The 51,454-nt window shown below is 44.8% G+C and carries 40 protein-coding genes and 2 other annotated features; of the genes, 35 read left to right on the top strand and 5 right to left on the bottom strand.

All coding sequences use genetic code 11. The features are described 5' to 3' along the window. Positions 1-14: 14 nt before the first annotated feature. Genes ACI35L_RS07555 through ACI35L_RS07545 form a run of 3 tightly spaced genes read left to right on the top strand, consistent with a single transcriptional unit; the run spans position 15 to position 3,863 of the window. On the top strand, positions 15-1,112 hold the full coding sequence (locus ACI35L_RS07555) for a BclA C-terminal domain-containing protein (RefSeq protein WP_439802583.1): 1,098 nt from the start codon (positions 15-17) through the stop codon (positions 1,110-1,112). A gap of 24 nt (positions 1,113-1,136) precedes the next feature. Then, entirely contained in the window at positions 1,137-2,216 is a 1,080-nt protein-coding gene (locus ACI35L_RS07550; RefSeq protein ID WP_439802580.1) for a tetratricopeptide repeat-containing glycosyltransferase family 2 protein, read from the top strand. Between the two features lie 15 nt (positions 2,217-2,231). After that, on the top strand, positions 2,232-3,863 hold the full coding sequence (locus tag ACI35L_RS07545) for a glycosyltransferase (protein WP_049669966.1): 1,632 nt from the start codon (positions 2,232-2,234) through the stop codon (positions 3,861-3,863). Between the two features lie 105 nt (positions 3,864-3,968). Here ACI35L_RS07545 and ACI35L_RS07540 read toward each other — a convergent pair whose 3' ends face one another. Further along, entirely contained in the window at positions 3,969-4,238 is a 270-nt protein-coding gene (locus ACI35L_RS07540; protein WP_049669967.1) for a DUF1292 domain-containing protein, read from the bottom strand. A 144-nt stretch (positions 4,239-4,382) separates the two neighbouring features. Here ACI35L_RS07540 and ACI35L_RS07535 point away from each other — a divergent pair, with 144 nt between their 5' ends. The 18 genes from ACI35L_RS07535 to yihA all read left to right on the top strand — a co-directional run bounded on the left by ACI35L_RS07535 (position 4,383) and on the right by yihA (position 30,052). Further along, positions 4,383-5,381 carry an LLM class flavin-dependent oxidoreductase gene (locus ACI35L_RS07535; RefSeq protein ID WP_049669968.1) on the top strand — a complete coding sequence of 333 codons (999 nt, stop codon included), beginning with the start codon at positions 4,383-4,385 and terminating at the stop codon, positions 5,379-5,381. A 115-nt stretch (positions 5,382-5,496) separates the two neighbouring features. Then, positions 5,497-6,297 (top strand): GNAT family N-acetyltransferase, encoded by an 801-nt coding sequence (locus ACI35L_RS07530; protein ID WP_439802579.1) that lies wholly within the window; start codon positions 5,497-5,499, stop codon positions 6,295-6,297. 252 nt (positions 6,298-6,549) lie between these two features. After that, complete coding sequence (locus tag ACI35L_RS07525) at positions 6,550-7,896, top strand: APC family permease (RefSeq protein ID WP_439802578.1); 1,347 nt, start codon at positions 6,550-6,552, stop codon at positions 7,894-7,896. A 159-nt stretch (positions 7,897-8,055) separates the two neighbouring features. Beyond that, positions 8,056-9,783, top strand: a complete 1,728-nt coding sequence (locus ACI35L_RS07520; RefSeq protein WP_439802577.1) for an ABC transporter ATP-binding protein — start codon at positions 8,056-8,058, stop codon at positions 9,781-9,783. Then, complete coding sequence (locus ACI35L_RS07515; RefSeq protein WP_049669972.1) at positions 9,776-11,614, top strand: ABC transporter ATP-binding protein; 1,839 nt, start codon at positions 9,776-9,778, stop codon at positions 11,612-11,614. Before ACI35L_RS07520 ends, ACI35L_RS07515 begins: the two co-directional genes overlap by 8 nt. 420 nt (positions 11,615-12,034) lie before the next feature. Then, positions 12,035-12,277: a binding site (T-box leader), on the top strand. 98 nt (positions 12,278-12,375) lie between these two features. Beyond that, a complete protein-coding gene (gene ilvB / locus ACI35L_RS07510; protein ID WP_049669973.1) occupies positions 12,376-14,103 on the top strand; it encodes an acetolactate synthase large subunit in 1,728 nt (575 codons plus the stop codon). Further along, positions 14,100-14,618 (top strand): acetolactate synthase small subunit, encoded by a 519-nt coding sequence (gene ilvN, locus ACI35L_RS07505; RefSeq protein ID WP_049669974.1) that lies wholly within the window; start codon positions 14,100-14,102, stop codon positions 14,616-14,618. Before ilvB ends, ilvN begins: the two co-directional genes overlap by 4 nt. A 22-nt stretch (positions 14,619-14,640) precedes the next feature. Then, complete coding sequence (ilvC, locus tag ACI35L_RS07500; protein ID WP_049669975.1) at positions 14,641-15,672, top strand: ketol-acid reductoisomerase; 1,032 nt, start codon at positions 14,641-14,643, stop codon at positions 15,670-15,672. Continuing rightward, a complete protein-coding gene (locus tag ACI35L_RS07495; protein WP_049669976.1) occupies positions 15,659-17,197 on the top strand; it encodes a 2-isopropylmalate synthase in 1,539 nt (512 codons plus the stop codon). Before ilvC ends, ACI35L_RS07495 begins: the two co-directional genes overlap by 14 nt. 22 nt (positions 17,198-17,219) lie before the next feature. Then, positions 17,220-18,329 (top strand): 3-isopropylmalate dehydrogenase, encoded by a 1,110-nt coding sequence (gene leuB, locus ACI35L_RS07490; protein ID WP_049669977.1) that lies wholly within the window; start codon positions 17,220-17,222, stop codon positions 18,327-18,329. A 38-nt stretch (positions 18,330-18,367) separates the two neighbouring features. Continuing rightward, the gene (gene leuC / locus ACI35L_RS07485) at positions 18,368-19,789 is read left to right on the top strand and encodes a 3-isopropylmalate dehydratase large subunit (RefSeq protein WP_049669978.1); all 1,422 of its coding nucleotides are present in this window, start codon (positions 18,368-18,370) and stop codon (positions 19,787-19,789) included. A gap of 1 nt (position 19,790) precedes the next feature. After that, positions 19,791-20,384, top strand: coding sequence for a 3-isopropylmalate dehydratase small subunit (gene leuD / locus ACI35L_RS07480; protein ID WP_049669979.1), 594 nt, complete (start codon positions 19,791-19,793; stop codon positions 20,382-20,384). A 392-nt stretch (positions 20,385-20,776) separates the two neighbouring features. After that, entirely contained in the window at positions 20,777-21,760 is a 984-nt protein-coding gene (locus tag ACI35L_RS07475) for a tetratricopeptide repeat protein (RefSeq protein WP_439802576.1), read from the top strand. Positions 21,761-21,931: 171 nt separating this feature from the next. Continuing rightward, entirely contained in the window at positions 21,932-23,221 is a 1,290-nt protein-coding gene (tig, locus tag ACI35L_RS07470) for a trigger factor (protein WP_049669981.1), read from the top strand. A 391-nt stretch (positions 23,222-23,612) separates the two neighbouring features. Further along, positions 23,613-24,878, top strand: a complete 1,266-nt coding sequence (gene clpX / locus ACI35L_RS07465; RefSeq protein WP_049669982.1) for an ATP-dependent protease ATP-binding subunit ClpX — start codon at positions 23,613-23,615, stop codon at positions 24,876-24,878. A 360-nt stretch (positions 24,879-25,238) separates the two neighbouring features. Then, positions 25,239-26,906 carry an ATP-dependent protease LonB gene (gene lonB, locus ACI35L_RS07460; RefSeq protein WP_049669983.1) on the top strand — a complete coding sequence of 556 codons (1,668 nt, stop codon included), beginning with the start codon at positions 25,239-25,241 and terminating at the stop codon, positions 26,904-26,906. 243 nt (positions 26,907-27,149) lie between these two features. Continuing rightward, entirely contained in the window at positions 27,150-29,474 is a 2,325-nt protein-coding gene (lon, locus tag ACI35L_RS07455; protein ID WP_049669984.1) for an endopeptidase La, read from the top strand. Continuing rightward, positions 29,471-30,052 carry a ribosome biogenesis GTP-binding protein YihA/YsxC gene (gene yihA / locus ACI35L_RS07450; protein ID WP_049669985.1) on the top strand — a complete coding sequence of 194 codons (582 nt, stop codon included), beginning with the start codon at positions 29,471-29,473 and terminating at the stop codon, positions 30,050-30,052. The genes lon and yihA overlap by 4 nt, the downstream gene beginning before the upstream one ends. A gap of 44 nt (positions 30,053-30,096) precedes the next feature. On the opposite strand, the gene ACI35L_RS07445 is transcribed toward yihA, so the two are convergent. After that, positions 30,097-30,576, bottom strand: a complete 480-nt coding sequence (locus ACI35L_RS07445; RefSeq protein ID WP_439802575.1) for a hypothetical protein — start codon at positions 30,574-30,576, stop codon at positions 30,097-30,099. 446 nt (positions 30,577-31,022) lie between these two features. Between ACI35L_RS07445 and hemA the strand changes: the two genes are divergently transcribed. From hemA to hemL, 6 genes are read left to right on the top strand one after another with little or no spacing between them, the layout of a single operon-like run. Further along, positions 31,023-32,378, top strand: a complete 1,356-nt coding sequence (gene hemA, locus ACI35L_RS07440) for a glutamyl-tRNA reductase (protein ID WP_049669987.1) — start codon at positions 31,023-31,025, stop codon at positions 32,376-32,378. Positions 32,379-32,396: 18 nt separating this feature from the next. Next, positions 32,397-33,224 (top strand): cytochrome C assembly family protein, encoded by an 828-nt coding sequence (locus ACI35L_RS07435; RefSeq protein WP_049669988.1) that lies wholly within the window; start codon positions 32,397-32,399, stop codon positions 33,222-33,224. 12 nt (positions 33,225-33,236) lie between these two features. Beyond that, positions 33,237-34,169, top strand: coding sequence for a hydroxymethylbilane synthase (gene hemC / locus ACI35L_RS07430; RefSeq protein WP_049669989.1), 933 nt, complete (start codon positions 33,237-33,239; stop codon positions 34,167-34,169). Positions 34,170-34,171: 2 nt separating this feature from the next. Continuing rightward, on the top strand, positions 34,172-34,957 hold the full coding sequence (locus ACI35L_RS07425) for a uroporphyrinogen-III synthase (protein WP_049669990.1): 786 nt from the start codon (positions 34,172-34,174) through the stop codon (positions 34,955-34,957). Positions 34,958-34,970: 13 nt separating this feature from the next. Further along, the gene (hemB, locus tag ACI35L_RS07420; protein WP_049669991.1) at positions 34,971-35,960 is read left to right on the top strand and encodes a porphobilinogen synthase; all 990 of its coding nucleotides are present in this window, start codon (positions 34,971-34,973) and stop codon (positions 35,958-35,960) included. A 27-nt stretch (positions 35,961-35,987) separates the two neighbouring features. After that, positions 35,988-37,277 (top strand): glutamate-1-semialdehyde 2,1-aminomutase, encoded by a 1,290-nt coding sequence (gene hemL / locus ACI35L_RS07415; RefSeq protein WP_439802574.1) that lies wholly within the window; start codon positions 35,988-35,990, stop codon positions 37,275-37,277. Between the two features lie 807 nt (positions 37,278-38,084). Here hemL and ACI35L_RS07410 read toward each other — a convergent pair. Then, entirely contained in the window at positions 38,085-38,246 is a 162-nt protein-coding gene (locus tag ACI35L_RS07410; RefSeq protein WP_197089903.1) for a hypothetical protein, read from the bottom strand. Positions 38,247-38,476: 230 nt separating this feature from the next. Between ACI35L_RS07410 and spoVID the strand changes: the two genes are divergently transcribed. Both spoVID and ysxE read left to right on the top strand, forming a co-directional pair. After that, the gene (gene spoVID / locus ACI35L_RS07405) at positions 38,477-39,619 is read left to right on the top strand and encodes a stage VI sporulation protein D (protein WP_049669993.1); all 1,143 of its coding nucleotides are present in this window, start codon (positions 38,477-38,479) and stop codon (positions 39,617-39,619) included. Positions 39,620-39,693: 74 nt separating this feature from the next. Continuing rightward, on the top strand, positions 39,694-40,722 hold the full coding sequence (gene ysxE / locus ACI35L_RS07400; RefSeq protein ID WP_049669994.1) for a spore coat protein YsxE: 1,029 nt from the start codon (positions 39,694-39,696) through the stop codon (positions 40,720-40,722). 76 nt (positions 40,723-40,798) lie between these two features. Here the strand turns inward: ysxE and ACI35L_RS07395 are convergent, their stop codons facing one another. Then, the gene (locus ACI35L_RS07395; protein WP_049669995.1) at positions 40,799-40,990 is read right to left on the bottom strand and encodes a hypothetical protein; all 192 of its coding nucleotides are present in this window, start codon (positions 40,988-40,990) and stop codon (positions 40,799-40,801) included. A gap of 146 nt (positions 40,991-41,136) precedes the next feature. Continuing rightward, positions 41,137-41,379, top strand: a binding site (T-box leader). Positions 41,380-41,449: 70 nt separating this feature from the next. On the opposite strand from ACI35L_RS07395, the gene ACI35L_RS07390 reads away from it, so the two are divergent. From ACI35L_RS07390 to ACI35L_RS07380, 3 genes are all read left to right on the top strand, one after another. Then, positions 41,450-44,104, top strand: a complete 2,655-nt coding sequence (locus tag ACI35L_RS07390) for a valine--tRNA ligase (protein WP_049669996.1) — start codon at positions 41,450-41,452, stop codon at positions 44,102-44,104. Between the two features lie 69 nt (positions 44,105-44,173). Further along, positions 44,174-45,475: a bifunctional folylpolyglutamate synthase/dihydrofolate synthase gene (locus ACI35L_RS07385; protein ID WP_439802573.1), complete on the top strand. Its 1,302-nt coding sequence runs from the start codon at positions 44,174-44,176 to the stop codon at positions 45,473-45,475. Positions 45,476-46,222: 747 nt separating this feature from the next. Further along, positions 46,223-46,972, top strand: coding sequence for a prepilin peptidase (locus ACI35L_RS07380; RefSeq protein ID WP_439802572.1), 750 nt, complete (start codon positions 46,223-46,225; stop codon positions 46,970-46,972). Positions 46,973-47,345: 373 nt separating this feature from the next. Here ACI35L_RS07380 and ACI35L_RS07375 read toward each other — a convergent pair whose 3' ends face one another. Further along, positions 47,346-48,572 carry a glycosyltransferase family 2 protein gene (locus ACI35L_RS07375; protein WP_439802571.1) on the bottom strand — a complete coding sequence of 409 codons (1,227 nt, stop codon included), beginning with the start codon at positions 48,570-48,572 and terminating at the stop codon, positions 47,346-47,348. Positions 48,573-49,138: 566 nt separating this feature from the next. On the opposite strand from ACI35L_RS07375, the gene ACI35L_RS07370 reads away from it, so the two are divergent. The 3 genes from ACI35L_RS07370 to radC form a co-directional block, all read left to right on the top strand. Then, positions 49,139-50,092, top strand: a complete 954-nt coding sequence (locus ACI35L_RS07370; RefSeq protein ID WP_439802570.1) for a hypothetical protein — start codon at positions 49,139-49,141, stop codon at positions 50,090-50,092. A gap of 179 nt (positions 50,093-50,271) precedes the next feature. After that, complete coding sequence (locus ACI35L_RS07365; protein WP_049670001.1) at positions 50,272-50,832, top strand: Maf family protein; 561 nt, start codon at positions 50,272-50,274, stop codon at positions 50,830-50,832. Positions 50,833-50,866: 34 nt separating this feature from the next. Continuing rightward, a partial coding sequence (gene radC / locus ACI35L_RS07360) for a RadC family protein (RefSeq protein ID WP_439802569.1) occupies positions 50,867-51,454 on the top strand: 588 nt, incomplete at its 3' end.

Here is a 51,454-nt window from a genome sequence, read left to right as displayed (position 1 = left end):
CACTTCTAAGTGATATTCTCTTATGCGCTATTGGCCCAACCGGACCAACTGGGCCGAGGGGACCGGCCGGGTTTGGCCGAAGAGGGGCACCAGGTCCCCAAGGTCCGACAGGTGCAACAGGATTGGGAGTGACAGGTCCGACTGGACCTGCAGGACCTGTAGGGCCAACCGGACCAACTGGAATCGCGGTGGTTGGCCCAACTGGCGCAACGGGTCCGCAGGGGCCAACAGGAGCGACAGGTATCGGAGAGAGAGGAGCAACCGGTCCAACCGGTCCGACTGGATTGGGAATAACAGGTCCGACAGGAGCGACCGGCCGAATGGGAGAGACGGGTCTCGCTGGACCAACCGGACCTGCTGGAGCAACCGGACCAACCGGGCTTACAGGAGCGACCGGTCTCATCGGTCCAATTGGACCGACTGGCCCGGCAGGTGTAACGGGAGCAACTGGTCCCACTGGAGCAACCGGTCCGGCGGGGGCAGATATTACCGGACCAACTGGTATACCGGGTGTAACCGGTCCAACAGGAGCAACCGGTCCGACCGGGGAGACTGGCTTAGCGGGAGAGCAAGGTCCAACCGGGCCAACAGGCGCGACAGGAGCGACCGGTGCGACAGGAGCGACCGGCGCAACAGGAGTAACAGGAGCAACCGGCCCAACTGGGCCAACAGGTGCGACAGGTGCAACAGGAGTGACAGGGGGGGCATTGACATCAGTATCGGCATATGCAACCAATATCCTTGGCCCAACGCTGACTCTCACCCCTGCAGGGACAAATGTTCCTTTGCCGGGCACGTTATTTGTCAGTGATAACTTTTCAATTGATTCAACTTCAGAAGTGATTACCATTGAGGAATCGGGGACGTATTACATCCGATACACACTCGGATTTTCTGAACCAGAAGCCGTTACTACGCAGATTGCGCTGAATGGCGCTGTCGTTGAAGCCTCTATACTTAGGCCGTCATCAAGCCAACAATATTATACAAATGAGGTCATCGTTTCTGTCACTGCTCCAGCGACGGTTTCACTACAGGTTGCCGGAACAGGTACCGTGTCACTTTCTGACTTTGCCACTGGAGCTAATTTGACCATTATTCGGATCGCTTAAGTGATTCATGGGGGGAGGACGGGTATGTCATCGATCAGTTTAGTCATGATTGTCAAAAATGAAGAGAGGGTGCTTGGGCGCTGCTTAGATAGTATTTGTGACCTTGTGGATGAAATCGTCATCGTTGATACAGGCTCAGAAGACCAGACAGTGGAGATTGCCGGCAAGTATACAAAGCACATTTATTCCTATGAATGGACGAATGATTTCGCAGCTGCCAGAAACTTTGCCTTTCAGAAGGCGGGCAAGGAATATACGATGTGGCTTGATGCGGATGATATCATTTTCCCCGAAGATCGGGAAAAGTTCCTCCACATCAAGGAATCTCTATCTCATAAGCCGGATTCTGTCCTAATGCCATATGTGCTTGGACGAGATCCGTATGGTCAAATTACAAGCAGCCTCAAACGAAATCGCCTTGTCAAGACGAGCCGGGGCTTCCAATGGAAGGGAGCGGTTCATGAATATTTGGAGGTTCATGGAACTATTATCGAAGTGGATATTTGCATCACTCATCTGAGTGTGAAATCGAAAAAGACAGACCGCAATCTTAAAATCTATGAACAACTGGAGCAGCAGCAGAAACAACTGAGCCCAAGGGACTTGTACTATTTCGGGAATGAGTGTTTTGAACATGGGTTACTGGAGAAGTGCCTCAAACTCTACCGGGAATTTCTGGATACGAATGCGGGCTGGCAGGAGGATTGCATAGCTGCGATTGATCGAGCAGCAGAGGCACTTCTGCAGCTTGGGAGAACAGAGGAAGCAGAGGAACTATTATTCGAATCGTTTAAATACGATATTCCCAGAGCAAATATAAGCTGCAAGCTAGGCTATATATATTTTTCTAAATCTCTCTATCACCAGGCGATTTATTGGTATAAGGCCGCAGCTGAGTGTGACCTTGAGCGGGTCAAAGAGACAGGAGCATTGGTGAATTACGCTTACTATACTTGGCTTCCTCATATTCAGCTTTGCGTCTGCTATGACAAAATCGGGAAGAAGGAGCTGGCCTACTGCCATAATGAAATGGCCAGATTCTATAATCCGACCAATAATTTAGTGTTGCAGAATAAACAGTACTTCGAAAAAATAATAACCTAAAAGGAGGCATGGAAAATGCCGTGCAGCTGGTATCAAGCCATACCCGCGATTATTGATTTGGTCCTGCTTGATAAACCCCAATCGATTCTTGACCTCGGTGCCGGTTTTGGGAAGTATGGGGTCTTGCTGCGAGAGGCGGGCGATATCCCTTATGAAAGGTATGACCGGAATAATTGGGGGTTGGTTATTGACGGGGTTGAAGGATTTCGTTCATATAAGAATCCGCTTCATGAGTATGTCTATAATGAGATGATATATGGTGATGTGCTGACAGTTGTTAAGTCCATGGTCAAGGAATATGACACGGTCTTGCTAATCGATGTGCTAGAACATCTGGATAAGGAATCGGGCTATGAATTAATCGATGAAATTTTGCAGATAACGAACCGGTCACTCATCATTTCAACCCCTATCCAATGGGTGGAACAGGGAGCCTACTTAGGAAATGAATTAGAAGTCCATAGGAGCAGCTGGAGCATGGTGGATTTTGCTGATTATGATTATCAATTCAGTCAAGTGAAAATCGGAAATAATGGAGCTAATCTGTTCAAACTCTATCCAACGGTGATCCAGCGAAAAGCCCTGGCCACTGTCAAGCCGTTAAAGTTAGCTTATTTTCTCCCGCATCATAATCTAACGGGAGGGTTAAAGATGCTTTTGTCCCAAATGGATGCCATGCGGAAAAGGGGACATTACATAACGGCCCTATATAAAGGGGAAGAGGGAGATTTTGTTTTGCCGTCATGGTGCCGGATAGAAGTCGACGAAGAGATACTCATCCCGCACAATCAATTAGCCCGTGATTATGCGGATGATTGTGATGTCATTGTTGCGGGATGGATTCAGCAGGTCCTTGAATTAAAGGGGGCTAAAGCAAAGGTTGTCTATTGGGAGCAGGGTCATGAGTGGTTATTCGGAGACGTAAGGAATTCTCAGCAAATCGATTTGATCAGGAGGCAAATGGAAACCTATTACACATCAGGGGTAGACGTAATGAGTGTCTCCCGATTTGTGGAAAGGGTACTGATGGCCAGATATAATCTTCAGACAACGGTGATTCCGAACGGCATTGATACAACTCTATACTGCCCGCCTGCACAAAGAAATGAAGAAGAGCCCGTGACAGTCCTTCTGATTGGCAATCCAACGCTTTCGTTTAAGAATTTTCCCACAGCCATTAATGTCCTGCAAATATTATGGGAACGAGGGCATAAGTTTCAAGTGAATTGGGTTTCGCAAGTTCGACCTGAAACAAATGTCGGCTTTCCGCTGAAGATAATCGTGCATCCGAGCGAAGAGGTACTCATTTCTTATTATCAGCAGGCAGATATTTTCCTTTATACATCCTGGTATGAAGGGTTTGGGATGCCGCCGCTCGAGGCTATGGCATGCGAGACAGCGGTGGTGGCAACGAAATGCGGGGGGATAGATGACTACGCCGTCCATGATTTCAATAGCTTGCTGGCAGAACCGGAGGATGAGGAGAAGCTAATCGTCCATATGGAAAGCTTACTCATGAATGAAGAACGGAGAGAATATTTAGCTGTGAATGGGAGGAAGACAGCCGTTGATTATAATTATGAACGGGTTATACCGAAACTTGAGGATTATCTGCTAAGTTTATTGGGAAGTAAAGTCAGTCCATGATGGTATGTGCCAGAAGACCATTTTTGGTCTCTGGCCCGTGTTTTTTATATGGATAAAAAAAGCTCCTAATGTCATTTGTAAAATCATTAGAAGCGTTCTTTGTTCTTAATGGTTATGTTTCATATTATGCTCTAAAACTCGTGCGACCTGCTGGAACTCAGCGTCTGACTCAATCTCATGCAGCTCGCCTTCCTCATCAACGCGGAAGAAAAAGATCTCCATGTCCTCATTCGTGTCACGCTTGATCTCCTCCACAAGACCAGCCACTGCATATTCTGCGCCGTCCACATCCAGTGTGCCGAGAATTTCTATTTCTTCATCTTGGCCATTTTCGCCTTCGAGTACGAGGATCTCTCCAATTTCAATTTTGCTCATGTTTTTATTCTCCTTTATAACCTTTGTCCGAACAGTATAACGGTTACAGCAGGAAAAAACAAATATTCATAAGCATTACATTTTTCATACTGATGGCTTATTGATACGATGGTATGGAAATAACTAGCAGGAGGTTATGCCTACATGTCAAATGTGCACGTACCAGTCTCCGTGCTGAATCTTGCGCCAATCCGCAAAGGAGAGGGAGCGAAGGAAGCCATTGCTTCCTTGGTCGATTTAGCGCAGGCTGTTGAACAAATGGGATATACACGCTATTGGGTGGCTGAGCATCATAATGCGCCGACATTGGTCAGTTCAGCAACCGCAATCTTGGTAAAACATATACTTGAACACACGAAGGAAATTCAAGTGGGGTCAGGAGGAATTATGCTTCCCAACCATTCCCCGCTCGTAGTAGCCGAGCAATTTGGCACGATGGAGACAATTTACCCGAATCGTTTGAATTTGGGGTTAGGGAGAGCGCCAGGGACAGATATGCTTACCGCCAGTGCCCTTCGCCGCTCTAATCATAACTCGGTCTATACATTCCCGGCGGATGTGGAGGAAATCTTAACGTATTTCGGACCTGAGGATGAACAAGGGGCTGTCAGAGCCTATCCGGGTGTTGATGCAGACGTACCAGTCTTTATTCTTGGCTCCTCAACAGAATCAGCGGTGCTTGCAGCTAAGCTAGGCCTTCCATATGTCTTTGCCGCCCATTTCGCCCCGCGCTATATGGAAGAGGCAATCGAGATCTATAGAGAGAGATTCCAGCCATCCATGTATTTAGACAAGCCATATATGATGGTATGCCTGAATGTCATTGCGGCTGAAACAGATGAAGAGGCTTTGTTTGAATCGACCACATTGCAGCAGTTCTTCCTGAATGTCGTCCGAGGGACGAAAAACCCATTAAGCCCGCCTGTCGAATCGATGGATGGATTATGGAGTCCAGGTGAAAAACAAATGGCACAATCGATGACAAGCGTTTCCTTGATTGGATCCAAGGAAACCGTTCGAAAGCAGCTGGCTGAATTCCAGGCTGCCCATCATGTCGATGAAATCATGGCAGTTTCCTATATTTTTGATCCGGATAAACAAAAACGCTCCTATGAAATTTTGAAGGAGATTACGAGCGAATAAATGATAAGCGACGGAATCCTTTTAATAAGGTACCGTCGCTTATCTATTTGCTATATAATAGATGGAAAAATAATCCTGTCTATTTTTAGGATCGAGAGAATGGGGGGAGTAGCGGATGATTAGACGATTAGACTCAAACGATCATGAAGAATGCTTTCATTTTTTGAAAGGGGAAGCGGCTGAAAATGTCTTCATCATTGGAGATATTGAGGCATATGGCTATGAGCAGGAATTTCAGCGGGTATGGGGAGAGTTCAATGAGAAGAATGAATTGATTGCCGTCCTATTGAAATATCGGGAGAATTATATCCCTTATGCCAAAACGGAAGAATTTGATGGGAAGGGTTTTGCGGAAATCATATTAGCTGATGGGGATTTTAGCTTCCTGTCAGGCTTGGAGCGCTGCATAGCAAGAATAGAGCCTTACCTGTCTAATAAGCTGAAGAAGAAAAGACAATTTTATTATGCTAAATGTACCGCTTTGAGCGAGGCTGCCCATATGACAGCTAAAGCTGAGGTAAAATTGGCTGTTCCGAATGATGCGAGTCGCCTCGTTCACCTGCTGAAGGCGATCCCTGAATTTAGTGATTCAATCATCACGGAGGAAAGTAAAAAGGAAAGCCTGGAAGGCGGAGCATCCCGCACCTTCTACATAGAAAAGGACGGAAAAATGGTTTCAACAGCCTCAACAACCGCCGAGAATTCCAGCTCTGCCATGGTGGTTGGGGTTGCGACCGATCCGGCTTACAAGAAACAGGGACTGGCCAGCGCCTGCATGGTGAAGCTTTGTAAGGAATTACTTGGCGAGGGTAAGGAGCTTTGCTTATTCTATGATAATCCTGAGGCTGGGACGATTTATAAGAAGCTGGGATTTGAGGATATTGGTTTTTGGGTAATGAATATTTATCATCGGTAAAGGAATCTAGCATCGAGCGCATAAGTCATTTACAGGCTGTCTCTGATTTTAGTTGGGAGGCGGCTTTTTTGCGTATTTATTAACCAAGAAAGGGATGTATATCATACACAAAATAGTATTTTTATGCGATAATTTTATGTGGTAAAAAATATTTACCATTCTATTCTTTTTAATGTATATATTGAATATCTCGTAGAAATCAATTAAGATTTTTATTATTTATAAATAATTTTGAGAGGGAAAAGAGGTATCATGCAAAAACAACAAGATAAAGAAATGTATGCAGCAGGAGCAGTGTTAAAGAAAGAAATTGGCATGAAAGAAGCTCTTACCATTGTAGTTGGAGTGGTTATTGGATCTGGGATATTTTTTAAAGCGACACCTGTAATGGATAGCGCTGGTTCAGCCATAGCAGCTGTACTGGCATGGCTGCTTGGGGGGCTGCTGACGATGGCTGCAGCTTTGACATTAGCGGAAATTGGATCAGCCATCCCTCAAACTGGCGGTGTTTTTGCTTATTTAAAAGAATTATATGGAGAGAAGGTTGCCTTTTTATTCGGCTGGGTGCAGGCTTTAATCTACGGCCCGGCTATTGTTGCGGCACTTGCCATTGTCTTTGCGACTCAGGCCACTTATTTCATACCGATGTCAGGCGGTCAGCAAAAAGCATTGGCCATTGGTATCTTGCTCTTTGTTGCTCTATTAAATATTATTTCTACGAAGCTCGGAAGCCGGATACAATTTATTGCAACGATTGCTAAAATGATTCCTATCGTGTTTATCATCATCTTTGGGATTATCCATGGTGTTAACGAAGCGACACCTGTTTTCTCCGGAGAACCAGTGCATGGATTTTCCTTCGCAACGTTTGGCGTAGCCATGCTTGGGACGCTTTTTGCCTACGAAGGATGGATTAGCGTGGGTAATATGGCGGGTGAGATGAAGGACCCTAAGCGTGATTTGCCGCGTTCTATCGTCTTAGGGATGACGATTATTATTGCGGCTTATGTCTTGATCAATGTAGCCTTCTTATCTGTACTAACTCCAGGGCAAATAGTGGGGGCAGAGAATGTGGCTTCTGATGCCGCTCAAATATTATTTGGCAGCGGCGGTTCTATGCTTATCTCTATCGGTATTCTCATTTCCATCTTCGGAACGTTAAATGGCTATTTGATGACGAGTGTGCGTGTACCGTTTGCCATGGCAGAGAACAAGATATTCCCGTTCCACCATGTCATTAGCCGTGTTGAGAAACGCACAAGCACACCAATCAATGTATTCATCTTCCAAGTAGCCATTGCCATTGTCTATATATTCTCTGGGTCCTTTGATACGTTATCAACCCTTGCGTTATTTGCTATTTGGATTTTCTTTGTACTCGCGATTTACGGCGTATTCGTGATGCGCAAGAAGCGCCCGGATTTAGTGCCGACATACCGTGTACCGCTTTATCCTTTTGTGCCGCTTGTCGGTATTATTGGCGGTATCTATATATTAGTTTGCACAATCATTAGTGATACGCTCTACTCAATGATCGGATTAGCGATTACAGCGATTGGCTACCCTGTTTATCTTTATTTGAAAAAATCAGGTGAATAATTCATATGAAGGGCAGAACTGTTGATATTCTCGCGGTTCTGTCTTTTTTTGTCTCGTGATTAGTGAAAATCCTTCCGGGCTTTTTTGCTTGTATGATGACTGGAATTTTAGCAAAATAAGGATATGCATACGTGTCTATTGCAGGAAAAGGGTGAATGAATGAGACATTTTAAGAAGTATATCAAGAAATACGGCTTTTTATTTTCTATAGCCATCATTTTTTTAATGATAGAGGCAATTTGTGATTTGCTTCTTCCAACGATACTGGCATCCATCATTGATAATGGAGTTGCCGATGGTAATCTTCAATATGTCTTGAATATGGGCGGGCTCATGCTGCTTGTGACAGGTATTGGTGCACTCGGAGCTATTATCCGGAATATCATCTCCAGCAATCTGTCACAAAGGCTTGGAGCAGAGCTTCGTTCTGACTTATACAGGAAGGTCCAATCCTTTAGGCTTGAGGAAATGAATCAATTCGAGGCTTCCTCTCTTGTGACAAGACTGACGAATGATGTCAATCAAATGCAAATGTTCGTGAATGGATTAATGCGGATTATGGTAAAAGCTCCGCTTGTCTGTATAGGAAGCATCTTCATGGCAGTGCGGCTCAATGCCTCCATTTCCTGGGTGCTGTTAATTGTCATTCCGATTGTTGCACTCATCATCCTGTTGAACGTCAGAATCAGCTTGCCTTTTTTCATGCGCGTTCAGAAGGCAACCGATAAACTGAATGGTGTTGTACGGGAATATCTTTCTGGTATTCGGGTTATTCGTGCGTTTAATCGCGGGCGGTTCGAGCAATCGAGATTTGATGAGAAGAATGAACAATTATTCGGCACATCCACAAAAGCGATGCGAGTCATGTCTATTTTCAGTCCTGGTATATCTCTTACAGTGAACTTTGGGATTGTGCTCGTCCTGCTTGCGGGAGGGTGGAACATCAATGACGGTCAAATGCAGGTGGGCGAGGTTGTTGCCTATGTGAATTATATGACCCAAATCCTCATCAGTTTAATGATGATCACAATGATCTTCAATATGTTTGTCCGGGCAAGGGTGTCAGCCGGCAGGATTAGTGAAGTGCTAGGGACAGACAACCCGGCAGAGATTAAGGGGCTCAAAACAAGCATCCCGCAGGAGGGCGTTGTATTTGAGCAGGTTCATTTCTCCTATCATGGCACGAAGGAGTATGTCCTGAAGGATGTTTCCTTATCCTTGAAGCCTGGCGAAACCATCGGGATTATCGGTTCAACCGGGGCGGGGAAGAGCAGTCTTGTGAATTTACTCCTCAGGCTGTATGAACCATCCCATGGCGCGATTTACATAAACGGAGAGAATATCCAGACGATGGACCTTAAGCAATTGAGGAATCAAATTGCTTATGTTCCGCAGAAATCGATGCTGTTTACCGGCACTATCAAGGAAAATATCCTTTGGGGGAAAGCGGATGCTTCTATGGAGGACATTCGGCATGCGGCCAATATTGCCCAGGCAGATGCCTTTATCTCTCGGCTGCCGGAAGGGTATGATACACAGCTCGGTCAGGGCGGAGTGAATCTATCAGGCGGACAGAAACAACGGGTTTCCATTGCGCGTGCTTTGTTGAAGGAGGCGCCAATCCTCGTTCTGGATGATTCAACAAGCGCACTTGATGCCGTAACCGAACAACGGCTAAAGGAGGCCTTGAGTGAGAATAGAGAAAGGCGAATCGTCTTTTTGATTGCCCAGCGAATTACCTCTATCATGGATGCGGACCATATTATCGTTATGGAGAATGGACATGTGGCCGGAGCGGGAACGCATGAGGAATTAGCTAAGAACAATTCTGTCTATAAGGAAATTATTCTATCCCAATTAGGAACGGAGATGGAGACTAGTGGCTGAATCAACTAACCAGAAAACAGGGACGCTCCCGACAGGCCCGCCGAGAGGGCATGGCGGAGCTAGATTCGCCGCCGTTGAGAAGCCCAAGGACTTTAGCGGCACATTAAAAAGAATATGGGGGTACTTCGGAAGCGAGAAACGTAGTCTGTGGATTGTCCTTTTATTTGTGATCATCAGTGCAGTCATCAGCTTATTTGTCCCCTATTGGATTGGAAAGACTGTTGACACCCTAGAATGGGGTCAAGTTGACCTGTCTCTCTTGCACTGGCTTGTCATCATCCTTGCAGCCGTGTATGTGACAGATGGAATCGCTTCGCTCTTGCAAGGCTGGATGATGGCGGGAATCTCCCAGCGAGTCGTTCGTTCTTTGAGACAATCGTTATTCCGTAAACTGAATAAATTGCCGATTTCCTATTATGACACACATACACATGGCGACATGATGAGCCGTGTAACGAATGATATCGACAATGTGAGCACAAGTATTTCTCAATCCACGACACAGCTTATGAGCGGGGTCATCACGATTACGGGCTCCTTTGTCATGATGCTCGTACTCAGTCCGATATTGACGCTTGCCGCCTGTGTGACTATCCCGCTTATGTACTTGCTGACGAAAACAATCGCCAAGAGAACGAGGGTGCTTTTCAGAGAACAGCAAAAGCATTTGGGAAGGCTGAATGGGCATATTGAAGAATCGATTTCCGGCAGTTTGATCGTAAAAGCCTTCAACCATGAGGACGAGGTCATCTCAACCTTTGACGAAATCAATGGCAAGCTGTATGAATCAGGACGGAAGGCACAAATCTGGTCCGGCTTCCTAATGCCAATCATGAATGTTATTAATAACCTTGGATTGACTTCTGTGGCCATTGTCGGCGGAATACTGGCTGTTAATGGCTCCATTACGGTAGGCGTCATTGCCGCCTTTATCAGTTACTCCAGACAATTTACGCGCCCGTTAAATGACTTGGCGAATATCTTTAATATCTTCCAGTCAGCTGTTGCGGGGGCAGAGCGTGTATTCCAGGTTATTGATGAACCGGAAGAGGTGGTCGATAAACCAAAAGCCATTTCGCTCACACAGGCAAAAGGAGAGGTTCGCTTTGAACATGTAAGCTTCGGCTACAAAAAAGAATCGCCAATCCTTAATGACATCAGCTTCGCAGCAAAGACCGGAAGTCATATCGCGCTCGTCGGTCCGACCGGTGCCGGTAAAACGACCATCATCAATTTGCTGACACGCTTCTATGATGTCGAATCAGGCCGAATCACGATTGATGGAACCGACATACGCGATTTCACCAGGGAGAGTCTGCGCAATACATTCGGCATCGTTCTGCAGGATACGTATTTGTTCACAGGAACCATCAAGGATAATATTAAATACGGCCGTCTTGACGCGACAGATGATGAAGTCGTGGAGGCAGCCAAAATGGCCAATGCCCATTATTTCATTACACGGCTGCCTGATGGATATGAAACCATGCTCTCAGAAAGCGGCGGGAATCTGAGCCAGGGACAAAGGCAGCTGCTCGCCATTGCGAGAGCCATTCTCTCTGACCCAGCCATTCTCATTCTCGATGAAGCCACGAGCAGTGTCGATACGCGAACCGAGCTCGCCATTCAAAATGCCATGCGCAAAGTTATGGAGGGCAGAACAAGCTTCATGATTGCCCACCGGCTATCCACCATCCGTGAAGCCGACACAATCATGGTCATTGATGACGGCCAGATCAAAGAACAAGGCAGCCACCAAGAGCTGATCGCCCAAAATGGCCAATACCGGCATATGTATGAGAGTCAGTTTAAGAATGTGCAAACATCCTGAGACGCATGCTCCTGTGAAGGGGGTGTGCGTCTTTTTTCGGGCGTGACAAAGCCTATCTTTGTCCCATGCCTATCCCATCTATCCCGGTCGAAGCCTGTGAGAAGTGTGGGGAGCGTGTCAATCCCCATACCTGACCCATGTCTATTCCGTCTCCCCGCCAATGCCTAGGAAAAGCAAAAGGAATCATGCCGCCATCTCGCTGCCTGCCCTATCCATCCACAGATAAAAAAATTACAATGAAAACAAACGCTTTCACCCCAATGATGTAAACGGTTACAACAAATTCTGAATAAACTAAATTATCAAATAATTATGAAAAATCGGTTGACCTTTTATCTGGAAGGTCGTATCATAAGTTTCAACAACAATGTTCCTTGAATTTGGAAAGGCGAGAGACCTATTCCAATTAAGTATATATGTGTTAAAACAATGAAGAGGATAAGTAGTAGATGGGGTGAACAGATACAGAGAGCCGGGGTGCTGAGAGCCGGTGCTGTTTCCATTTATGAACTCACCTTGGAGTGCCTGTGTGAACAGTTGAGTAATACAGGCCGGGTTTTATAACCAAAACCCGTTATCAAAACAGTCGAGTGCATGGCATCTTTTTCGGGCCATGAATGAGGGTGGTACCATGGAGAGGAGATAAGCCTTTTCATCCCTTGCGTTTCATTCAAGAAACGTCAGGGATGAGGAGGCTTTTTTTATTCTCCAATATATCAAGTCTGGCGGGTAAGCCTATCACAAATCGGGAGGGAGATTCCATGATGGAAAAAGCAGCTCTTGCTGAAAAGGAAGTGCAGTCTAACGCGAGAATCAGCGGAGCCGAGATGTTGATCAATGCATTGAAGAGGCAGGAAGTGGAAGTATTGTTTGGTTATCCGGGAGGAGCCGTTTTACCCATTTACGATTCTCTCTATCATGCGGGATTGAAACATGTGTTATCCCGTCATGAGCAAGGGGCCATACATGCAGCGGAAGGATATGCAAGGATAAGCGGCAAGCCGGGAGTCGTGATAGCGACTTCAGGTCCTGGTGCAACGAATCTGGTTACAGGCATTACAGATGCGATGATGGATTCTTTACCTCTTGTTATTTTCACCGGTCAGGTAGGTACGGGCGTGATTGGAACAGATGCTTTCCAGGAGGCAGATATTGTAGGGATTACCACTCCGGTAACGAAACATAATTATCAAATCCGGGATACGAAAGATATTCCTCGAATTGTGAAGGAGGCATTTTATATTGCTTCATCGGGCAGACCCGGCCCCGTCTTGATTGATATACCGAAAGATATAGCGACACTTGAGGCAGAGGAGACCGAGCCGGAGAGCATCTCGCTTCCGGGTTATCAGCCGACAACAGAACCGAATTATTTGCAAATTAGACGTCTTGTCGAGTCTGTCAGCTCAAGCAAGAAACCGCTTATCTTAGCGGGTGCGGGTGTCTTGCATGCAAAGGCTTCTAAGCAATTAGTCGAATTTGCGGAGCAGCAGCAAATTCCAGTCGTCAATACATTGCTTGGTCTTGGTACCTTCCCGCCCGAGCATCCGCTCTATATTGGAATGGGCGGCATGCATGGCATTTATGCGGCAAATATGGCGATGTATGAATGTGACCTTCTCATCAATATCGGAGCCCGTTTTGATGATCGGCTGACAGGTAATCTATCGCGATTTGCTCCATATGCAACGGTAGCACATATCGATATAGACCCGGCAGAGATTGGCAAAAATGTCCCAACTGCCATTCCAGTCGTAGGGGATGCCAAGCAAGCTCTAATTCAGCTTATTAAGCAAAATGGCAAGCGTTCTGAAAGTGAGCCTTGGAGAAAGCAGATTAGATCCTGGCTTGATGAGGCTCCTTATCATTATGAGAATGAAGAGGAGAAAGGCTTGAAGCCGCAACGGGTAATGGAGCTGATTTATGAGCATAGCCGCGGGGATGCCATTGTGACAACAGATGTCGGTCAGCATCAAATGTGGGCAGCACAATATTATCCGTTCAAGCGGCCGAATGCATGGGTGACCTCAGGAGGGCTCGGTACGATGGGCTTTGGATTACCGGCAGCTATCGGTGCTCAAATGGCCGAACCGGATGATCTGGTTATCTCCGTCAATGGAGACGGCGGTGTCCAGATGTCGATTCAGGAGCTTGGTGTCATTGCAGAGCAGAATCTCCCGATTAAAATCATTATTTTGAATAACGGCTCGCTTGGAATGGTTCGGCAATGGCAGGAAATCTTCTATGAATCCAGGTACTCACAAAGTGTTTTTGCCTCACAGCCATCCTTCAGCAAGCTAGCCGAAGCCTATGGGATTAAAGGGATTGACGCAAGGACAGAGGAAGAAGTGAAGCAGGCCTTCGCAGAAGAATTCCCTCAGCATAAACCGGTTCTTATCAATGTGTATGTTGAGCCGGGAGAGAATGTTTACCCGATGATTGCTCCAGGCAAGGGAATCAATGAGATGGTGGGAGTGAAGAAGAGATGAGACGAATCATCACGCTGACCGTTATGAACAGGCCTGGTGTATTAAACCGAATCACGAACCTGTTCTCAAAGCGGAATTACAATATTGAGAGCATCACGGTCGGACATTCTGAGGTGGAAAACAGGTCGAGAATCACATGTGTTGTCAATGTCGAAAGCGTCCAGATTGCTGAACAAATTACGAAGCAGCTGAATAAGCAGATAGACGTCATTAAAGTGCAGGATATTACCGATCAATCTGTGGTCGCACGGGAGCTCGCATTAGTTAAGGTAGCGGTGCTGCCGGCAACAAGAAGTGAAATTTACTCACTGATTGAGCCGTTCCGGGCGTCCATCATTGATATCGGCAAGGACAGTCTCGTTATTCAAATTACAGGGGAGACGAATAAGATAGAAGCTTTCTTGGAGCTGATTAAGCCTTATGGCATTAAAGAGATCGCTAGAACAGGCACAACCGCCTTTACACGCGGTACCCAGCCTGCAGGATTAGGAAATCGCAATTATTCTATCGTCTAATAATGAAAGGGAGAGATTACTTATGGCAAAAATGTATTATCAAAATGAAGCAAATGAAGCGGTATTAAAAGGCAAGAAAATCGCTATCGTCGGATATGGCTCACAAGGGCATGCTCATGCGCAGAACCTTAGGGACAGCGGAATGGATGTCGTCATCGGGTTAAGACAAGGGAAATCATGGGATCAAGCAGCAGAGGATGGGTTTGATGTGAAATCTGTCAGAGAAGCGAGTGAGGAAGCGGATGTCATTATGATTCTCCTGCCGGATGAGCATCAAACGAAGGTGTACAAAGCTGAGATTGAACCGGTATTGCATGAAGGGCATACGTTGATGTTCGCCCACGGATTTAACGTACATTATCACCAAATTGTCCCTCCTTCCTATGTTGATGTATCGCTGGTTGCACCTAAAGGACCTGGACACTTAGTCAGAAGAACCTATGAGCAGGGAGCAGGTGTGCCGGCATTGTTCGCGATTCATCAGGATGTTTCAGGTGAGGCGAGTGAAGTTGCGCTTGCCTATGCAAAGGGAATTGGTGCATTACGAGCAGGAGCGCTTGAGACATCCTTTAAGGAAGAAACGGAAACAGATCTATTTGGGGAACAGGCTGTATTATGCGGAGGATTAACCTCTCTTGTAAAGGCAGGTTTTGAAACATTAACTGAGGCAGGGTACCAGCCAGAGCTTGCTTACTTTGAATGCTTGCATGAACTGAAATTAATCGTTGACCTGATGTATGAAGGCGGAATGGCGGGCATGCGCTACTCCATTTCTGATACGGCTCAATGGGGAGATTTCGTATCCGGTCCGCGTGTTGTCGGTCTTCAAGTAAAGGAAGAAATGAAACAGGTATTAAAGGAAATCCAAAACGGAACATTTGCCAAAGGCTGGCTGGTTGAAAATCAGGTGAACAGACCGGTCTTTAATGCAACGCAGGCACAGGAGAATGAGCATCCGATTGAACAAGTGGGCAGGGAGCTGCGTCAAATGATGCCGTTTATCAATGAGCAGCAAAAGAAGCAAAAGGAAGTGGTGACTAGTGCGAAAAATTGAGATATTTGATACCACATTAAGGGATGGCGAGCAGTCCGCCGGCGTAACCTTGACGAGTACGGAAAAAATCGAGATTGCGAGACAATTAGAGAAGCTGGGTGTCGATATTATTGAAGCCGGCTTCCCGGCGGCTTCTCAAGGGGATTTTGAATCCGTTAAGCAAATCGCGGAGATGGTGAAGAATTCAACCGTAACCGCACTGGCCCGCTCAGCACAATCGGATATTGATGCGGCTTGGCAGGCATTAAAAAATACAGCGAATCCACGTATTCATGTGTTCTTGGCAACATCGCCGATTCACCGCCATTATAAATTGAAGATGACAGAGGATGAGGTCGTTGAGGCGGCGGTTGCTTCTATTAAATATGCAAAACAGTTCTTCCCGGTTGTTCAGTGGTCAGCAGAGGATGCTTGCCGGACAGAGCTTCCCTTTCTCGCTAGAATTGTAGAGGAAGCAATTAAGGCAGGAGCGGAAATTATTAATATTCCAGATACGGTCGGCTATATCACGCCGCGTGAATACACAGAGGTGTTTAAATACTTACAGAATCATGTTCCATCCATTGGGGGTGTGAAGCTGTCAGCACATTGTCATGATGATCTAGGTCTTGCAACTGCTAATTCTATGGCTGCCATTCTTGCCGGTGTAACACAAATTGAAGGAACAATCAACGGAATTGGCGAGCGTGCCGGCAATACGGCATTAGAAGAGGTAGCCCTTGGTCTTTATACAAGGAAGGATTTCTACCAAGCAGAATCAAGGATGGTGTTAGGTGAAATAAAAAGGACGAGTGAACTTGTGAGTAAATTGACTGGCATGGTTATCCCGCCAAACAAGGCGGTAGTCGGAAAGAATGCCTTCGCTCATGAATCTGGTATCCACCAAGACGGCGTGTTGAAGGAAAAAACCACCTACGAGATCATTGAGCCGGAGACAGTTGGATTAAGCTCTAATGCCATGGTCCTTGGCAAGCATTCCGGTCGTCATGCCTTCCGCACGAAAATCCAAGAGCTTGGATTTACAGTATCAGATGAGGAAATGAACCAATTATTCAAGGTATTTAAGAATCTTGCAGATAGCAAGAAAGAGATGACGGATGAGGATATTGTTGCCTTGGTTCTTGAAGAGAAGGTGACGAAGGAGGGCGGCTATTATGATTTGGTCTCCATCCAAGTCCAATATGGAACCAATCAGATTCCGACGGCAACGGTGACATTGTCAGGAATGGTTAATGAAAAGATTCAGGAAGCGGGAACTGGTGCGGGAAGTATCGAAGCCTTGTATAACACGCTTGAACGCTGCATCAATAAGCCTGTTACGTTAAAGGATTACCGAATCCAATCCGTTGGTGCAGGAAGGGATGCGCTGGCCCAGGTATTTGTTAAGGTGATGTATGAAGGAGTGGAAACAAGCGGGCGGGGATTGGCCCAGGACGTTTTAGAGGCATCTGCCAAAGCCTACCTAAATGCGATAAACCGAGCCATCATGACAGAGGAAAGAACATCCATTGCTTTGATGAACTAAATCTTAGAAGGAGGATTTCGAAATGAAAAAGAACATTGCTGTATTACCAGGCGACGGCATCGGGCCGGAAGTAGCAAAGGGAGCGGTCGAAATCCTCAGGGCTATCGGGGAACGCTTCGGGCATGAATTCACCTTTCAATATGGAATGATTGGGGGAGCGGCTATTGATTATGCAGGCACTCCGCTTCCAAATGATACGCTGGCCCTTTGCAGGCAAAGCGATGCCATTATGCTCGGAGCAGTCGGAGGACCGAAGTGGGATCAGAATCCGCCGATGCAAAGGCCAGAGCAGGGCCTGCTGAAGATTCGCAAGGAATTGAATCTGTATGCGAATATGCGTCCAATCAACTATTATGCCAGTTTAATAGAATCTTCCCCGTTAAAGAAGGAAATCATCGAAGAGACAGATTTTCTGATTGTAAGAGAATTGACAGGAGGCCTTTATTTCGGAAAGCCGAGTGAGAGGACATACCGCGATGGGATGGAAGCGGCTGTTGATACCCTTTATTACGAACGAAGTGAAGTGAAACGAATCATGAAGCTTGCCTTTGAGCTTGCCTCCTCCCGAAGCCTTAAGGTTACATCAGTTGATAAAGCGAATGTTCTTGAATCGAGCCGTATGTGGCGGGAGGTTGCGGAAGAAGTAGCTAAGGATTATCCTCATGTAACCTTAGAGCATATGCTTGTCGATAATGCGGCCATGCAGCTCATTAAGAATCCGAGACAATTTGACACGATTGTAACGGAAAATATGTTTGGCGATATTTTGAGTGATGAAGCAAGTGTACTTACTGGGTCGCTTGGTATGCTGCCTTCAGCCAGCCTTTCTGAAAGCGGACTTCATTTATACGAACCAATCCATGGTTCGGCGCCTGATATAGCCGGTCAGGATAAAGCGAACCCGATTGCGATGATTCTCTCCAGTGCCTCCATGCTGCGTCATTCCTTTGGATGGGAGGAGGAAGCAAGGGCGGTGGAGCAGGCGGTCAAGAATATTCTGGATTCAGGTAAGCGGACCGCCGATCTATCAGGTACCGGCAAGCCATATTCTACGTCCAAGATGGTAGAAGCGATTAAAGAAGATATCCTGCAGAAGGATGCCATTTTTCACATTATGGATGCTTATGCATAAGAACGAATAAATGAAATTTCAATGAGGAGGGATTATAGATGGGTAAATCGATTATTGATAAGATCTGGGAGAAGCATATTGTTCGCAAAGAGGAGGGCAAGCCGGATTTATTATACATCGATCTGCATCTCGTGCATGAAGTGACCTCTCCTCAGGCGTTTGAAGGATTAAGACTGAAAGGAAGAAAGGTTCGTCGTCCGGATTTGACCTTTGCGACGATGGATCATAATGTTCCGACCATTAATCGTTTCGTCATTACTGATGATATTGCAAAAAAACAAATGAGCGCCCTTGAGCGCAATTGCAGTGAATTTGGGGTGCCGCTGGCCGGCCTTGATAGTGAAGACCAGGGGATTGTCCATGTTATCGGGCCAGATCTTGGTTTGACTTGGCCGGGTAAGACAATTGTCTGCGGGGACAGCCATACTTCTACGCACGGTGCCTTTGGAGCCTTGGCTTTCGGAATCGGCACAAGTGAGGTAGAGCATGTTTTGGCAACACAGACTATTTGGCAAAATAAGCCGAAAACGATGAAGATTGAAATAAACGGGAAATTAAAGCCGGGAGTAACCGCTAAGGATGTTATCCTCTATATTATTTCACAAAACGGTGTTCATTTCGGTGCTGGACATATTTTGGAATATGCAGGAGAGGTTGTCCGGCAAATGTCCATGGAAGAGCGCATGACAATCTGTAATATGACGATTGAAGGAGGCGCACGCGCTGGATTGGTCAGTCCGGATGAAACAACCTTTTCTTATATGAAGGGACGCAAATATGCGCCAAAGCCGGATGAGTTCGAGCGTTACAGTAAGGAGTGGGAAAAGCTCATCAGTGATGAAGACGCGGCATATGACAAGGTCATTGAAATAAACGGTGAGGACATTTCTCCAATGGTTAGCTGGGGAACCAACCCAGGGATGTGCAGTCCGGTTGATGGCCGTGTACCTGTTGCTTCCGACCTTGACGAGTCTGCCGCACGTTCCTTGAGGCGTGCGCTTGAATATATGGGCCTTCAAGAGGGACAGGGAATAAAGGAGATTCCGGTACAGCATGTCTTCATTGGATCCTGTACGAATTCGCGTATGGAGGATTTAAGGGAAGCAGCTGAAATACTGAGAGGGAAGCGGGTAGCAGAAGGTGTTCGCGCACTAGTTGTTCCCGGCTCTCAAAGGGTGAAAAGGAAGGCAGAGGAGGAAGGCATTGACACAATCTTTAAAGAGGCGGGCTTTGAGTGGAGAGAGGCTGGCTGCAGTATGTGTCTGAGCATGAACCCGGATGTTGTCCCGCCTGGTGAGCATTGTGCCTCCACCTCGAACCGGAATTTTGAAGGCAGACAGGGCTCTGGTGCCAGGACCCATCTTGTCAGTCCAAAAATGGCTGCTGCTGCTGCGCTTTATGGACGGTTCGTAGATGTGAGAGAGCTTGAAAGCATCATCAGTGAAGGGAGTGTGAATTAATATGGAACGTTTGACGGTTTATACAGGGAAGCCGGTTGTTATGGATCGAGACCATGTGGATACAGACCAAATCATCCCGAAGCAATTCTTGAAGAGGATTGAGCGTACTGGCTTTGGCCGTTTCTTATTCTATGACTGGCGCTATGAAGCAGAGAATGTTGAACGCTCGGAGTTTGAACTGAATCAGGAGGAGAACCGAGGAGCAACCATATTGGTGGCCGGTGAGAATTTTGGCTGCGGTTCCTCAAGGGAACATGCTCCATGGGCGCTTGGTGATTATGGCTTCAAAGTGATCATTGCTTCCTCATTTGCAGATATCTTCCATCAGAACTGCCTGCAAAACGGCATTCTGCCGATTACGCTTGAAAAAGATACATTGGCAGCGTTGAAGGAGCATATACGCAGTCAAAAGGCGGATATCACTGTTGATTTGCCGAAGCAGGAGCTCAATGCAGGGGAAGGATTTGCGATTTCATTTGATATACATCCCTATTGGAAGAATATGCTCACAAATGGCTGGGATGAGATTTCCTTAACCATGCAATATGAGGATTCGATTAAAGAGTATGAAGAGCGTGTGTTTGTTCGGGGATAAGTGGAGTGCATATCAGGAAGGAATAGGCGGCGTTTGCTCCGCCTTTTTATTTTGTCTATTTCTATATAGCGAATGAATGGATACCAGACGTTCCATTTCCTGTTGATTGCAGCAGTTTACTAATACCATAAAAGCGCATTGGTTTATGGACAAAAAGAGAGGGGTATGGACGACAAGAAGGTACTAAGGTCCTTTGAGTATGGAGAAAGGTTTATAGGAGAGACAGACAGCATCCTGGCTGAAGAGCATAGGAGATCAAGACACTGCTCTTGGCGGGCCGGAGACTTGTCAGTCAGCTTCTTCCACAACTCCCCTTTCCCACAATGTTTTGTTTTTCACAGAAAGGCGTGCTACACTTACTTCAATAATTTATTAATCCGAGGCGGGACAATATGAAGAAAAATGAACATAAGGTTATTCCCTTTCCGCATCTGGGCGAGCTTTTGATGAAAAAGGGCATGGAGGCAATGGAGGAAAAAAATTATAAAGAAGCATACCGGTATTTTGACCAAGGGATTCAAATTGAACCGGATCATGAGGATATCAATATCGGGCTGGCATTATCATTGGTAGAGCTGGGGCGGTATCAAGAGGCGAAGGTAATCGTTAAGCGAATGATGGAGCAGGGCATCGGCGATTATTTCCATGTGATTAATATTTACTTGATGATTTTGCTTCAATTAAATGAGCATGGAGAAATCATTCACGTGATTGAAGCCTTGTTTGATGAACAGCAGATACCGCCAGAGCGGGTGGAATCACTTGAGAACCTGCTTGCAATGAGCAAGAGGATTGTCGGGCAGCAGACAGACCCTTCTCAGCCATCCCAGACAGAGGGACTGCCGATTGATGAGACAGAGGTTCTGCGAATCCTTGAGAATGGTACGATTGAAGAACAATTATACATATTATCCTCTTTATCCAACCAAAACATACGGCCGTGGACTGATGTCCTGTGCCAATACTTAATAGAAGAAAAGCATCCTTTCCTGAAGACATTGGCCCTTTCTCTTCTGCGTGAGCAGGAAGTAAATAAGACGGTTGAATTAGATAAATTTGGGCAAAGATGGACAGTGAACATAGAGGATCTTCCAAAAGTGGAAGAAACGGAATTCTTGAAGATGCTTCAAAAGGAATTGAGTGAAAAGCTTGAACATAATGACCCTATTATGTATGAACAGGCAATGGAAATGGTCAAACGACATAACATTCTCCTTTATCCGCTAAATATCGACCATTTGTCGATTTGGGCTGAAGCGTATGAAAGACTTGTCAAAGAAGCGTACGGGCTTGTATGGGATGAGCCTGATGAAGAAATTTCCGGGATTTTAGAAGAAATAAGGAAATTAGAGGGCATTACTTTCCCTGTTATTTGAAGTCCGAAGTGTTGAAACGTGGAAATCCTATGTTATAATATAATGGTTGCAATATGCATGTGTACAGGCAAAGGCCTGTGCGGCCTAAGGATCTATATATCTGGTTCTCATACATGCCAGTGTTAAAAAAAGACGATTTATTAGGAAATATATATAGTTGGAGGGAAAACCATGTCTGCAAAATGGGAAAAGCTAGAAGGTAACCGCGGCGTCTTAACCGTTGAAGTTCCTGTAGAAAAAGTGAACGAAGGATTAGACTCTGCTTTCAAAAAAGTTGTGAAACAAGTACAAGTTCCAGGTTTCCGTAAAGGAAAAATGCCACGTTCTATGTTCGAAAAGAGATTCGGTGTAGAATCCCTTTATCAAGATGCCCTTGATTTCATCTTGCCAGAAGCTTACGCTGAAGCGATTAACGAAACAGCTATCGAGCCGGTAGACCGCCCTGAAATCGATATCGAGCGTATGGAAAAAGGCGAAACTCTTATCTTCAAAGCAACTGTTACAGTGAAGCCTGAAGTTAAGCTTGGCGAATACAAAGGTCTTGAAGTAACTAAAGTTGACACTGAAGTGACTGATGAAGATGTAAACGAAGAAATCAAACAATTGCAAGAGCGTAATGCTGAACTTGTTATTAAAGAAGAAGGTGCCGCTGAAAAAGGCGACACAGTTGTTCTTGATTTCGAAGGATTCGTTGACGGCGAAGCGTTCGAAGGCGGAAAAGCTGACAACTACACATTAGAGCTTGGCTCTAATTCTTTCATTCCTGGTTTCGAAGACCAATTGGTCGGACTTGAAACAGGCGGAGAAAAAGAAGTAGAAGTAACTTTCCCTGAAGAATACCACGCTGCTGAATTAGCAGGTAAACCAGCTGTATTCAAAGTGAAAATTCACGAAATCAAAACAAAAGAGCTTCCTGCACTTGATGATGAGTTTGCAAAAGATGTAGATGAAGAAGTGGAAACACTTGACGCTCTTAAAGAAAAAATCAAAAATCGCTTAGTGGACAAGAAAAACCACGATGCTGAACACCATGTTAAAGATACTGTAATCGAAAAAGCAGCAGAAAATGCTGAAATGGATATTCCAGCTGCCATGATCGATACAGAAACTGACCGCATGGTACAAGAGTTTGGTCAACGTCTTCAAATGCAAGGTATGACTCTTGACATGTACTTCCAATTCTCTGGTCAAGACGAAGCAGCTCTTAAAGAGCAAATGAAAGAGGAAGCTGAAAAACGCGTACGCATTAACCTTACTCTTGAAGCTATCGGCAAAGCTGAGAACGTTGAAGTCAGCGAAGAAGAAATCAACGCTGAGGTTCAAACAATGTCTGAGCAATACGGCTTATCTGCTGAACAAATCATCCAAGCGCTTGGCGGCACTGAAAGTGTTAAAGGCGACTTGCTTGTAAGAAAAGCAATTGACGTATTGGTTGAAAGCAGCAAAACAGTAGAAGCTTAATTTATATAAAACCATAAAAACAAGGTGCGATTTAACTTATCGTACCTTGTTTTATACATAACATATTTTGCAAAACTCGCTAAAAATCGACTTTCTGTATCGAATTGTTTTTGGCTATACATAATTGCTTTTTTCTCGAATAAAGTGTAGATTAATTCTAAATAATCAAAATACATATGTTTTCCATTTTCAAAATAGAGGATTGAAAGTCGTGCAGAATGGATATTATGTACATATACATAATGATCACGTGATTACGTATACGTCGTCAGTCTTTTCTTTACCTCAAATGGAGTAATGTGTGTTACAATCCTTACATACCCTTCATTTGTTAATCTGATTTAGAAATGCAGATTTCATGATAGAGTCCATAATACCAAGGGGTGAAACTATGTTTAAATTTAATGATGAGAAAGGGCAGCTTAAGTGTTCTTTCTGTGGCAAGACTCAGGAACAAGTCCGAAAACTCGTAGCGGGTCCAGGTGTTTATATATGCGATGAATGTATTGAACTATGTACAGAAATCGTGGAAGAAGAATTAGGTACTGACGAAGAAGTAGAATTTAAGGATATTCCAAAACCAATGGAGATCCTCGATATACTTGACGAATATGTCATCGGTCAAAGAAGCGCAAAGAAATCCTTGGCCGTGGCTGTATACAATCACTATAAACGTGTCAATTCCAACAGCAAGATTGAAGACGTTGAATTATCCAAGTCTAATATCTGTCTAATTGGACCAACAGGAAGCGGGAAAACCTTGCTTGCACAAACGTTGGCTAGATTGCTGAATGTTCCGTTCGCTATTGCGGATGCAACATCCTTAACAGAAGCTGGTTATGTAGGGGAAGATGTTGAGAACATCCTTCTCAAGCTAATCCAAGCGGCAGATTATGATGTGGAGAAAGCCGAAAAAGGCATTATCTATATCGATGAAATTGACAAAATCGCGCGTAAATCTGAGAACCCTTCCATCACTCGTGATGTATCAGGTGAAGGGGTTCAGCAAGCCTTGCTGAAGATTCTTGAAGGTACGGTTGCAAGTGTGCCGCCACAAGGTGGAAGAAAGCATCCGCATCAGGAATTCATCCAAATCGATACAACAAATATCCTCTTTATTTGTGGTGGAGCATTTGATGGTATCGAACCGATTATTAAACGACGTCTTGGCCAAAAGGTCATTGGCTTCGGTTCTGGAGTGGAGAAAGAAGATATCCAAGATAAGGATCTTCTATCTAAAGTTTTACCGGAGGACATGCTTCGTTTTGGTTTAATTCCAGAATTCATCGGCCGTCTGCCTGTCATTGCGACACTTGAACAGCTTGATGAGGATGCCTTGATTCAAATCCTTACAAAGCCGAAGAATGCTCTTGTGAAGCAATATCAGAAGATGATGTCTCTTGATGATGTAGAATTGGAATTTGAGGATGATGCCTTGCTCGAGATTGCGAAGAAAGCAATCGAGCGTAAGACAGGTGCTCGTGGTCTCCGTTCCATCATTGAAGGCATCATGCTTGAAGTGATGTTCGAATTGCCTTCACGTGATGATATTGCGAAATGCGTAATCACTGCAGAGTCTATTTCTGAAGGAAAATCACCGAAGATTATCCTTTCTGATGGGACAACTGAAACGGTTGAGAAGAAAACTTCTGCTTAACGCAGAACATGATATGAAAATGCTGGTTCCATTTGGAACCGGCATTTTTTTATGAAATAGTTCTGTTAAGGACTGTTGATAGGATAGAATGCCGCCAGTTAACGTTGAAGGCGATTAACTTTTGCGGGATTAGCGGAAAAGACAGCCCATAGAGATACATAGGACTAGGAGGAGGCTCCGTGACACTCCTTTGTTTTTGCTGCCTGAAACAAAAATCAACATGTCAAAATAATCAAGCCTATGGAGTAGTAAATAAACCTTCATCCCTGTCCTTATATGGGATGTTTGGAGGTTTATTCCCCTTCTGTTAAGGAGATACTAGCTTGTATCTTTACGATGAATCTTCAGGAGGGTGCATAAATGAGTTGGACAGCCATAGTGATCATCATCCAATTATTTTTTGGAGTTGTCATTGGATTATATTTCTTGAATCTGTTGAGAGGGCAGCGGGTTCAAAAGGTAACCATTGATCGGGAAGCAAAGAAGGAAATGGATCAATTACATAGAATGAAGGGGATTAAGCTGACGGAGCCATTGTCTGAGAAGGTACGGCCGGCTAGTTTTCAAGATATTATCGGACAGAAGGATGGCATTAAGGCGTTGAAGGCAGCTTTATGCGGGCCAAATCCGCAGCATGTGCTCATTTATGGGCCTCCTGGAATCGGTAAAACGGCTGCTGCGAGACTTGTTTTAGAGGAAGGGAAGAGAAATGCAAAATCTCCTTTTCGTCAAACGGCTCCTTTCATTGAATTAGATGCTACAACAGCAAGATTTGATGAACGCGGGATAGCCGATCCGTTAATTGGCTCTGTTCATGATCCTATCTATCAGGGAGCAGGGGCTATGGGGCAGGCTGGAATTCCGCAGCCGAAGCAGGGGGCTGTGTCAAATGCGCATGGAGGCATTCTCTTCATTGATGAAATTGGGGAGCTTCATAATATCCAAATGAATAAATTATTAAAGGTGCTCGAGGATCGGAAAGTCTTTTTTGAGAGTGCTTATTATAGTGAGGAAAACCCGAATATTCCTAAGCATATTCATGAAATCTTCACAAATGGCCTGCCGTCTGATTTCCGTCTCGTTGGAGCCACAACAAGAACACCATCGGAAATTCCGCCGGCTATCCGCTCGAGATGTATGGAAATCTTCTTCCGTGAATTGAATCAGGATGAACTGATGCAGGTTGCTGCCAATGCGGCGAAGCGGGTGGAGCTGACCTTAGGCGAGAAGGGGCTTCGACTGATTGGCCAATATGCATCCAATGGGCGTGAGGCTGTGAATATGGTTCAGAGTGCAGCCGGCCTTGCTATTACGGATGAACGTAATTTCATTAAGGACGAAGATATCGAATGGATTATCCAATCAAGCCAGATGACACCTCGCTTCAGTCCGAGTATTGGGGCGGAATCATCCATAGGAGTCGTCAATGGTCTGGCGGTAACTGGTCCGAATACAGGTGCTTTGTTAGAGATTGAAGTCACCGTTATTGATGCGCGTGATAAAGGGACGGTAACCATCACGGGAATCGTGGAAGAGGAAAGTTTAAACAGCCCGGGTAAATCAATACGACGCAAGAGCATGGCGAAAGGGTCAATTGAAAATGTCGTAACCGTTTTGCGGACGATGGGAATACCGGCTGACCAATATGATATTCATGTAAATTTCCCTGGAGGTATTCCGATTGACGGACCATCAGCAGGGGTTGCTATGGCTGTGGGCATTTATTCGGCCATCTATCGGATTCCTGTGAAAAATAAAGTGGCTATGACAGGAGAAATCAGCATTCATGGGAAAGTGAAGCCGGTTGGAGGCGTCTTTACGAAGGCGAATGCAGCGATGCTTGCTGGAGCTGAAATGGTCATTATCCCAGAGGAGAATGTTCAATCCATTCTGGATGAGCTTGATGGCATTAAGATTAAACCGGTCAGCCAGCTGAAAGAGGTTTTCCAAGAGGCGCTTGACCGGACCCAGGTTATTGACCAAATCGTGGGAAGTGTGGAACGGCCGTCTGAAAGAGAGAGCGGCTAAAAGGAAGGGGCTTGCTCGTTGGATGGGCAGGCTCCTTTTCTTATGTTCTCTATATGCTACAGTCCTTATGATTCATGAGTGAAATAAAGCAGCGATTCATGTTAAAAATACTGGGGAATAGGGAAAAGAGGAGCGTGAGGAAGAAATCTCCCTAAATAGACACAAGTCTATAAATACGATAAAATTGGTAAAGGTCTATTCTTAAGTAAGATATCTTATTAGGTTTTTATGGAGGTGCAACAAATGGCAATTACTGAGGAAAAACACGTTCCCCTCCTGCCGCTGCGCGGATTGCTTGTTTTCCCGACAATGGTTCTACATCTCGATGTTGGAAGAGAGAAATCGGTGCAGGCGCTAGAGAAAGCAATGGTAGATGACCATTTTATTTTTTTGACTACACAAAAGGAAGTATCCACAGATGAACCGAGTGAGGATGATGTCTATCAATTAGGCACTCTGACGAAGGTTAAGCAGATGCTTAAACTGCCAAACGGTACCATTCGGGTATTAGTCGAAGGCGTTTCACGGGCTCATATGATTGAGTTTGTGGATGAAGGAGATTATCTCGCTGCGAGGCTTGAAGTAATGGAAGACTCTATCGAGAAGGATCCGGAAACCGAAGCGTTAATGAGAACCTTGTTGGATTACTTTGAACAATACATAAAGATTTCAAAGAAAGTGACAACAGAGACGTATAATACGACAGTTGACATTGAAGAGCCGGGAAGGCTTGCCGATATCATAACCTCTCATCTCCCGCTTAAGCTCAAGGATAAGCAGGATATATTGGAGACAATCGATATAAAAGAACGTCTAAACAAGGTCATAGATATTATTCATAACGAAAAAGAAGTGCTGAATCTGGAGAAAAAGATTGGTTTGCGCGTGAAGAAATCCATGGAGCGTACGCAGAAGGAATATTATTTGCGCGAGCAATTAAAGGCTATCCAGAAGGAGCTTGGCGATAAGGAAGGCAAGACGGCTGAGATTGCGGAGTTGTTGGAGAAAATTGAGCTGGCAGGCATGCCTGAGCATGTCCTTGAAACAGCAAAGAAGGAATTGGACCGCTATGAGAAGATTCCGGCAAGCTCGGCAGAAAGCGCGGTTATCCGCAATTATCTCGAATGGCTGATTGCGCTCCCTTGGTCCAATGCAACAAAGGATGACTTGGATATTGGCAAGGCAGAGAAAATCTTGAATGAGGATCATTACGGTCTTGAAAAGGTGAAGGAACGTGTGCTGGAGTATCTGGCGGTTCAGTCACTTACCAATTCATTGAAGGGACCAATCTTATGTCTAGCTGGACCTCCTGGTGTCGGGAAGACGAGCTTAGCGAAGTCGATTGCAAAATCAATGAATCGTCATTTCGTCCGCATTTCTCTCGGCGGTGTTCGTGATGAATCTGAAATTCGCGGTCACCGACGTACTTATGTTGGTGCCATGCCGGGCCGCATCATTCAAGGGATGAAGAAAGCAGGAACCATTAACCCAGTCTTCCTTCTTGATGAGATTGATAAGATGTCACATGATTTTCGCGGGGATCCCTCCTCAGCCATGCTTGAGGTTCTTGACCCTGAACAGAATAATTCATTCAGTGATCATTATATAGAGGAAACATATGACTTATCCCAAGTCATGTTTATCGCAACAGCGAATGATTTATCTACGATACCGGCCCCGCTGCGCGATCGGATGGAAATTATCAACCTATCCGGCTATACCGAATATGAGAAGCTTCATATTGCCAAGGAGCATTTGCTTCTGAAGCAATTGAAGGCACACGGCTTAACGAAAGCCCAGCTGCAAATGAAGGATGAGGCCATCACACAGATCATTCGTTATTACACAAGGGAAGCGGGCGTACGGACACTTGAACGCCAACTGGCGGCTGTCTGCCGTAAGGTTGCGAGGATTATCGTCTCTGGTGAGAAGAAGAAGGTCGTCCTGACGCAGAAGAATGTCAGTGATTTCCTCGGTAAGCCGTACTTCCGATATGGGGAAGCGGAACTGGAGAATCAAATCGGAGTGGCAACAGGGCTTGCCTATACGAACTTTGGCGGGGATACACTCCAGATTGAAGTTTCTTTATCACCTGGCAAAGGCAAACTGATCTTAACTGGAAAGCTTGGAGATGTAATGAAGGAGTCTGCACAGGCCGCGTTCAGCTATGTACGCTCCAAAGCAGAAGAACTTCATATTGACAAGGATTTCTATGAGAAATATGATATTCATATCCATGTCCCGGAAGGAGCCGTGCCAAAGGACGGTCCATCTGCCGGGATTACGATTGCGACAGCACTTATTTCAGCTCTTACCAAGAGACCTATCCGCAAGGAAGTCGGCATGACCGGTGAGATTACCCTGCGGGGGCGTGTGCTGCCAATCGGCGGATTGAAGGAAAAATCATTAAGTGCTCACCGCGCCGGTTTGAAGAAGATTATTTGCCCAATCGATAATGAACGGGATATTGACGACATTCCGGAAAGTGTGCGCAATGATTTAGAATTCGTATTTGTCTCGCAACTAGATGAAGTGTTGGAGCATGCATTGGCAGGTGAAGAAAAGTGAAAGTAACACAAGCAGAGATCGTCATGAGTGCCGTGAAGCCGGAGCAATATCCGACAGACGGATTCCCGGAATTTGCACTTGCAGGACGCTCGAACGTAGGGAAATCTTCCTTCATTAATAAAATGATCAATCGTAAAGGTTTGGCACGGACATCGTCCAAGCCGGGAAAAACCCAGACGTTGAATTTCTATAAATTGAATGAAGCGATCTTCTTTGTCGATGTTCCAGGATACGGCTACGCGAAAGTATCCAAGACAGAGCGAGAAGCCTGGGGTAAGATGATCGAGACATACATTACGACTAGGGAGCCGCTTCGTGCAATGCTGCTTATCATTGATTTGCGTCATAAGCCTTCCGCTGATGATGTGATGATGTATGATTTCTTGAAGCATTACGAGATTCCGACTATTGTCATTGCGACGAAAGCGGATAAGATTCCAAAAGGAAAATGGCAGAAGCATTTGAAAGTAGTTAGGGATACATTGGACCTTGCGAAGGGAGACGAGATTATTCTCTTCTCATCTGAGACAGGGCTCGGGAAAGATCAAGCGTGGAATGCCATTCAGGCTAGAATGTAAGGAACGAATAAAATGCAGGGGCCTCAATCAGGCCCCTGCATTTGTTATTTCTTCTTATAAAGAATGAACAATCCGGCGAGAATTAATGCAGCCGGCCAATAGGTGGAGAAGGTGTCGGCATAATTGGATACACCTAAGAAACTAAGGATTTGCTCATAAAAAATCAGCAGGACAGAGATGACGAGAAAGAGGATTCCTGCCCCTTTCCCGATGCCTTTCTTTAAGTAAATGAGAAGTAAACCCAGACCGATTAATAGAAAGATAATCACTTGTTCTCCAGGCCAATACTCAAGCTTTCCGGCGATATATTGATGCAAGCCATAACCAGTGAAGATAACCCCTGGCAGCAGAAATTCTGCCTGTCCCCCGAACCTGCTCTGCAAAAGAAAAGCAAGCCCTAGAAGGATGCTTAGCGTTGCCCATGAATAATATGGTTGGAAAAGGGTAAAATCAATCGATCTCAATAAGTAAAAAAATCCAAACCCAATTAAAATAGTACAAGTAAAATAGCGAAATTCTCTCATCTTTCGACTCCTAGTTTGTTATTATTGATAATTATTCTAATCTTTGTTAATGTACAGATAGTACGAATTTACACATACTTCAGGATAAGCAACTTATTGGTAAAAACGCTTACTGAATGAAACCTATATAGATTATATCAGGTTTAGCCATCTTTTATTTTTATTTTCAATAAATCCATTTATATCAAGGGTTTGAGCCGGTTGATGATTATTCCGGCAAGCGCTTTTAAAGTGGATGCCCGGAAAGAAATCATAAACTCAAATGATGTAGAAGGATGTCAGATAGGCGGTCGTTCGCGGGTGGTTACATACGGCCGGCGGTCCACTATTGAATGAGAATTGGGCAATGTTACGATTTTGTTCACAATTACCATTCTAGCAGTTTATGAGGATTACCTGCTTTTAGAATAGACGCAAATTACGTAAATGGGGGTGTAACAGGGTAGATGCATATCATTACCGTAGGTCTGAATTATAAAACTGCTCCTGTTGAAATCCGAGAGAAAGTAAGCTTTGAATTAGATCAATTGCCAGAAGCGATGAAAACCCTGCAGGCGAAGAAAAGTGTCTTAGAGAATGTTATTGTTTCCACCTGTAACCGTACAGAGGTGTACGCGGTTGTCGATCAGTTACATACAGGCCGGTACTATATTAAGGAATTCTTATCTGAGTGGTTTTCAATTGAACTGGGTGAATTGTCTTCTTATTTATATATATATGAAGAGGACGGAGCGGCCAACCATCTCTTCCAAGTAGCATGCGGGTTGAACTCCATGGTGCTTGGTGAGACGCAAATTCTCGGTCAGGTGAAGAAGAGCTTTATGCTCGCCCAAGTAGAAAAAACAACAGGCACACTGTTTAATAATTTATTCAAGAGAGTGATTACGCTCGCGAAAAAGGCCCATGCTGAAACGGAAATTAATAAGAATGCGGTTTCCATCAGCTACGCGGCTGTAGAACTGGGGAAGAAAATCTTCAGTTCATTAGAAGATAAGAAGGTTCTTGTCGTTGGTGCCGGCAAGATGGGGCAGCTCGCGATTGAAAACTTATATGGAAGCGGAGCGACCCAGGTTACTGTTATTAATCGGACACTTGAGAAGGCGGAAAAGCTTGCCTCCAAATATTCCGGTAAGGCTAAGATGCTGCAGGAGCTGCAATGTGCCTTGCTCGAAGCGGATATTCTTATCAGCTCAACGGGGTCTAAAGATTATGTTATTACAAAGGAAATGATGGAGAACATCAATATTCTCCGTAAAGGAAAACCAATTTTCATGGTCGATATTGCGGTTCCGCGTGACCTTGATCCTCGGTTAGTGGAGCTCGACAGCGTGTTCCTTTATGATATTGATGATCTAGAAGGCATTGTCCAAGCAAATCTTGCAGAACGGAAAGAAGCAGCTAGAGAGATTATGATCATGATTGAACAAGAGCTTGTTGAATTCAACGCATGGTTGAAGATGCTTGGAATCGTCCCTGTAATCTCCGCCCTGCGCGAAAAGGCGCTTGCTATTCAGGCCGATACCATCGCTAGCATGGAGAGAAAGCTGCCTGGACTCAGCGAGAGAGAATGGAAGGTCATCAATAAGCATACAAAAAGCATCGTCAATCAAATGCTGAAGGACCCTATTCTTTATGCGAAGGAGATAGCTGATAAAAAGCATTCGGATGCTTTGCTCCAAGCTTTTATTGATACATTTGATATAGAGGACCTCATCGAGAAAGACGGGAAAGAAGCAGCATCAAAGGAAACTGCACGCAAGCAAGGGCGGCCCATCCTGCAAGTAGTGTCGCAGCCCTTTTGATCAGGCAGGACGAATGAGATGATTGATGTATATTTAAATAGAGTGCATGAGATAACAATCATTTTATATGCCTTGAGTGTATTGCTATATTTCTATGATTTTCTACAAAATAATCAGAAGGCCAACAAAGCGGCCTTCTGGATTCTTTCGATTGTTTGGTTCATGCAAACAATCTTTTTGTTTCTTTATATGTATGAAGCGGGCAGATTTCCAATCCTTTCACTGCTCGAGGGATTATATTTTTATGTGTGGATCTTAATTACCTTTTCACTAGCTATAAACTGGTTTTTGAGAACAGATTTTTTCATCTTTTTCACCAATCTGCTCGGGTTTGGGTTAATGGTCATACAGACTTTCTCGCCCCTGCAGCTTGACCGGCTTGGGAACCGGACACAATTTATTTCTGAGCTGTCGGTCATCCATATAACAGTCGCCATCTTGTCCTATGCGGCCTTCGCCCTGTCATTTGTTTTCTCGCTTCTTTACTTGATTCAATATGATTTGCTGAAGCGGAAGAAATGGGGCAAGCGGCTTGTCAGGCTGGGGGATTTGGCGAAGCTTGAGCAGATGTCCTATAGGCTGGCAGTCATTGGGCTCCCCCTTTTATTGCTTTCTTTAATACTGGGGCTTGAGTTCGCTTACTTGGTTGTATCCGATATCGTATGGTATGACAGTAAAATAATCGGATCCTTTGCCTGTTTAATCGTATATGGTATTTACTTATATATGAAGGTAAAGAAAAAATATTACGGGAAGACGCTGGCCTATTGGAATATTGCATCCTTCCTGCTTGTTTTAATCAATTTCTTTTTATTTGGCAACACATCAGCATTTCATGTCTTTTGATGGAGGGAAATCATGAGGAAAATTATTGTAGGATCACGAAGAAGCAAACTGGCATTAACACAATCAAATTGGGTCATTGACCAGCTGAAAGGGCTGGGTCTGCCCTTTGAGTTTGAATTAAAGGAGATTGTGACTAAAGGGGATAAAATCCTGGATGTAACCCTTTCAAAAGTCGGGGGAAAAGGATTATTCGTCAAAGAAATTGAACAAGCGATGCTTGACGGCCATATTGATATGGCCATCCATAGCATGAAGGATATGCCGGCTGAGCTTCCGGAAGGACTGACAATTGGCTGTGTGCCTAAGCGCGAGGACCACCGGGATGTGTTAATCTCAAAGAACCATGTGCCGCTTAGTGAATTGCCGGAGGGAGCGGTTGTCGGAACATCAAGCCTGCGCAGAAGCGCCCAGCTGCTGGCAGAGAGACCGGATCTTGAAATCAAATGGATTCGCGGAAATGTGGATACACGCCTGCAGAAGTTAAAGGATGAGGATTATGATGCGATTATCTTGGCAGCAGCAGGCTTGTCCAGACTTGGCTGGAGCAAGGAAATCGTAACGGAATATTTGGATGATGAGCTTTGCATCCCGGCTGTCGGTCAAGGTGCACTCGCAATTGAGTGCCGGGCAAATGATCAAGAGCTTATATTGGAACTGGCGAAGCTTAATTGCCGTGCGACGGAGGAGGCAGTCCTAGCTGAGCGCGCCTTCTTGAAAACGATGGAGGGCGGCTGCCAGGTACCCATTGCCGGTTATGCGAAGAAGCTGGATAATGGCAGCTTGGAAATGCAAGCACTTGTCGGTTCTCCAGATGGGAAGATCATTTACCGGGATACGGTGCAAGGAAGCGAACCGATTGCACTTGGAGAAGAGCTTGCTGAGCGTTTGTCTGAACGAGGTGCAAAGGAGCTTATTGCCTTGGTGAAAGAGGAGATGGAAGGTTAAAGATGGCACATACCAAGTTTCTAAAAGGGAAACGGGTGCTGGTCACTAGAGAGGAATCACAGGCCCAGTCATTATGCGCCATGATTTCAGACCATGGAGGGGTACCTGTATTGGTGCCCCTCTTATCCTTTCAGCGGCCGGGCTTGGATAAGTGGGAGGATGCAGAGAAGAAAGCAAAGCGTCTTGACAGGTTTGATTGGCTCGTTTTTACGAGCAGAAATGGTGTTCATTTCTTCATGGAGCTGGCGAAGGAACTAGGCCTGTCTCTTGAAGAGATGCCGAGGATAGCTGCTATCGGGAAGAAGACGGAGAAGGAGCTCTTGAAGCATGGGCTTAAGGCTGCCTTCATTCCGAAGAGCTATGTGGCAGAAGCTTTTCTCCCGGAATTTCTCGAAGTTGTACATGAAGGGGAAGCCATTTTAATTGCCAAAGGAGACCTGGCTAGAGATTATATTTATAAAGGGCTTTGCGGCCAAAACATCGAGGCACAAGAGGCAGTTGTGTATAGCAACAAGCCGCCTAAAGGTGCTGATGCTCAGTTGATACAGACGCTTAAGGAACAGGCTATTGACCTTTTTCTCTTCACGAGTCCGTCTGCAGTGGAGACGTTTATGCGGATTATGCATAAGGCAGGGCTAGAGGAGAGTATTGCCGGGAAAGTAATCGTAACCATCGGACCGGTGACGAAGGAGCGGGCAGAGCGGCTTGGCTTAACCGTTCATGTAAGTCCGAGTGAATACACGATTGAACATATGCTTGAGGAAATAGGCTTATATTATCGAAATTAAGGGAGTGCAGGTCATGACAAATACAACATTTAACCGCCATCGGAGATTACGCAAAAACAGTGCGATGAGAGCGCTCGTACGTGAAACGCATCTTCATGTAGATGATTTTATCTATCCGATCTTTATCACAGAGGGAGAGAACCAAAAGAATCCAGTTTCATCAATGCCAGGTGTGTTCCAATTCTCTTTGGACCGCATGAAGGAGGAGCTGGATGAGGTTGTATCATTAGGGATTAAATCGGTCATCTTATTTGGGGTACCGGATGATGCAGATAAAGATGAATGCGGAACAGGTGCATTCCATACCCATGGAATCATCCAAAGAGGAATCCGTTTTGTGAAGGAGCAGTATCCAGAGCTGCTTGTTGTTGCGGATACATGCCTTTGTGAGTATACAAGTCATGGCCATTGCGGCATCGTGGAGAATGGCACCGTCTTGAATGATGAAAGCCTGGAACTCCTCGTGAAGACAGCAGTCAGCCAAGCAGAAGCAGGCGCAGATATCATTGCACCTTCTAATATGATGGATGGATTTGTGACAGCGATTCGTCAAGGCTTGGATGAAGCGGGTTATCAGGATATTCCCATCATGTCCTATGCGGTTAAGTATTCATCTGCCTTTTACGGTCCCTTCCGTGATGCGGCGAATTCTGCCCCCCAATTCGGCGACCGCAAAGCCTATCAAATGGATTATGCGAACCGGCTTGAGGCGCTTCGCGAGGCAGAATCTGATGTGGCGGAAGGAGCAGATTTCCTTATCGTGAAACCGGCGCTTGCCTTCCTTGATATTATTCGCGATGTGAAAAATAATTTTAATTTGCCGCTTGTCGCTTATAATGTAAGTGGAGAGTATGCAATGGTTAAAGCAGCAGCCGCCAATGGATGGGTGGATGAAAGAGGAATTGTGATGGAAACGTTAATCGGCATGAAACGGGCCGGCGTTGATCTCATCATCACCTACCATGCCAAGGATGCTGCAAGATGGATCAAAGAAACAAATTAATCCGATAGTGAAAAGGAGTTTAGGCATATGCGTTCATATGAAAAATCAAAGGAAGCCTTCAAGGAAGCTGTACACCTGCTGCCTGGCGGAGTAAACAGCCCTGTGCGTGCATTTAAATCAGTTAATATGGATCCAATTTTCATGGAGAGAGGAAAGGGCTCCAAAATCTATGACATTGATGGAAATGATTATATTGATTATGTCCTTTCATGGGGACCGCTTATTCTCGGACATGCCAATGACCGGGTTGTTGAAGCGATTAAAAAGATTGCTGAAACAGGGACAAGCTTCGGTGCGCCGACCTTATCTGAAAACAAATTAGCTCAGCTTGTTATCGATCGTGTTCCTTCCATTGAGATGGTACGCATGGTTTCATCCGGAACGGAAGCGACGATGGCTGCGCTTCGCCTAGCAAGGGGATATACGGGCCGAGACAAAATTCTTAAGTTTGAAGGATGCTATCACGGACATGGGGATTCCCTTCTTATCAAGGCTGGTTCAGGTGTGGCAACGCTTGGTCTTCCTGACAGCCCGGGAGTGCCTGAGGGAATCGCACGTAATACGATTACCGTTCCGTACAATGATCTTGAGAGCGTGAAATATGCGTTCGAACAATTTGGCGAAGACATCGCCGGTGTAATTGTTGAGCCGGTAGCCGGCAATATGGGGGTTGTTCCGCCTCTTCCTGGATTCTTGGAAGGTCTGCGTGAAATCACGGAGAAAAACGGCACTGTCCTGATCTTTGATGAAGTCATGACTGGATTCCGTGTGGATTACAACTGTGCACAAGGCTATTTCGGTGTAACGCCTGATTTAACCTGTCTTGGAAAGGTAATCGGCGGGGGACTTCCTGTTGGTGCGTTCGGCGGCAAAAAGGAAATCATGAGCCAGATTGCGCCAAGCGGTTCCATCTATCAAGCTGGCACGCTATCAGGAAACCCAATGGCAATGACAGCGGGCTATGAAACATTGGCTCAATTAACAGAAGAAACCTATCAAACCTTCATTAAGAAGGCTGACCGTTTAGAAGAGGGCTTCATGGAAGCGGCTGAAACATACAATGTTCCGCTTACATGCAACCGGGCAGGCTCCATGATTGGCTTCTTCTTCACGAATGAGCAGGTGAAGGACTATGAATCTGCGAAAACGTCTGATCTTCAGTTCTTTGCGGAGTATTATAAACAAATGGCGGATAATGGCGTCTTTCTTCCTCCGTCTCAATTCGAGGGCGTCTTCCTATCAACGGAGCATAGTGATGAGGATATCGAGAAAACCATTCAAGCAGCCCAAAAAGCGTTCAAGGCGATTAAAGGGTAAGTGGAGAAAGTGACTGTCCCATAATCATACGTTAAATTAATTTTGTTTGAATTTGGAAAGATAAAAGGTTAATGAATGCTTTTCCTCAGACTGTAGACCAAATCCATTATTGATTTGATCTACAGTTTTTTTGTGCTTGCACTCCATCAGGTTTATTGTAAGGGATGTCCACTTCTACCTGTCTGCAAATAAAGTAAAAATCATCGTATATTGATTCAATTCCTTTTCTGTGAAGAACGCATGACGTTGCCCGGCTTTCGACAAACAGAAGAGAATAAAATCATCTATGTAAGGTGCAGGGAAAGATTGAAGGATAATGAAAAACAAGAGGCTAGGACATAAGTATTTCAGCCAATGATAAACTATCGTCTAATTGTTCGGATTTTTATTTGTTGATTTTCCATGCATTAGTTGATTGTGGCTTTCTAATATCAGTGACTAGTGGAATGGAGCAAAATGCACTCGCTTTCCGCGGAGGGAGAAAGGCTTGAGCCTCCTCGGTGCACACACCTGTGGGGTCTCAGCCTTTTCTCTACTTCCCGCAGGAGTCGAGTGCATTTCGCGTAATGGAACGGATTTATCTTTCCAACTGCTGTTGAATAGGAAGAAGAAGTTTTCGTTATTGAGGATCATTTATTTCGTTTTGTCCGAGCCTCTTTTTCTAGATGGAATTAGTCTTAAATTCGGCTTAACTTTTGATTGAACAAATGACAGGAAGGGTATATTATTAAACATAACTATAAACGAAAAAACCAGAGAGCCGTTAACTCTCTGGCGGCAACTACTGCGAGTGGTATGCCCATTATGCTATTTCTTGGATGAAGAACCACCCTTTTGCTTTGGCCGGCACGGGGTGGTTTTTCGTTTGCCCTTCAGCTGAAGATTAGCAAATCGCATGGCGATGCCTGCAGCAAAGGTCGTTAGAAAGATCGTTGCTGTATCTTTGGCTAAAGTTTGCAGAAAATCCATTGGCATATCACCTCCCTTCCCTTTTTAAAATAAGGAAAAGAAAGTGCATACCACCCGCACCGAGTAGTTGTCCCTTATTATACCATATTCCTTTATTCGGCATGGGAAATGTTAGGTGTTAAACGACTTGCGTTTCGGTCACTCTTCTGTAATCCTGTTCATAATTTCAACGATACCCGCATAGGCTTTAAATGACATTTAGATGAAAAGGGTTGGAAGGAGGAACAGGCATGTCTCCAGAAAATACATCGTATTTACGATTTTCATTAGAAGAAAATGTGTGGTTTCAAAGCGGACAGGAAGTTAGCGAGCTTTATTCCATCTCACTTGAGCCGAATGTATCTGTGCATGAGGTGGAACAGTATGTGATTTTGCGAGGAACATTGGATCTTATGGGGGAATACAAACCACAAGAGGGCAATATCGAACCCAAAGAGGATGAATTGAACCGCCGCTATGTCTCCATCACGGACCAACGGGAGGATACGTATGAATTCCAGCATCACTTCCCTGTCGATATTACCGTTCCGGCTGAGCGGGTACAGGACCGGAATGAACTGAGTGTAGGTGTCCAAAGCTTTGATTATCAGCTCTTGGAGGATGGCTGTTTACATTTAACGGCGGAGCTTTGGATTACTGGTATCCAAGAGGAATTATTAATTGAGCGTGAAGAAGTGGAGGAGCAAGAAGAGGCTGAAGAGGCAGCAGAAGCCATTCTTCCTGAGGCAGCTGTGGAATACAGGGAAAGTGAGGCAGAAACGGAGGAGTCACCGGAGGAAATTCTCATTGAAGCAAAGACCGAGGAGCTGCCGTTATACCGCTCAAGTACAGAGGTAGAGGCTGAGGAGGAGGAATATGAAGAGGAATTGACTCCATTCAGCTTTCCATCCTATCCTACCTTTGGCAAAGAGTCCTCGAATGAGGATGATTTTTATGCGGAGGCGAGAATTCCTGTTGAACAGCAGGAGGCACAGGAGGACGAGGAGTTCGATGAGGATAGGGATTTCCTGAATCATATGCCAACAACGAACGAAAGCAAAGAGCCGCCGCAGGCATCGTATACTCCGAGAGAGGAGTACTCAAGAAATTATCCAAAGAAAGAGGAACCGAAGGAAGAATATAAGAATACTGGTAAGGCAGAGTCTAAATCCCTGCTTTATGATTTATTCACCGCTGAGGAGGAGACCAGGCAGGCTAAGTTGAAGGTCTATATTGTCCAAGGAAATGAGACGATTGATAGTCTGGCAGACCGTTATCAAATCAGCGCTCAGCATATCGCTCGGGTTAACCGAATCGGGGAGATTGATAGTTTAAGAGCAGGCCAGGTCATCTATATTCCAGTTACCGCTTCATCCAATAAATCAACTGAGTAAATGAGAGGGCAGAGTGCACAAATTCCTGTGGCTCTGCCCTTTGCCTAATAGGCACGAGGAGAAAGGGTGCCATTATGATGTTAAGAGCGGATGATAAATGGCTGGCTGATTATTTGCAGAATTATCAGCTGGAGCTTGAGTTCTATGAGGATTTTGGAAAAGTTAAAAAGGTTTATACGAACAATGGCATTTTTGCCGTTAAGACAATCAAGGCTAAAAAAGGCTTTGATTTCATCAAAAATATCCAAACTCTCTATCAAAATGGATATAACCGCATTGTGCCGATCTTCCCAGCAATTGATGGACGGTATGCGGTTCTGCATAATGATAAGCTCAGCTATCTTATGCCCTGGCTGCCTGATGAGGTGGTGGAGGAAAGAGATGAACGTCATCAGCAAATGTTCCGTGAGCTGGCACGTATGCATACCATTTCATCGAAGGAATCGAGCATCCCGTCCCAGGAGAGGCAGGAGCATTATGAGAAAACCCTTCAGGAGTGGGAGGAGCAGCGGGAATTCTTGCTTGAATATATGAATACAATTGAGAAGAAATGGTATATGTCACCGTTCGAGCAATTGTTCTGTCTTTGTTATTATGACGTCTCACAGGCCCTGACCTATTCTATGAATAAATTTAAGAAGTGGTATGAGCAGACGAAGGAGGAAGAAAAGGTCCGTAATGTCATTACACATGGGCATGTGTCCATTCACCATTTCTTATACAGTGAGAATGGGTACGGACATTTCATCAATTTCGAGCGAACCAAAATAGCACCTGCGTATTTTGATCTATTGCCATTTGTTGTGAAGCAATTGAAAACCTATCCAATCCAGTCGGCGGAAACGGTGGAGTGGATTAACGGGTATTTTCGCTTTTTCCCTTTCAAGGAGGGAGAAATGCTTCTTTTCATGTCTTATATGGCCTATCCTGCAAACTGCCTTAAAATCGTCGACCAATATTCAAGGAAGATATCTGGAAAGGATGAAATGGACTATTGCCGGAAGTTTCAGCGGCAGTATTGGTTATTGAAGAATATCGAATATATCATTATGAGAATGGAACAAATCGAGGAAAGCAAGAAGCCGAAGGAACAGGATGATTGATTGGGCAGCCGAATAAAGGGCTGCCTTTATTAATGGACAGAGAAAAACCGGGCAGTCTGCCCGGTAAATCAAAGCATTAGATGATTTCAAAGTGAAAGGCGAGTACAAGGCCGATTAGGAAAAAGAGCAGAAGCAGGTCAAAGATGCTCGGGAGGAAAAAGGTGCGGATTCCCTGAAATACGGTTACCGGAACAGCAAATTGACGCGTCACATTAATGGTGTTCTGTATCCAAGGAGGCAGGCTGTACCTATTCATCCTTCGTCTCATGCATACATTCCCCCTTTCTTCTAGTCTATTCAAGGGGCTAGGCTTTTGTGCGGATACCTAATTGAATAAATTATATAAATTTGGGAAACAATGATTGACGACAGGCTGCATACTTATGTATGATAACAGTATTAAATTAATCCAAATGAAAAGCTTTGAATGGGAAGAGTACGCGGCAGAAGGCTGTTAGAGAGAGGAATCCACCGGCTGAAAGATTCCTTCAGTAACCAAATCCGCAGAAGGTCGCCCAGGAGCTGTTTTCGTGAACCTGTTGAAAGTAGCGAGAACCGGTGAAGAGCCGTTATGATGAATGAAGAGCCGGAGGCATGCTTATTCAGCATGTGCCGGAATGAAGGTGGTACCGCGAGACTAACCGTTTCGTCCTTTTGATAACAGAAGGATGGAGCGGTTTTTTTTATTTTCCAGGACCCCAAAATAGAAGAAAGAAGGAGAATGAACATGAGCGAAGAACAAAAAGAAATTGGCATGCCGACGAAATATGATCCGCAGTCAATTGAAAAAGGCCGCTATGACTGGTGGCTTGAGGGCAAGTTCTTTGAAGCTGGCCAAGATCAAGAGAAGGAACCATATACAATCGTGATTCCGCCGCCGAACGTTACGGGCAAATTGCACCTTGGTCATGCATGGGATACAGCTCTTCAAGATATTTTGACAAGAATGAAGCGAATGCAGGGCTATGATGTCCTTTGGCTTCCAGGAATGGACCATGCCGGTATCGCTACCCAAGCAAAGGTAGAAGAAAAGCTTCGCGGACAAGGTACCTCCCGTTATGATCTTGGACGTGAGAAGTTCGTTGAAGAAACATGGAAATGGAAAGAGGAATATGCCGGCCATATCCGTGAGCAATGGTCGAAGCTGGGACTTGGACTTGATTATTCCCGTGAGCGTTTCACCCTTGATGAAGGTTTATCTAAAGCGGTTCGTGAAGTTTTCGTTACCCTTTATGAGAAAGGCTTAATCTACCGCGGCGAATACATCATTAACTGGGATCCTTCCACAAAAACAGCCATCTCTGATATCGAGGTTATTCATAAGGAAGTGAAAGGCGCGTTCTATCACATGAATTATCCGTTGGCTGATGGTAGCGGTCATATTGAAGTCGCAACAACGCGTCCGGAAACAATGCTTGGTGATACAGCTGTTGCGGTACACCCGGAAGATGAGCGCTACAAGCACTTAATCGGCAAGACCTTGATTCTGCCAATCGTTGGACGCGAGATTCCAATTGTTGGTGATGAGTATGTTGAGAAAGACTTCGGTTCTGGTGCCGTTAAGATTACGCCGGCACATGACCCGAATGATTTTGAGGTAGGCAACCGTCATAATCTTGAACGTGTTCTTGTTATGAATGAGGATGGCACGATGAATGCGAAAGCCGGCAAATACGAAGGCATGGACCGCTTCGAATGCCGCAAGCAAATCGTAAAGGACCTGCAAGAGGCAGGCGTTCTCTTCAAGATTGAGGAGCATATCCACCAAGTGGGTCACTCCGAGCGCAGCGGTGCGGTAGTTGAGCCATATCTTTCCACACAATGGTTCGTTAAAATGGGACCTTTGGCAGAAGAAGCAGTTAAACTGCAGGAGACAGAAGGCAAGGTACAATTTGTTCCTGAGCGCTTCGAGAAGACGTACTTGAACTGGATGGATAATATCCATGACTGGTGTATCTCCAGACAGCTATGGTGGGGCCACAGAATCCCTGCTTGGTACCATAAGGAAACAGGTGAAGTATATGTTGGCCGAGAGGAGCCGGCAGACATTGAGAACTGGACGCAGGATACAGATGTCCTTGATACTTGGTTCAGCTCCGCATTATGGCCGTTCTCTACAATGGGCTGGCCGGAGAAGGATGCAGAGGACTTCAAGCGTTATTATCCAACTGCGGCACTCGTGACAGGCTATGATATCATCTTCTTCTGGGTGTCCCGTATGATCTTCCAAGGTCTTGAATTCACGGGCGAGCGTCCATTTAAAGATGTACTCATCCATGGTTTAGTACGTGATGAGCAAGGCCGTAAGATGAGTAAATCCCTTGGAAACGGCGTTGACCCAATGGAGGTTATCGACAAGTACGGAGCCGATTCCCTTCGTTACTTCTTAACGACTGGAAGCTCCCCAGGACAGGATTTGCGTTTCAGCTATGAGAAAGTGGAATCCGTTTGGAACTTCGCAAACAAAATCTGGAACGCTTCCCGCTTCGCACTAATGAATATGGACGGAATGACTTATGATGAAATCGATTTGAGCGGAGAGAAATCTGTTGCGGATAAATGGATCTTGACACGCTTGAATGAAACGATTGAAACCGTAACAAGGCTTGCTGATAAATATGAATTCGGTGAAGTGGGCCGTGCCCTTTACAACTTCATTTGGGATGACTTCTGTGACTGGTATATCGAAATGGCTAAGCTCCCATTGTATGGTGAAGACGAAGCAGCGAAAAAGACAACTCGTTCTATCCTAGCATATGTGCTTGATCAAACGATGCGTCTGTTGCATCCGTTCATGCCGTTCATTACAGAGGAAATCTGGCAGAACCTTCCGCACGCGGGCGAATCCATCACAACGGCTGCATGGCCGGTTGTTAAGGATGAACTGACAGATGAGAAAGCATCCGATGAGATGAAATTGCTTGTTGAGATCATCCGCACTGTTCGTAACATCCGTGCAGAGGTTAACACGCCGCTCAGCAAGAAAATCAAGCTTTCCTTAAAAGCGAAGGATGCGGAAACAATGGCTGTCCTAGAGAAGAACCGCAGCTATATCGAACGCTTCTGTAACCCAGAGGAACTAACCATTGGAACGGATATCCCGGCTGACGATAAAGCGATGACCGCTATCGTGACAGGTGTTGAATTAATCCTTCCTTTACAAGGGCTTCTCAATATTGAAGAAGAACTAAAACGACTTCAAAAAGAGCTCGATAAATGGCAGAAGGAAGTCGAGCGCATTGAGAAAAAACTCGGCAATGAAGGCTTCATGAAGAAAGCACCTGAAAAAGTTATTGAAGAGGAAAGAGCGAAATTGGCTGATTACCTTGAAAAACGTGAAGCAGTCCAAAATCGTTTGAAAGATCTAGAAGAACTAGCTTAATATTGGCTTAATGATGACACCCTGTTCGAATATGAGCAGGGTGTTGTTATAGGGAATGGAGTGATTAGGATGATTCAAAGCTATGAGGACGCACTTGCCTTTTTGAATGAGCGTGCAGCCAAGCTTGGGATGGACTTTGGTCTTGAACGCATGGAAAGGGTGCTTGAGAGAATTGGAAATCCAGAAAGAAAGCTTCCGATGGTTCATATCGCCGGCTCGAATGGAAAGGGGTCGACCCTTGCCTTTTTGAAAGAAATCTTGATGACAGAGGGATATGATGTTGCCTCCTTTACTTCTCCTTATTTAGAAAAGGCGAATGAGCAAATAAGGATTAATGATGACATGATTACGGATGAAGAGCTCGTTGATTTATTGAATGAACTAATGCCTATCTTGAGGGAGGCCGATGATGAAGGCAGTTATTTAACCACCTTTGAAATCTACACGATCCTAGCCTTCATGTATTTTGAAAGAAGACACCCGTCCATTGCTTTGATTGAAACTGGGCTCGGAGGCAGGCTCGATTCGACAAATGTTATTACCCCTATGCTTGCCATTATTACAAGTATCTCTCTTGAACATACGCAAATCCTTGGAAGCACCCTTGCTGAAATTGCTGTAGAGAAGGCTGGAATTATTAAAAAAGGCATTTCGGTCATAACGGGGGTTGAATCAGCGGAGGCGATACAGCCTATCATGAATAAAGCGGAGGAAGAACATGCTGAATTATATCGAATTGGCATGGATTTCTGGCCGGAGAACCGTGTACTTGAGGAGGGGGAGGAAGGCTTTGATTTTTGTTCGAAAGAGCTGAACTTTTCCGGGCTCACATTACGGATGCTCGGTCGGCATCAGCTGAACAATGCGTCATTGGCTGTTCAGGCTTGCGTGCTGCTTGATAGGAAATATGATTTCCCGGTGAGGGAGGCGAGTATCCGTTCTGGATTGCTGAAGGCGAGATGGGAGGGGCGCTTTGAGCAGGTTTCAAGCAATCCAGCCGTCATTCTTGACGGCGCCCATAATCTTTCAGGTATGAAGGTGTTGCTTCAAACGATAGAGGAGCGATATAAGGGAAGGAGAATTCACTTTGTCTTTGCAGCCCTGAAGGATAAGGATTATCAGAGGATGATCAAAGTGATTGAACGAAGGGCTGACAGCATTACCTTTACACAAACAAGGATGGAGCGGATGAATGAAGCGGAGGAATTATTTAAGACAAGTATCCTTAAGGAGAAATATATTGAAGAGAATTGGCAGGATGCGATTAGAAAGGCCTGCAAACGAATGAGAAAAGAGGATGTGTTAGTGATAACCGGCTCTCTTTATTTTTTGGCTGAAGCCCGACCGTTTCTGATTCGTGACCAAAAGTAATTTTTGATGACATGAGCTTTAATGACGAAAGAGCATAGGAAAAATGACTATCAGACTTAGGACCTTATTATTTAAAACATTATGTGACATTAATCGGAATATTTGATAAAATATGTTGTGTATATGGATAATAATACCTAAATAGGAATGGGGTGGAAGGAGGGCGGATAGCCTTATACACGCTATGACTGTTCGTTTCCCCTATTCCTTTTTATTAGGCTTACCATCTTGGCCTCCAATGTATTGAGTCCTCCATGCTTACAGAGACGGTTGAATTTTACGTTAAGAAAATAACGGCAAGTGTGGATCACAGGAGTAGATGAGCGTTTGTTCCGCAGGATGGTGTCCCTGCTTATCAGTGTGATGTGGTGGAAGATTGTATATTTCGAGTGTGTAGAACTACATAACTTTTATATGGTATTTTTTCAGGGGGAAGGGAGTGCAAACAGATAAGCTAAGGGGAAAAGGCCAACGGTGCTGTTTCGCTATTCTGGCGTTGGTACAAATAAGAAGAATGTTGAGGTATGATTATTTGATTCTGCATTATTCAAACGACAAAATGGAGAATATTTCGAGGATTTAGCAGATAAATCCCCAGTAACCTATTTTCAATAAGAGGATTGAGCTTTAATACATACAGTTAGTCTTAATGAAGCAATGTAATTATTCTATTATTAATAATGGAGTTAAAACGGCAGCAAATTTGCAAGAGACAATATTAAACTCATAGGAGAAGATGGCTAATAAATGATTACTCTTACTCTACTAATCTTCCTCGCCGGCCTCATCCTTGGCTCCTTCTATAATGTAGCTGGTCTGAGGATTCCGGCAAAGGAATCAATCGTAATGCCGAGGTCGGCTTGTCCGTCCTGCGGCCATACCTTGGCACCTCTTGAGTTAGTGCCTGTCATTTCGTATCTCGTTTTGAAGGGGAATTGCCGCAAATGCGGTAAGCGTATTTCTCCGCTTTATCCCATCATAGAGCTAATGACGGGGCTGCTATTTGCAGCAGCTCCGCTCCTGCTCGGATGGAGTATGGAGCTTATCATTGCATGGGCATTGATTTCGCTTATGGTAATCATTTTCGTATCAGATATTATGTACATGCTTATTCCAAATAAAATCCTGCTTTTTTTTACCATTGTTTTTTTATTGCTTCGGATATTCATCCCATTAGACCCGTGGTGGGATCCGCTTGCAGGAGGGCTTGCTGGTTTTATGATTCCATTTTTCATTGCCGTTATCAGTAAAGGCGGTATGGGCGGCGGGGATATAAAGCTGTTTTCCTTAGTCGGCTTTGCGATTGGGCTGAAAGGAGTACTTCTTTCTTTTATATTTGCAACGCTTTTGGGTGCGATTTTTGGGGTGGCAGGCTTAATTGCTGGATTGGTAAAGCGAGGAGAGCCAATGCCTTTTGGTCCATTCATCGCGGCAGGGACTATTTCCGCTTATTTTTTTGGACAGGATGTGCTTGATTGGTATTGGCGTTTTCTATAAGGGAAGTTAAGGCAGGCTGCCGATGCAGTTGTCTATGCATCTAGTATGATAAGGTGGTCGTGATTCCCATTCCAAGGGAAATCAATGGATATGATACTTGGAGTATGGGAGGGTGGTTTTCTTTTGTATAAGTGATATCACAATACGGTCGGATTGTGAAGGAACAAAGGAAATCCTCTTTGCTGCTTAAAGAGAGCGCGGTCATCTTCTTAGAATGCCCGCTACAGTAGGTCGTTTGAATGCAGGTGAACATTCCCATTCCAGACTAATCATTTAATCTGTGAAACATTTACTTTAATTCCTTATATTTTTCTCATTCACAAATCATTCCTCTGAGTATCAGGTTCTCGAAACAGGCAAAAAAGGCTGCATATTATTTTTCAATAGCAACCCTTTCTGTTTTATCCCAGATAACTGTTCCGTTTCTCTTGTCTTTCATCATCAACACAAGTCCCCGGACTAATAAGAAAATGAATAGTTGAGCGTATGTGAAGTACATAAGTGATGCAGCTAATACGTTTTTCGCTGATAACTTCTTGTCATACCAAACCGCGCACAGTAACTGGATTGTGTAGGTCAGATAGGCAAGAAACCAGAAGAAAAGATAGTTAATTCCAGAGTTAAAATTGATGAAACCGAACAATCCTAATATAAACAAGATATTGGAAGAGAGAAGAAGGCCGCCAAAGATAACGTAAATAGTAAGATAATAAGTAAGGTGTATAATGCAAGGCTTCTTCCACCAATTTTTTTCTTTGAAGAACTTGAACATAATGTACAGGTTTCCTTGCAGCCAACGAGTCCTCTGTTTCATTAAAGCTTTTAAAGTTTGTGGCTCCTGTTCCCATGTCTGAGAATGAGGGTCAACAGCAATAACATATCCTTTAGACGAAAGGCGAATAGTTAATTCTGCATCTTCAGCTAAAGCGTATGGGTCATATGCACCAAGGTCCGTTATGATGCTTCGTTTTAATAACATATTGGTGCCGGGTAAAGAGCCAATCCTATGTAATGCATAACGGCCAGATTGCATAATCAATTGGAATGTTTTGAATTCTATTGCTATAAACCTTGTAAGCCAGTTATTTTGATCGTTTAAAGTTCTTACACAACCAACTGCCCCAGCAGCATTTTCTGTGTTCATTGTAATTTCCATCAAGCGAATAGCTGCATCGGGATTAGGTCGATTGTCAGCATCATATACAATGAAGTATTCTCCATCAGAAATGGATAAACCATAATTTAATACTCTGCTTTTTCCTCTTGGTTCATTGCTCTCAGGTACTTCGATGTGATGGATGTGAGCATATTTATTGGCGAAGAATTCTGCTATCTCACCGGTCTTATCTTGAGAATTGTCATTCAGAACATAAATTTGTATATTTCCGGGATACTCAAGCTTGGCCATTGCTGATAAAGTATCCTTCATAACAATCTCTTCGTTATGAGAAGGGATTAGTACATCAAGTGAAGGGTATTCAGCCAGCGGATTAAGCCTTTTTGCTTTTTTTCGTTGGAATAAACCTACGACTGTAAGTACGGTATAGTATAGAAGAATGATCCAAAAGATGATGTTGGTAGTTAGAAAAAATACTTTCATGACTTACTCCTTAAGGAAGTTCTACTAAACTCAAAGGGAACAGCTCTTGATTGGAGATACACCATTTATTATGGCTGCCACTTACTTGATAGAATGTGTTTGGCAGTATTGACGATAATGAGACTCCTCCAAGTGATAATTATTGCTTTACCACCAATGTAAAACTCATGAAACATATAAATATTACCAATGATTTTTATTACTTTTGACTTCTGTTTGCTTTTGCGAAAATGTCCATCATCAAATTGGTAAGGAGACCAGGTAACCTCTATATATAATAGCAAGGAAATCGATTCAAGAAACCGGTATTCAAATGACCCGTTTGGAGTGGCGCTAGAAGATTATTTCGGGTAAACATTGACCCGGATACCGGGATGAAGTGGAAGGCAGAGATGAATCCGCCGCTTGTTTTATTTATGGTCCGCGTATGCTTCATAGGGATGAAGAGCATGCGGGAGATGTGGAGGCCTAGAAATTTGACGAAAGCTTTTTGGACAAGACGACAAGAGTCTTGTTCTTTTTTTGGCGGTGGATGATAAGATGGTCTAAAACGCGGAGGCCATGCAATGGACAAGCCAACACGGGAGAGAACAATCATTGTTAATGTGAACGGGGAGCAAAGGGTGTACAAATGGATATCGAGTGAGGATCCGGACATAAGGGAAACCCTTGAACAGGTGGCCAGCAGTGTGGAGGAGGAACCGGAGCCTCCGCTTTGGATTGTCCCTGGCGGGGGTGAAGAGAAGGCCACAATAGATGGAGGGAAAAAGCCAAAGAAAACATGGACATTTGGGAAAATTAAACCCAGTAAGAAGCGGTTGTTCGGAGTGGGTCTGCCTGTTCTTGTGGCCCTTGTCACAGGGACGGTGTTCGGAATTATTGCCCTAAAGATGGTTCTCTTTGGCGGGACCGGTGAGAAAGTGGGACAGCAGCAGTCAGGCTTGCCGACCCTCGGTGCGGCTGTTTCAGAATCTGGAGGTCAGCCTGTCAGCAAGGAATGGACAGCCTTCATGGTTCAGGGTGGAGTATACTCCTCGAAGGAAGCTGCCGAGGAGCGGGTTCTTCTTCTTGAGGAGGATGGATACTCGCCAATCATTTTAAAGCAGTCCGACCAATGGTATATTTACCTCGGTACAGCTGGCAGCCTTGAGGATGCGAAGCAATTAGCCGTGTTCTTTAACAAGAAGGGAACTGAGACGTTTTGGAAGGAAGTCCAATTCTCAGGGAAAAGCCGTCAAGGCTACACGAAAGCAGAACAAAAAGCCATTCAAGCGATGCTTCTTAATGTGCAGCAATACGATGCTGTTACAGCGAAGCATTTAATGGGTGATAAGACATCTGCGCCAAAGGCAGAAGCATTCTCATTAGAAAAGGTGCCGGATAATTTGCAAAATATGTACAATTTAAATTCCAGCATGAAGAAGCTTTGGACTCAATACGAGCAGGAGTCAAAGCCAGAGCTATTGATGCAGATTCAGCAGTGTACCCTCCAATTCGCTGTTGAATGGAGCAAATTGTGAATTTTATTTCTTGGGAAATAATCATCTTTAAAGGGTGAAGCTACCCTGAAAAGGCAGAGAGTGGATGATGCCGCTCTTTTTTCTTTTGTGTGGAAGCAATAGGGAATTGAGAAAGGTGTCGCATTCTGTTAGGATTAATATGTATCTCCCTATCTAAACTTTTCATAGCAGGTGACAAAATGAATCTAATCTTAGCTTCTTCTTCCCCAAGAAGAAAGGAATTACTCGAACTTCTCGGCATCCCCTTCCAGGTGAAGGCAAGTGATGTGGAGGAGACCTATCAGGATGGACTGCAGCCTCATGAAATCGTTATGGAATTGGCGCGCATAAAATCAAATGCAATCGCTGAAACTACCAAGAACTCCATTGTGATAGGTGCAGATACAATCGTCGTCTCAGACGGAAGAGTGTTGGGAAAGCCCAAGGGTAAGGCGGATGCTATCTCCATGCTGACGCAATTATCCGGCAAGGTCCACCAGGTCTATACAGGTGTGGCTCTTGTGAAAGAAGGCCGTACCCATCTTTTTTATGAGAAGACAGATGTTGAATTTTGGCCATTAGACACGCAGGATATTGAGCAATATGTGTTGACAGGAGAGCCGTTTGACAAAGCGGGTTCCTATGGCATTCAGGGATATGGTTCCTTACTCGTTAAAAGAATAGAAGGAGATTATTTCACGGTTGTAGGATTGCCCGTTTCAAGGCTGAATCGGGAGCTGAAGGACATCATGCATACGTAAAGGCCCCCGCTCCGTCAATGGAATGGAGGATGATATGGATACGCAAATTATGATTCGGGATTACCCGAAGGATGAACGTCCGCGTGAGCGATTCCTGCAATACGGAGGAGAAAGTCTCTCCAACCAAGAATTACTTGCCCTTCTCCTTAGGACAGGGACGAAAGAGGATTCCGTGATGGTCTTGGCCAACCAGCTTCTGACGAGGTTTGGCGGTTTAAGACTCCTGAAGGAATCCACAATTGAAGAAATGACTGCGATCAAGGGAATAGGGGAAGCGAAGGCAGTCCAGTTGGCTGCTGCGATGGAACTTGGCCGCAGAATAAGCAATCTGACGAACGAGGAACGGTATGTGATCCGGTCTCCAGAGGATTGCGCCAATTATTGCATGAATGATATGCGCTTTTTATCTCAGGAACATTTCGTCTGCCTTTATCTAAATACCAAAAACCAAATATTGCACAAGCAAACCATCTTCATCGGCAGCTTAAACGCCTCTATTGTCCATCCCCGAGAAGTCTTCAAAGAAGCTCTCCGCAGGTCAGCAGCATCTATTATATGCTTGCATAACCACCCCTCAGGTGACCCGACCCCAAGCCGAGAAGATATTGAAGTGACGAAACGC

The sequence above is a fragment of the Pradoshia sp. genome (assembly GCF_051873915.1).
In the GTDB taxonomy this organism is placed as follows: domain Bacteria; phylum Bacillota; class Bacilli; order Bacillales; family Pradoshiaceae; genus Pradoshia.
Note: the sequence above shows the minus strand (reverse complement) of the source record. Positions and strands in the feature narration are given on the sequence as shown.

Coding starts and splice junctions, on each gene's coding strand:
- ACI35L_RS07365 (WP_049670001.1), top strand. CDS start 50,272: ATGAATCTAATCTTAGCTTCTTCTTCCCCAAGAAGAAAGGAATTACTC.
- tig (WP_049669981.1), top strand. CDS start 21,932: ATGTCTGCAAAATGGGAAAAGCTAGAAGGTAACCGCGGCGTCTTAACC.
- ACI35L_RS07385 (WP_439802573.1), top strand. CDS start 44,174: ATGATTCAAAGCTATGAGGACGCACTTGCCTTTTTGAATGAGCGTGCA.
- clpX (WP_049669982.1), top strand. CDS start 23,613: ATGTTTAAATTTAATGATGAGAAAGGGCAGCTTAAGTGTTCTTTCTGT.
- ACI35L_RS07545 (WP_049669966.1), top strand. CDS start 2,232: ATGCCGTGCAGCTGGTATCAAGCCATACCCGCGATTATTGATTTGGTC.
- ysxE (WP_049669994.1), top strand. CDS start 39,694: ATGATGTTAAGAGCGGATGATAAATGGCTGGCTGATTATTTGCAGAAT.
- leuC (WP_049669978.1), top strand. CDS start 18,368: ATGGGTAAATCGATTATTGATAAGATCTGGGAGAAGCATATTGTTCGC.
- ilvN (WP_049669974.1), top strand. CDS start 14,100: ATGAGACGAATCATCACGCTGACCGTTATGAACAGGCCTGGTGTATTA.
- ACI35L_RS07530 (WP_439802579.1), top strand. CDS start 5,497: ATGATTAGACGATTAGACTCAAACGATCATGAAGAATGCTTTCATTTT.
- ACI35L_RS07425 (WP_049669990.1), top strand. CDS start 34,172: ATGGCACATACCAAGTTTCTAAAAGGGAAACGGGTGCTGGTCACTAGA.
- ACI35L_RS07445 (WP_439802575.1), bottom strand. CDS start 30,576: ATGAGAGAATTTCGCTATTTTACTTGTACTATTTTAATTGGGTTTGGA.
- ACI35L_RS07410 (WP_197089903.1), bottom strand. CDS start 38,246: ATGGATTTTCTGCAAACTTTAGCCAAAGATACAGCAACGATCTTTCTA.
- ACI35L_RS07535 (WP_049669968.1), top strand. CDS start 4,383: ATGTCAAATGTGCACGTACCAGTCTCCGTGCTGAATCTTGCGCCAATC.
- ACI35L_RS07550 (WP_439802580.1), top strand. CDS start 1,137: ATGTCATCGATCAGTTTAGTCATGATTGTCAAAAATGAAGAGAGGGTG.
- ACI35L_RS07390 (WP_049669996.1), top strand. CDS start 41,450: ATGAGCGAAGAACAAAAAGAAATTGGCATGCCGACGAAATATGATCCG.
- ACI35L_RS07540 (WP_049669967.1), bottom strand. CDS start 4,238: ATGAGCAAAATTGAAATTGGAGAGATCCTCGTACTCGAAGGCGAAAAT.
- ACI35L_RS07475 (WP_439802576.1), top strand. CDS start 20,777: ATGAAGAAAAATGAACATAAGGTTATTCCCTTTCCGCATCTGGGCGAG.
- ACI35L_RS07375 (WP_439802571.1), bottom strand. CDS start 48,572: ATGAAAGTATTTTTTCTAACTACCAACATCATCTTTTGGATCATTCTT.
- lonB (WP_049669983.1), top strand. CDS start 25,239: ATGAGTTGGACAGCCATAGTGATCATCATCCAATTATTTTTTGGAGTT.
- spoVID (WP_049669993.1), top strand. CDS start 38,477: ATGTCTCCAGAAAATACATCGTATTTACGATTTTCATTAGAAGAAAAT.
- hemA (WP_049669987.1), top strand. CDS start 31,023: ATGCATATCATTACCGTAGGTCTGAATTATAAAACTGCTCCTGTTGAA.
- hemC (WP_049669989.1), top strand. CDS start 33,237: ATGAGGAAAATTATTGTAGGATCACGAAGAAGCAAACTGGCATTAACA.
- ACI35L_RS07435 (WP_049669988.1), top strand. CDS start 32,397: ATGATTGATGTATATTTAAATAGAGTGCATGAGATAACAATCATTTTA.
- ACI35L_RS07525 (WP_439802578.1), top strand. CDS start 6,550: ATGCAAAAACAACAAGATAAAGAAATGTATGCAGCAGGAGCAGTGTTA.
- hemL (WP_439802574.1), top strand. CDS start 35,988: ATGCGTTCATATGAAAAATCAAAGGAAGCCTTCAAGGAAGCTGTACAC.
- ACI35L_RS07370 (WP_439802570.1), top strand. CDS start 49,139: ATGGACAAGCCAACACGGGAGAGAACAATCATTGTTAATGTGAACGGG.
- hemB (WP_049669991.1), top strand. CDS start 34,971: ATGACAAATACAACATTTAACCGCCATCGGAGATTACGCAAAAACAGT.
- ilvC (WP_049669975.1), top strand. CDS start 14,641: ATGGCAAAAATGTATTATCAAAATGAAGCAAATGAAGCGGTATTAAAA.
- ACI35L_RS07520 (WP_439802577.1), top strand. CDS start 8,056: ATGAGACATTTTAAGAAGTATATCAAGAAATACGGCTTTTTATTTTCT.
- ACI35L_RS07395 (WP_049669995.1), bottom strand. CDS start 40,990: ATGAGACGAAGGATGAATAGGTACAGCCTGCCTCCTTGGATACAGAAC.
- leuB (WP_049669977.1), top strand. CDS start 17,220: ATGAAAAAGAACATTGCTGTATTACCAGGCGACGGCATCGGGCCGGAA.
- lon (WP_049669984.1), top strand. CDS start 27,150: ATGGCAATTACTGAGGAAAAACACGTTCCCCTCCTGCCGCTGCGCGGA.
- leuD (WP_049669979.1), top strand. CDS start 19,791: ATGGAACGTTTGACGGTTTATACAGGGAAGCCGGTTGTTATGGATCGA.
- ilvB (WP_049669973.1), top strand. CDS start 12,376: ATGATGGAAAAAGCAGCTCTTGCTGAAAAGGAAGTGCAGTCTAACGCG.
- ACI35L_RS07380 (WP_439802572.1), top strand. CDS start 46,223: ATGATTACTCTTACTCTACTAATCTTCCTCGCCGGCCTCATCCTTGGC.